At 45.5% G+C, this 57,671-nt stretch carries 53 protein-coding genes, 1 pseudogene and 1 CRISPR repeat array (2 of these 55 cut by a window edge); of the genes and pseudogenes, 20 read left to right on the top strand and 34 right to left on the bottom strand.

All coding sequences use genetic code 11. The features are described 5' to 3' along the window. From OH458_RS15465 to csx16 (OH458_RS15430), 8 genes are all read right to left on the bottom strand, one after another. Window positions 1-1,034: the start of a hypothetical protein gene (locus OH458_RS15465; protein WP_269978991.1), read on the bottom strand. It extends 1,219 nt beyond the left edge of the window; only the first 1,034 of its 2,253 coding nucleotides appear in the window; its start codon is at window positions 1,032-1,034; the stop codon falls past the left edge of the window. Between the two features lie 221 nt (window positions 1,035-1,255). Then, window positions 1,256-1,543, bottom strand: coding sequence for a CRISPR-associated protein Csx16 (gene csx16, locus OH458_RS15460; RefSeq protein ID WP_269978990.1), 288 nt, complete (start codon window positions 1,541-1,543; stop codon window positions 1,256-1,258). 404 nt (window positions 1,544-1,947) lie between these two features. Further along, entirely contained in the window at window positions 1,948-2,226 is a 279-nt protein-coding gene (gene cas2, locus OH458_RS15455) for a CRISPR-associated endonuclease Cas2 (RefSeq protein WP_269978989.1), read from the bottom strand. An 8-nt stretch (window positions 2,227-2,234) separates the two neighbouring features. Beyond that, the gene (gene cas2, locus OH458_RS15450; protein WP_269978988.1) at window positions 2,235-2,519 is read right to left on the bottom strand and encodes a CRISPR-associated endonuclease Cas2; all 285 of its coding nucleotides are present in this window, start codon (window positions 2,517-2,519) and stop codon (window positions 2,235-2,237) included. Continuing rightward, window positions 2,519-4,591, bottom strand: coding sequence for a CRISPR-associated endonuclease Cas1 (gene cas1, locus OH458_RS15445; RefSeq protein WP_269978987.1), 2,073 nt, complete (start codon window positions 4,589-4,591; stop codon window positions 2,519-2,521). Before cas1 ends, cas2 (OH458_RS15450) begins: the two co-directional genes overlap by 1 nt. 31 nt (window positions 4,592-4,622) lie before the next feature. After that, window positions 4,623-5,423 carry a hypothetical protein gene (locus OH458_RS15440; protein ID WP_269978986.1) on the bottom strand — a complete coding sequence of 267 codons (801 nt, stop codon included), beginning with the start codon at window positions 5,421-5,423 and terminating at the stop codon, window positions 4,623-4,625. A 69-nt stretch (window positions 5,424-5,492) separates the two neighbouring features. Beyond that, window positions 5,493-5,777 carry a zinc ribbon domain-containing protein gene (locus OH458_RS15435; protein WP_269978985.1) on the bottom strand — a complete coding sequence of 95 codons (285 nt, stop codon included), beginning with the start codon at window positions 5,775-5,777 and terminating at the stop codon, window positions 5,493-5,495. Between the two features lie 111 nt (window positions 5,778-5,888). Then, complete coding sequence (gene csx16, locus OH458_RS15430) at window positions 5,889-7,136, bottom strand: CRISPR-associated protein Csx16 (protein ID WP_269978984.1); 1,248 nt, start codon at window positions 7,134-7,136, stop codon at window positions 5,889-5,891. Between the two features lie 254 nt (window positions 7,137-7,390). On the opposite strand from csx16 (OH458_RS15430), the gene csm6 reads away from it, so the two are divergent. Next, complete coding sequence (gene csm6, locus OH458_RS15425) at window positions 7,391-8,698, top strand: CRISPR-associated ring nuclease Csm6 (protein ID WP_269978983.1); 1,308 nt, start codon at window positions 7,391-7,393, stop codon at window positions 8,696-8,698. A 4-nt stretch (window positions 8,699-8,702) separates the two neighbouring features. Beyond that, window positions 8,703-9,623 carry a hypothetical protein gene (locus tag OH458_RS15420; protein WP_269978982.1) on the top strand — a complete coding sequence of 307 codons (921 nt, stop codon included), beginning with the start codon at window positions 8,703-8,705 and terminating at the stop codon, window positions 9,621-9,623. A gap of 51 nt (window positions 9,624-9,674) precedes the next feature. Here OH458_RS15420 and OH458_RS15415 read toward each other — a convergent pair whose 3' ends face one another. From OH458_RS15415 to OH458_RS15360, 12 genes are all read right to left on the bottom strand, one after another. Continuing rightward, entirely contained in the window at window positions 9,675-10,814 is a 1,140-nt protein-coding gene (locus OH458_RS15415) for a Card1-like endonuclease domain-containing protein (protein WP_269978981.1), read from the bottom strand. 59 nt (window positions 10,815-10,873) lie between these two features. Continuing rightward, a CRISPR array of direct repeats spans window positions 10,874-11,401; the repeat unit is 35 nt; unit sequence GTCTTAATCCCGTCTAAACCGGGTACGTCTAATAC. Between the two features lie 204 nt (window positions 11,402-11,605). Continuing rightward, the gene (gene cas6, locus OH458_RS15410; RefSeq protein ID WP_269978980.1) at window positions 11,606-12,484 is read right to left on the bottom strand and encodes a CRISPR system precrRNA processing endoribonuclease RAMP protein Cas6; all 879 of its coding nucleotides are present in this window, start codon (window positions 12,482-12,484) and stop codon (window positions 11,606-11,608) included. Continuing rightward, on the bottom strand, window positions 12,481-14,718 hold the full coding sequence (locus tag OH458_RS15405; protein WP_269978979.1) for a TIGR03986 family type III CRISPR-associated RAMP protein: 2,238 nt from the start codon (window positions 14,716-14,718) through the stop codon (window positions 12,481-12,483). Before OH458_RS15405 ends, cas6 begins: the two co-directional genes overlap by 4 nt. Further along, window positions 14,718-15,212: a hypothetical protein gene (locus OH458_RS15400; RefSeq protein WP_269978978.1), complete on the bottom strand. Its 495-nt coding sequence runs from the start codon at window positions 15,210-15,212 to the stop codon at window positions 14,718-14,720. Before OH458_RS15400 ends, OH458_RS15405 begins: the two co-directional genes overlap by 1 nt. A gap of 1 nt (window position 15,213) precedes the next feature. Further along, window positions 15,214-16,602 (bottom strand): RAMP superfamily CRISPR-associated protein, encoded by a 1,389-nt coding sequence (locus OH458_RS15395; protein WP_269978977.1) that lies wholly within the window; start codon window positions 16,600-16,602, stop codon window positions 15,214-15,216. Further along, window positions 16,599-18,164, bottom strand: coding sequence for an RAMP superfamily CRISPR-associated protein (locus tag OH458_RS15390; RefSeq protein ID WP_269978976.1), 1,566 nt, complete (start codon window positions 18,162-18,164; stop codon window positions 16,599-16,601). Before OH458_RS15390 ends, OH458_RS15395 begins: the two co-directional genes overlap by 4 nt. Next, a complete protein-coding gene (locus tag OH458_RS15385; protein ID WP_269978975.1) occupies window positions 18,164-18,778 on the bottom strand; it encodes an RAMP superfamily CRISPR-associated protein in 615 nt (204 codons plus the stop codon). Before OH458_RS15385 ends, OH458_RS15390 begins: the two co-directional genes overlap by 1 nt. Beyond that, a complete protein-coding gene (locus tag OH458_RS15380) occupies window positions 18,771-20,588 on the bottom strand; it encodes a Cas10/Cmr2 second palm domain-containing protein (protein ID WP_269978974.1) in 1,818 nt (605 codons plus the stop codon). The genes OH458_RS15385 and OH458_RS15380 overlap by 8 nt, the downstream gene beginning before the upstream one ends. Window positions 20,589-20,934: 346 nt before the next feature. Then, on the bottom strand, window positions 20,935-21,201 hold the full coding sequence (locus OH458_RS15375) for a hypothetical protein (protein ID WP_269978973.1): 267 nt from the start codon (window positions 21,199-21,201) through the stop codon (window positions 20,935-20,937). 65 nt (window positions 21,202-21,266) lie between these two features. Next, the gene (locus OH458_RS15370; RefSeq protein WP_269978972.1) at window positions 21,267-21,884 is read right to left on the bottom strand and encodes a PGAP1-like alpha/beta domain-containing protein; all 618 of its coding nucleotides are present in this window, start codon (window positions 21,882-21,884) and stop codon (window positions 21,267-21,269) included. Between the two features lie 364 nt (window positions 21,885-22,248). After that, window positions 22,249-22,485, bottom strand: a complete 237-nt coding sequence (locus OH458_RS15365; RefSeq protein ID WP_005472369.1) for a hypothetical protein — start codon at window positions 22,483-22,485, stop codon at window positions 22,249-22,251. 276 nt (window positions 22,486-22,761) lie between these two features. Then, a complete protein-coding gene (locus OH458_RS15360; RefSeq protein ID WP_269978971.1) occupies window positions 22,762-24,675 on the bottom strand; it encodes a pyridoxal-dependent decarboxylase in 1,914 nt (637 codons plus the stop codon). Window positions 24,676-25,082: 407 nt separating this feature from the next. Here OH458_RS15360 and OH458_RS15355 point away from each other — a divergent pair, with 407 nt between their 5' ends. From OH458_RS15355 to nagE, 3 genes are all read left to right on the top strand, one after another. Continuing rightward, the gene (locus tag OH458_RS15355) at window positions 25,083-26,975 is read left to right on the top strand and encodes a methyl-accepting chemotaxis protein (protein ID WP_269978970.1); all 1,893 of its coding nucleotides are present in this window, start codon (window positions 25,083-25,085) and stop codon (window positions 26,973-26,975) included. A gap of 169 nt (window positions 26,976-27,144) precedes the next feature. Beyond that, entirely contained in the window at window positions 27,145-27,579 is a 435-nt protein-coding gene (locus OH458_RS15350; RefSeq protein ID WP_269978969.1) for a GNAT family N-acetyltransferase, read from the top strand. Window positions 27,580-27,671: 92 nt separating this feature from the next. Beyond that, complete coding sequence (gene nagE / locus OH458_RS15345; protein WP_269978968.1) at window positions 27,672-29,147, top strand: N-acetylglucosamine-specific PTS transporter subunit IIBC; 1,476 nt, start codon at window positions 27,672-27,674, stop codon at window positions 29,145-29,147. A gap of 50 nt (window positions 29,148-29,197) precedes the next feature. Here nagE and OH458_RS15340 read toward each other — a convergent pair whose 3' ends face one another. The 3 genes from OH458_RS15340 to OH458_RS15330 form a co-directional block, all read right to left on the bottom strand. Further along, a complete protein-coding gene (locus OH458_RS15340; protein WP_269978967.1) occupies window positions 29,198-30,133 on the bottom strand; it encodes a universal stress protein in 936 nt (311 codons plus the stop codon). Between the two features lie 64 nt (window positions 30,134-30,197). After that, entirely contained in the window at window positions 30,198-31,484 is a 1,287-nt protein-coding gene (locus OH458_RS15335) for a sensor histidine kinase (protein WP_269978966.1), read from the bottom strand. Beyond that, window positions 31,468-32,142 carry a response regulator transcription factor gene (locus tag OH458_RS15330; protein WP_005472294.1) on the bottom strand — a complete coding sequence of 225 codons (675 nt, stop codon included), beginning with the start codon at window positions 32,140-32,142 and terminating at the stop codon, window positions 31,468-31,470. Before OH458_RS15330 ends, OH458_RS15335 begins: the two co-directional genes overlap by 17 nt. A gap of 221 nt (window positions 32,143-32,363) precedes the next feature. On the opposite strand from OH458_RS15330, the gene OH458_RS15325 reads away from it, so the two are divergent. After that, window positions 32,364-32,810, top strand: a complete 447-nt coding sequence (locus OH458_RS15325; RefSeq protein ID WP_269978965.1) for a GNAT family N-acetyltransferase — start codon at window positions 32,364-32,366, stop codon at window positions 32,808-32,810. A gap of 16 nt (window positions 32,811-32,826) precedes the next feature. On the opposite strand, the gene OH458_RS15320 is transcribed toward OH458_RS15325, so the two are convergent. Both OH458_RS15320 and OH458_RS15315 read right to left on the bottom strand, forming a co-directional pair. After that, the gene (locus OH458_RS15320) at window positions 32,827-33,720 is read right to left on the bottom strand and encodes a cation diffusion facilitator family transporter (protein WP_269978964.1); all 894 of its coding nucleotides are present in this window, start codon (window positions 33,718-33,720) and stop codon (window positions 32,827-32,829) included. A gap of 207 nt (window positions 33,721-33,927) precedes the next feature. Then, on the bottom strand, window positions 33,928-34,806 hold the full coding sequence (locus OH458_RS15315; protein WP_005472238.1) for a LysR family transcriptional regulator: 879 nt from the start codon (window positions 34,804-34,806) through the stop codon (window positions 33,928-33,930). 145 nt (window positions 34,807-34,951) lie between these two features. On the opposite strand from OH458_RS15315, the gene OH458_RS15310 reads away from it, so the two are divergent. Continuing rightward, window positions 34,952-35,530 carry a class I SAM-dependent DNA methyltransferase gene (locus OH458_RS15310; RefSeq protein WP_038141138.1) on the top strand — a complete coding sequence of 193 codons (579 nt, stop codon included), beginning with the start codon at window positions 34,952-34,954 and terminating at the stop codon, window positions 35,528-35,530. A 47-nt stretch (window positions 35,531-35,577) separates the two neighbouring features. Here OH458_RS15310 and OH458_RS15305 read toward each other — a convergent pair whose 3' ends face one another. Continuing rightward, window positions 35,578-37,566, bottom strand: coding sequence for an acetoacetate--CoA ligase (locus tag OH458_RS15305; RefSeq protein WP_269978963.1), 1,989 nt, complete (start codon window positions 37,564-37,566; stop codon window positions 35,578-35,580). 222 nt (window positions 37,567-37,788) lie between these two features. On the opposite strand from OH458_RS15305, the gene phhA reads away from it, so the two are divergent. Then, window positions 37,789-38,580, top strand: coding sequence for a phenylalanine 4-monooxygenase (gene phhA / locus OH458_RS15300; RefSeq protein WP_038141142.1), 792 nt, complete (start codon window positions 37,789-37,791; stop codon window positions 38,578-38,580). After that, window positions 38,573-38,902, top strand: coding sequence for a 4a-hydroxytetrahydrobiopterin dehydratase (locus OH458_RS15295; protein WP_005472312.1), 330 nt, complete (start codon window positions 38,573-38,575; stop codon window positions 38,900-38,902). Before phhA ends, OH458_RS15295 begins: the two co-directional genes overlap by 8 nt. Before the next feature lie 43 nt (window positions 38,903-38,945). Here OH458_RS15295 and OH458_RS15290 read toward each other — a convergent pair whose 3' ends face one another. After that, a complete protein-coding gene (locus OH458_RS15290; protein ID WP_269978962.1) occupies window positions 38,946-41,219 on the bottom strand; it encodes a bifunctional diguanylate cyclase/phosphodiesterase in 2,274 nt (757 codons plus the stop codon). A 241-nt stretch (window positions 41,220-41,460) separates the two neighbouring features. Beyond that, entirely contained in the window at window positions 41,461-42,030 is a 570-nt protein-coding gene (locus OH458_RS15285) for a hypothetical protein (RefSeq protein ID WP_269978961.1), read from the bottom strand. 56 nt (window positions 42,031-42,086) lie between these two features. Between OH458_RS15285 and OH458_RS15280 the strand changes: the two genes are divergently transcribed. From OH458_RS15280 to secF, 4 genes are all read left to right on the top strand, one after another. Beyond that, window positions 42,087-42,755, top strand: coding sequence for a hypothetical protein (locus OH458_RS15280; RefSeq protein WP_269978960.1), 669 nt, complete (start codon window positions 42,087-42,089; stop codon window positions 42,753-42,755). A 102-nt stretch (window positions 42,756-42,857) separates the two neighbouring features. Continuing rightward, complete coding sequence (locus tag OH458_RS15275; RefSeq protein ID WP_038214257.1) at window positions 42,858-43,334, top strand: hypothetical protein; 477 nt, start codon at window positions 42,858-42,860, stop codon at window positions 43,332-43,334. A 166-nt stretch (window positions 43,335-43,500) separates the two neighbouring features. Next, entirely contained in the window at window positions 43,501-45,330 is a 1,830-nt protein-coding gene (gene secD / locus OH458_RS15270) for a protein translocase subunit SecD (RefSeq protein ID WP_443088527.1), read from the top strand. 2 nt (window positions 45,331-45,332) lie between these two features. Then, complete coding sequence (gene secF / locus OH458_RS15265) at window positions 45,333-46,235, top strand: protein translocase subunit SecF (RefSeq protein WP_269978958.1); 903 nt, start codon at window positions 45,333-45,335, stop codon at window positions 46,233-46,235. Between the two features lie 64 nt (window positions 46,236-46,299). Here secF and OH458_RS15260 read toward each other — a convergent pair. From OH458_RS15260 to OH458_RS15245, 4 genes and pseudogenes are all read right to left on the bottom strand, one after another. Next, window positions 46,300-47,030: pseudogene (locus OH458_RS15260) on the bottom strand (dienelactone hydrolase family protein). A 110-nt stretch (window positions 47,031-47,140) separates the two neighbouring features. Beyond that, window positions 47,141-48,289, bottom strand: a complete 1,149-nt coding sequence (gene yiaY, locus OH458_RS15255) for an L-threonine dehydrogenase (protein WP_269978957.1) — start codon at window positions 48,287-48,289, stop codon at window positions 47,141-47,143. Between the two features lie 298 nt (window positions 48,290-48,587). Further along, entirely contained in the window at window positions 48,588-49,238 is a 651-nt protein-coding gene (gene elbB / locus OH458_RS15250) for an isoprenoid biosynthesis glyoxalase ElbB (protein ID WP_269978956.1), read from the bottom strand. 178 nt (window positions 49,239-49,416) lie between these two features. Beyond that, window positions 49,417-49,548, bottom strand: coding sequence for a hypothetical protein (locus OH458_RS15245; protein WP_269978955.1), 132 nt, complete (start codon window positions 49,546-49,548; stop codon window positions 49,417-49,419). 244 nt (window positions 49,549-49,792) lie between these two features. Here OH458_RS15245 and yjjG point away from each other — a divergent pair, with 244 nt between their 5' ends. From yjjG to phnR, 5 genes are all read left to right on the top strand, one after another. Next, entirely contained in the window at window positions 49,793-50,467 is a 675-nt protein-coding gene (gene yjjG, locus OH458_RS15240; protein ID WP_269978954.1) for a pyrimidine 5'-nucleotidase, read from the top strand. A gap of 64 nt (window positions 50,468-50,531) precedes the next feature. After that, the gene (locus tag OH458_RS15235; RefSeq protein ID WP_269978953.1) at window positions 50,532-50,741 is read left to right on the top strand and encodes a cold shock domain-containing protein; all 210 of its coding nucleotides are present in this window, start codon (window positions 50,532-50,534) and stop codon (window positions 50,739-50,741) included. A gap of 271 nt (window positions 50,742-51,012) precedes the next feature. Beyond that, entirely contained in the window at window positions 51,013-51,618 is a 606-nt protein-coding gene (locus tag OH458_RS15230) for a DUF1294 domain-containing protein (protein ID WP_038137289.1), read from the top strand. Between the two features lie 144 nt (window positions 51,619-51,762). Then, entirely contained in the window at window positions 51,763-52,197 is a 435-nt protein-coding gene (locus OH458_RS15225; RefSeq protein WP_269978952.1) for a GNAT family N-acetyltransferase, read from the top strand. Window positions 52,198-52,279: 82 nt separating this feature from the next. Continuing rightward, window positions 52,280-52,978 carry a phosphonate utilization transcriptional regulator PhnR gene (phnR, locus tag OH458_RS15220; RefSeq protein WP_269978951.1) on the top strand — a complete coding sequence of 233 codons (699 nt, stop codon included), beginning with the start codon at window positions 52,280-52,282 and terminating at the stop codon, window positions 52,976-52,978. 64 nt (window positions 52,979-53,042) lie between these two features. Here the strand turns inward: phnR and OH458_RS15215 are convergent, their stop codons facing one another. Beyond that, window positions 53,043-54,518: a peptide MFS transporter gene (locus OH458_RS15215; RefSeq protein WP_269978950.1), complete on the bottom strand. Its 1,476-nt coding sequence runs from the start codon at window positions 54,516-54,518 to the stop codon at window positions 53,043-53,045. Between the two features lie 279 nt (window positions 54,519-54,797). Between OH458_RS15215 and OH458_RS15210 the strand changes: the two genes are divergently transcribed. Continuing rightward, the gene (locus OH458_RS15210) at window positions 54,798-55,922 is read left to right on the top strand and encodes a M14 family metallopeptidase (protein WP_269978949.1); all 1,125 of its coding nucleotides are present in this window, start codon (window positions 54,798-54,800) and stop codon (window positions 55,920-55,922) included. Window positions 55,923-55,970: 48 nt separating this feature from the next. Here OH458_RS15210 and OH458_RS15205 read toward each other — a convergent pair whose 3' ends face one another. Continuing rightward, a complete protein-coding gene (locus OH458_RS15205) occupies window positions 55,971-57,341 on the bottom strand; it encodes an L-serine ammonia-lyase (RefSeq protein WP_269978948.1) in 1,371 nt (456 codons plus the stop codon). 138 nt (window positions 57,342-57,479) lie between these two features. Between OH458_RS15205 and OH458_RS15200 the strand changes: the two genes are divergently transcribed. Beyond that, on the top strand, window positions 57,480-57,671 hold the beginning of the coding sequence (locus tag OH458_RS15200) for a YdcF family protein (protein WP_269978947.1). The gene runs 651 nt beyond the window's last position; only the first 192 of its 843 coding nucleotides appear in the window; its start codon is at window positions 57,480-57,482; its stop codon lies off the right edge, out of view.

Raw genomic sequence — 57,671 nt, 5'->3', positions numbered from 1 at the left:
ACAGTTAGCGTGGACCCATCTTCCTCAATACGAACATCGAGTCGATTGACGAAGCGCAGCGACTGCTTAGTGCCATGCGCCCAAAAATCGATCAGCGAATAATCAACAGGCTGTCCTGGTCTGTCTGGATCCGTGTAGAGTGGTAATGCAGCGCCATTGACCGGGATCGCATTTAAATCAATACTGAAAAATAAGCCCGCATCACCTGCTGAAATATCACCGATGTTATGCCATTGATTTTGAAGAGCCCGCCATGCTTCTTCGTTTACCTGAATGGTTGTGTTATTTATTGTTTGGGTCTCGGTATCACCATCAATCATTGGACGAAAACTCGGGTTGTTCAGCTCTTGGTCACTCATCTTTTTGGTGACTTGGGCGGCCTCTTTTACAAAGCCGTGCCAGTTGTCGATAAGATCAGCAGGGTAGCGAGCCATAGCATCGCTGAGCAGTTGTGCGATTTTGTGCTGCTGCGCATCAGACTGTTGAATATAGTTTTCTTTTAGATCAAAGGAGAAATCTTCAGCGCCAAGCACCTCTTCGAGTAACGTTTCAGCAGCTTCAAGCTCGACACCGTTTTGATGCTTGATGACTGAGAGCAAGTGCGTGTACGGTGAAAGCACATTGACTGAGGGCGGGGCAACAAAACTCAACTCCTGCGAAACAGGCGTATTCGGAAAGTCCATGTCGATGGTAGAGATGTTTTTATATTGAGCATTTTGCTGCGCCATAGCTAAGCTAGTGGGTGAGCCAGATACAAGTGTCATTACGCCTATTGAATCTGTGCTTTTAGCCATGACAGTGGCTTGACCCTGCTTATCGGTTAAGCCGAGCAGTGGCTCACCTACATCCCAAATTAAATTGTCATTGCTGTCTTTGAAAACGACTGCGTTATACAAAAGCCCGTCCATCGCGGTAATAAGCCTTGTTGACGCGGTATTTGGAGTGGTTGAGTTACTGCCTCCGGAGCCACCACCACAGGCAACGAGCCCGGCAACGACTGTACTTAGAATTGAAGCTCTGACCAATTTTTCCATAAGAGTACCTTATCCATTACTGATGTTGTTAAACGGGTTAACACAGGCTGAAAGATGGAGTGCTAACCTTGTGGTGATAACAATGTAATAGAAAGCGACGAGCCGAAGATTTAAAACAAATTTGTGTTACTAATGAAAGGGCTAGGCAACATTATAGGCGCTGATATGGCGTTGGAGAGAAAACTGATTGGAGTATTGAAAGCAATTGCCGACAAAACAGTTTAGATGCGTGTAATCATATATTCTCGAACTTCGGCTTTCAGTTCGTTAAGTTGTTCTGCGCTTAATTCTTGCCCGCGAAGTTCTGGTGGAAGGTCTAATGAGAGGTGGAAATAGCGAGCCCCGTATAGGCAGATTTGCTCGGCCAAATGAATTGGTAAATTACCGATAACATGGTCACCTTTTTGGATGCTTTGAATATCAAGGTGAGTGACAAATCGGTCGACTGGAATGGCCTGCGCCTTTGCCCACTGGATAGCGCCGGGGTGGCGACTAACAAACCAACGCATAATGCTCCTTACTAAAGGTTTAATCCCATCTAAACCGGGTACGTCCTAAACTATTCATTTCTAATGATTATGAGCTTACGCAACAAGAATGTCTTAATCCCGTCTAAACCGGGTACGTCCTAAACCTCGTAAACTAAAAGTTTCACGTTCAGCAGTTGAATGTGTCTTAATCCCGTCTAAACCGGGTACGTCCTAAACTGTACCCTTTCTAGCCCCCTGTTTACAAGGGCTGTAGAGGTGCTCTGCTTCAAATTTTGAGTAAAAGTATAAATATTCATTAAAGCTGACTAATATATCAATTTTTGCTTTGTGTGTGTTCATGGTTTTGCTCTGTCTTATTGTTTTAAAAGGCGTGCTTGGTTTTTGGCCGATATTCAATCTATTTTTGTAGTGGTAGAGTGGTTTTAATCATCGATAATATAAAGTGCCTCGGGCCAATATACTTGTCCGGCACCGTCCGCATATCGGCAAAGAGCGTCTTTGCCACACACTGGGTAATAAAGGACTTTGTCGCTAGGCTCAATTAAGCGACTCAGCTTTGTTTGTATCTGGCGCAGTTGATGTCTTTTTAATAAGCATTCAAATACGCTATATTGCGTTCGATGCCCAAACCCTTCCAAAATTTTTACTGCTTTTCTTCGTTTTTTATCGTCCGAGATATCAAAACTAATGATCCACAACATAGAGCCTCCTAATCGATAAGGTCGAAAGCACTAGCCTGCCATGCCACCATAGCGCCTTGAGTTAAACGCCTTCGCAAACAATGCACGCACAGCCTAAAGTAGTTAACTTTGTCACCCTCATCTAGCCATCGATTCACTTCCAGTCTCAGTTTGACCAGCTCTGCATCTGACAGCTTGCATTCAAAGACACTGTATTGGACGCGTTCTCCGTAACCCAATAAAGCTTTTTCAATACGGTAGCGAATTTTACGATCGCTAATGTCATAACAGATAAGGTAGTGACTGTTGGCCATTAGCGGATCCTTTGCTGAGTCAGCGTCCACTGACCAGTCAGAAGCTGCTGGCGCAGTTCAAGAACTTGAAGGTCAATGAGCCTTCTGATGTCTGCTTTGATTTTTAACGTAGGATGCTGATGTTGTTTGAGCAGTCGCTGCTCGAGCAATTGAATAAAGACTCTTCTTCCATCTTTGTTGAGCCACGCACCTTTGCTAGACACCTGAAATTGCTCGGGGGTGATCAGTTGTTTGTTTGCAAGCTGTAAGACCAGTTCGTCGACCACCCACGGGCGATAGCCCTCCATAATGTCGAGCACTAAGGCGGGTTGCCTTGGCTGGCTGCCATGAAGATAGCCTAAGTGGGGCAATAATCCGCGCGCTTCGACCAAAGCACGTACGTTATGAAACAACAGGGTGTAACCATATGAAAGCATCGCGTTAATCGGGTCTTTTGGTGGCTGGCGGTTACGGCTGGTGAATCCCCATACGTCGTCAAATTGCTTGCGATACCATTGGAAAAATTCTCGGGCTGCCGCGCCCTCTGTCCCTCGCATACTCGCAACACTTTTTTGTGATTCGAGTTGGTCGCGCAGTTGTACTATGCGTTTTTCTGCAGGCTTATCTCGCTGTCTTTTGTGTGTGTGGCGTCTCATTACCCCGAGGTTATTGTTGATTTTGCTGCGCAGAAAAAAGCGAACCAACGCTAATCGTGTATCAAGCTGCATTCTGCTTGTGACTTGCGCCTGAGCGAGCATAGGGTCACCTTGAAAAGGCGCCGACAAACAACCTAAATATTGCCCAGATTGAGTCAACCAAACGACACTTATATCGTTTTCCAAGCAGAAGCGCTGTACCGATGTGGTAAGGTGTATAGCTCCAAAACACAAGATCATATCTATACAGTTTGCTGGTATCGATTGGATTGCTTTACCTTGTGAGAAAACATTAAGCCTGTTGCCACGCTTGTGAATCGCCGCGCCTTGTTTATGGATGTACACCAGCTTTAGCCGAGCCACGTGATTCAGTGATAGACGCTCGATTCTAGAGCTGTCGGGCTCGATAGGTAGGGCCGAATCATCGTCAAAAATGGCGGATTGTAAGCTGCGCAATGCGGGAGGAAGGGCAGAGTGCCATAGTGTGTGGTTTAGCGATTGGTCTTCTTCATTATCAAGTGAGTCGATATCGTCTTCATTGAGTTCGAGTTCATACTTTCCGATGTTAACCAGTGCTTTTTCGGTGTGCGCTTTAAGAGGGAGCACCATATTGTCAAGAAACGTCACCCCTAAAAATGTAAAGCCATCTTGAAACGATACAACGCGAGTCTTTTCACAGTTAAGGGTTAATTTTAGCTGGTCAAGAAAGTCAGTAATGAATGCCAAACATGATTGGGCTCGCTCTTCACTTGGCAGCAGCACCACAAAGTCGTCTGCATAACGTATTATTTGTTCGCCCCGATCTAATAGGGCCTCGTCAAAACCATCTAAGTACAGGTTTGCGAGTATAGGAGAGAGTGGGGACCCCTGTGGTATTCCAAAACCGTGATCAACGCCAAAACAAAGTTCACCGTCTACCGCTTGATGGCTGAGTAGCGTGTGAGTAATGGCTTGGACCCAGTCCTCAGGGAGGTAACGCGCCAGCAGTTCGGTTAACGTGTCGTGGCATATGTGGTCAAAGTAACCCTGTATATCGGCGTCGATCACGGTGGAGTAGCCTTGATCGCGTAGTTGTTCGATGTGGCGAATGGCATGGGTGTAGGAACGGTTGGGTCGGTAGCCATAGCTAATATGTTCAAATTCTGGCTCAAAGGTGTTTAGCAGTTTTTGAGTGATGGCAGTATGAATAATTCTGTCTTTCACACTCGGTATTGCCAACTCCCGTTGTTTGTTGTTGGCTTTCTGGATGGTTACTTTTCTATACGGTGAGGGTTGGTAGGTATTGCTGTTCCACTCTTGGGCTAATTCAAGCAGATGACGGTCAAGACTTTCTTGATACCGCTGTATGCTCACGCCATCACTCCCTGGCATGCCTTTGTTACTCGCGACTTTTTTCCAACCCGTTTGCAAATCATCCAGTGACAACTCTAGTGCCATGACCATGTCCCTTCTTGTGGTTTTGAAAACGTTACCAGGCGCTTTGTTTACCGATTAATAGGAGTTGTGCTCGTTCCAATGCAAATTTAGCGGCCATCTGCTGATCGGGTTTTCGGCTTAACTCCTTGGCTGATGGAAGCACGACCCAAAGTGATATGGGCTTGGTGTTGATGCGAGAGCCGCGAAAACCATCACCATCCAACGCGAAGAAATTTAATCTAAGATGAAGCACCAAGCTGTTATTCGGCGCAAAGCGGCCAAAGAAGGTACCTAACTCATGAATGCTACCTTCGAGTGTGCTCAGAGGGCTTTTGGTGCTTGCGGGAAGATAAGCCTTATAACTAATTCGTTGTTTTCGGTCTTCGTAGTCATTGATTGCTGGTGAGTTTGTAAATTGTCCCGAGACGAACGGCATGGCCTCTAACTTACTTTTGTGACTGTTTTGCATTTTTGCACAGTGAGTGGATTGTTCGAGTCTGTGCCTAAACCGATATTCTGCGCAAACGACGTCCTTAATAACCGGAGTTACTACTAGAAGAAGTGAGTTCGAGGTTATGCGCCGATATAGGTAGTCATCAGAAAAATTGGCGCTTGGTACAAGGTACTGCCAATTTGCATTGAGTTCTGACTGGTTTAGCAAAGAGGTTGCCATGCCTTGCTCAATGGCATAGCTGATCGGGTGTTCACCTTGACTGAGAGTGAGCGACTGCGAAGGAATGGGGATTTGAGCAAGGCGAGGATAGTTGCCTGAAGTGTAGGCGAATGCGCAGCGGGAGAAGAATGCCACTGATATGAAGGTCATCACTATTTTCAATGATTGGGTGAATCTCATCACGTATCTCCTATTGGAGTGATTCCTTTTGAGTGACCGGCAGCCGGACCGGTCACCCTAGATTATTGACTAGGCTTGAGTTGGTTGTTCTAGTTCCGTACCACAGTGTTTGCACATTGCGGCTTCCGCTCTAACCAGTTCACTGCATTTAGGGCAGCGCTTTTGTTGCCCAGTTTCGAGAGCCCTTTGCTCGACGGTTTCTTGATTTGGCTGAATAACAAGAACGATGATCAACCCGATCAAAGGAGATAGAATTAGCGATACAAAGAAAAAGCCAATACCACTTCGTCCTTTTCCACTCGCTACACTGCCTACAATGATCGAAAATATAAGCCACAAGATCACAACTAACATAATTTCTCCTTTTACTTTGGTGTCCCTTATGGGGATAACGCGCTTTGCGTATGTCAGTCATGATATGTGCAGATGCGAAAACCGATGATTTACGCAAATTTGTTTTGTGTTTTAGGGCGTTACTTTCGCTGGTGACGTTATGTACATCAGGTCTTGTTGGTACACTTTGCCTTGACCATCTGTCGTGACATATTGAAACTGCGCATTGCTGTGCAAAGTCACCATGGCGCAAGCACAACTGATGGCCGCAGTCGCGCCCGTAATATCGACACACATGTTTTTGTTCGAGTAGTGAGTCTCTGTTGCGATGCGCTCAAGAATGTCATTCAGCGTTGAATAGGCGTCACTGACGTTGATGGCGTCGAGTCTTTCTTGCTCAATTTGGATCGCTGCTGTTTCAGAGTTCAAAAAACTTGCAAGGAAGCTTTTCATTGGCGCAGCATATTGAAACGAGCCACTACTTCGGTTGTCGGGTTTGGTGCCGATTAATACCAATAACTCCAATCTGTCAATATGGGCCGACAACGCTCTTAGCAACTGAGTGCCGTTCCAACTAAAGCCTTGTTTCTCAAGCTTAGTCAGCTCTTTGATATCGTGCTGTAAGTCACCACTCAATATGAGTGAAGCATGTTCAGAACTATTACGGTTGGAAATTGTAATTTGCCATTCGCCTGTGGCGAGTTTCTCGGGCAGGGCGTGATAAACCGATAACGTATGAACAAGCACTTTCTTGGGCTTTTTGGTGTCCGTAACACGGATTTTTCGGATAGGGGGGAGCAGTTTCTTACCTACGCGTATGAGCTGAGCAGAGAAAAACGCGTAACATAGAAAGCTAATTGCTGTGGGGAAAATATCGACCTCTTTAGGGCTTGGATTTTGGTCACCAATATAAGGGACCCACTGGAACAAATGGCTACCAGAAAGCATATCCCCAAACCAAGCAAAACAGAGTAGGGAAGCGGTGGTATAAAACCAGATTGCTATGGGTTTTCGTTCCAGCTCGCTAAACGAACTAATACACTTTAACCACTGCGTCCTTGTCTTTCTTTTAAACACAGCCCATCTCCCTTCTCCTGCAAGCGAAACATACGTTTTACTTATTTTGGCGTTGTATGAGTCAAGCAGTTGTGGAGTCACTTTTTCAGGGGCAATTCCCTTAGGTAAGTCAACCAGCAGGTGTTCATAGTCGGCTCGTTTTCGGTTAAGCATTTTGACCTGCTGAATGTCTAATTGGCCAATAATGCAATCGCCGGGAGCAACATCAATAGCGTCTATTTTTTCTAGCCTTTGATCGAAGGCTATATTGTTGCCTTGAAGCCATTGCTCGACGCCGTCATAGGGTGTGACGAGATAACGCACGGTACTCTCCTATCAACTTGATTATCTGAGTTTTATTCATATAAATTATCGCTTTGCTTAAATGTATTTTGCGAACTTAAGCACAGGGTTTTTAACTCTGTAAGTTTTAGATCAAATAAATGCATATTGATGCTGTATTTGTGGCCGACGGCTGAAGAATATAGCGTTATTGAACAGGGAGTCTTTGCGCAAATTTGTTTTGAACTCTGGTTGTGCCTCTAGCGTTTATCATGGTGGAAAAAGAAGGGCATAGTATGAAAAAGAATGTGTTATTGAGTATTGCTGGGCTTACCCCGCAGGTTATTACCGAAACGCTATATGGTATTCATCAAGAACAACAAAGTGGTGCTGACTGGAGTTGGCCCGATGAAATTCAAGTGATCACTACCAGTCTAGGGAAGGAGCAGATTATTCTGGGGCTGCTGACCAAAGATGACCACCAAATGTCGATGCTGGAAAAACTGTGCCGTGATTACCACCGCCCTGTGCCTCAGCTTCGAGAAGACTTAATTTTCGTCATTCCGGATGAGCATGGGGCGCCTGTCAGTGATGCTCGATCCAAGCAAGACCACGAAGCTCTAGCGACGTTTATTGTGCGTCATGTCGCTCAGATTTGCTCGCAGGACGACCCTCAAGTTCGGTTGCATGCTTCACTTGCTGGTGGACGTAAAACCATGACCTTCTTTTTAGGTTATGCGTTAGCCTTGTTTGCTCGCGAGGGCGATAAACTCTCTCATGTTCTCGTTGACGAGTTGTACGAAGGCAATCGTCATTTCTATTACCCTACACCGACAACCCATGCCATTCCTGCACGCGATGGCAATAGCCACATTGACGCAAGCAAGGCGGCGGTAACACTAGCGGAAATCCCATTTATCAGACATAAAGACATTCACACCAAAGGCAGCCTATCGTGTTTGGAAAAGCAGTCGTATAGAGATCTGACTTACTACCAAAATGCGATGCAAAACCCTGATGAGATTCGTTTAGTATTTCATCTTGTACAAAAGCGGGTGACCATCCTCGATAAAGTGATTGATTTTAGTTCCAAACCGCTTGAGCTGGCCTTTTACGCAATGATTGCTGTAAATCAATGCCGCACCGATTCCCAACCGATCGTGATGTCGAATAATGATCCCGATAATCTCTGGTTAGCCGATCAGCTGCTTCAACAGCTTGAAATCATTGCAGCATTGCGCCCGCAAGATCATTCAGCGGCTTTGCTTGAGGGAGATAAGTTCTCATTTATGCGAGAGTTTCGCGATAGAGCGACGCGTTTAACGGAATCTGATGTATTACTGCGTGGGGCTGGCGAACAAACGATAGCGCGAACTTATCTCGAACTCAATTACGGTATGAGTGCAAAATTTTTAAACGATAAAAAGAACAGCTTGAAGAAATTTTTGCTCGAGCATTTCCCGGCCGATATTGTGGCGTATATTGCGCCTGCTCAAGTGTATGTCAAAGGCGAATGGCCAAAACGACGAGTGTTTGATGGTAGCGGTCAGCAGGGAACGCCTTTGGGGCTATGGATTGAAAATGAACGGATAACAATAAGGTAATGATATGAAGCAGATAAAGCTCTTTTTCCGCACGCACTATCGATTTTATCTTTGGCTGATTTCGGTGATGTCAATTCTTTCTATTAGTTGGCTCGGAGACTTGGTCGCGGGCGGAGATATGTTTGTTTGGTTAACGGACATTGTTTATAACCTATCGCCGAGATTACATACTTATGTTATCGGAACGTCAGGCACAATTATGGCTTTTTTGCTACTGACTGCGATGAGCCTGACTTTTACGCTGTTGCTGTATAAGCAAGGACAAGCCTGGTTTCGCCCCATCACTTCTTTGAAAAAAGCTGGGGAAGAGCCTGCTAAAGCGCTGATTCTAAATGTTTCGATAAATAAATTTGTTGCTTCAGAGCCTTCGAGTATCAGTGAAAAAGGTATCATCTTCCAGGTAAAAGGTGAGCCAGAAACTCAGTTTTGTCTAAAGCAGTGTTCACTCGAGGAAGACATAAATACCATTCAAGCGCTAGGTTTTCTCTGGAATTGGGGAACGATCATAAGAAGTATAAAAGAGAATCTTAACTCAGAGCTCAAAAATATCGTTTTAGTGTATACGGTGTCCGGAGAAAAAGAAGATGGGCAAAAGATAGGCGCTATCGAACATAAAGCTGATATAGAAAAGTGGCTTAAAGGCTACCCTGAGCTAGAAAACGCCACCTTACACACTTGGGAGCTAGACAAAAACAAGGCCGATATTGAGACGATATATACTCAGTATTGCGATTGTATTGAATCGCTAGAGACCGAAGGCATCGATTCCCGAGATATTGTAGTGGGCGTGACTGGCGGGACTGCGGACATGTCAATAGCGGCCTCTATGGCAACCTTACACAAGAAGAGCAAATTTGAGTACATCAACCAAACAGATGGCAAATTGCATAAATATGACTTGGTAATTCAAAGACCTATTCAGTAATCAAACAAAGCATCAATAACAGCGCATGTTGTATTGATGCTTTAAGCCCTTTTAATATTCTAGGCTAGCTTGTTCTGGAGTTGAAAACACCGAAGCTCGTTTATCGATTGCATTTTTTACCTGAACCATATTCTTGCTGTCCAACACGTTGATATTGATTTCATTGGCTCTTCGTTTAATAAGCGGAGAGATGCTATCAAAACTCAGCAATGCGCCTTGTGTTAGTGGTCCGAAAACTTCGGCGAGAGAGTCTAATCGATAGAGCGCGAGTTGGCTTTCTTGTGGTTTCAGCATGCCCGTTTTGCACTCGATTATATATAAGCGGTTATTGATTAGAGCCATGACATCAACCTCATTGCGCAATGGGTTGTTTTTATCCCCTCGCTCTACTTTGACACTCATCGCAATATCTTGAACATCCGATCGTGATTTTTTGAGCTCTTTCAACTGTGCAAACGCGTAATACTCCAGCCAAATACCATTGCAGAATCGTTTTGCATCGGCGTTGGCAAATTGCAGTTTGTCTTCGTGTCTAGCGAGCAAGCCATTTTGCTCTAGGTCATCAACCATTCGTCGTAACGCTAAATTGTTCTGTTGAGCAAGGGTTAACGCCTCGGTTAAGTGATTGTTAGCATTGGCCGTTTTCGCTAAATAGTTGAGGGTGCGAAACCCTTTTGCGTACCTAGAAAGGTTGTTCACCCATTGATTGGCGACTTTGATCCAATCGCTGTAGTTGGGCGGATTTCGCTCTATCTCGGTGACTTGTATTCCCTTTAAGCTCAAGAACTCTTCGATTTTGAGCTTGTCTGCAATGGGGATAGGTTGGTCGCAATGGGGTGAAAGAAACGACATAGTGTCGGTCTGATGATCTAGCCAGTAGCAGGGGATGTCGTTTTCTCTTGCCCAAGTCAGGAGTTTGTCTTTTTCACCCATATTGCCTTGGGAAAGGTTGATCGCCTGTACGCTGTATGGTTTTAATGTTTCTGGAGAAAAGTCCGTTGGATTGTACGGAACGCTTGTGAGCTTAATGCCTCTGTGTGAAAGAAATCGTTGCAATTCATCAGGCTCGCTAGTCGTAGGGTGCAGGAGTACTAACTCTTTACACTGGGTGTTCGGTTGCAAAAGAGGAGTGATAATGGAAATTGGGTTGTCTCTCCAAAGCGCTGCTTGGGTATGTGGCTCGTTTAGCATAAAGGTACCGGTGTAATGATTAGGTAGTGTTCGAGGCTTAAGGCATCTTGTGTGACTGGTACAGAATCCCGTCTAAACCGGGTACGTCTAATACGAGTACCTAAACTCTATTTTGTAGTTTAACTCAATAAGTCTTAATCCCGTCTAAACCGGGTACGTCTAATACCTTGACAAAGGCTGGGAAGCCTACGAACGTTGTGTCTTAATCCCGTCTAAACCGGGTACGTCTAATACTGGTCGCTAAGATTTTTAAATACCTATCAATTGGTCTTAATCCCGTCTAAACCGGGTACGTCTAATACGACTTATGAAAAAACTAATTAATGTTATTGTTCTAGTCTTAATCCCGTCTAAACCGGGTACGTCTAATACGAGCAGGATAAAATCTTGCTCGAAGAGGAAATACAAAAAGGTCTTAATCCCGTCTAAACCGGGTACGTCTAATACAAAGCTGTCTAAAGCAGCTTAATTCTTTTCGACATGTCTTAATCCCGTCTAAACCGGGTACGTCTAATACGATGCCATCCTTTTGCCGGCAGGCACGATTCATTTGTCTTAATCCCGTCTAAACCGGGTACGTCTAATACTCTACCCCTCACAGCCCTTGTGGGGCAAGGGTTAGAAAGGTGCTCTGCTTCAAAATTTTACGCATTAGTTTTTCTAGTTGGATATTGTGCATAACTAGTCATTACTCTACTGCTTTCACTTGTTAGCCAGTTTCTAAACTATTGTTTTTAAAGGCGTGCTTGGAAATCCGCCTTTATTCATATCTATTTTTAATGGTTTGCCGATTAATCTGGCAAGATTAATCGATATTTCCCTAATCCAAATGTACTCTTTCCGCCTATTTGCAGTTGTTCTCCAATCGCAAGCCAAGGGACCAATGGTGCAATATCGCCATTAAATTGCACTTGACCTTGAACACCCCCAAAAGGGATGAGTGATTGTTGTTTGGCAGAATAGCGCTGCCAATCTTCATAATAGCTTGAGCTGGTTACTTGCCAATCTCCACTTACTTGGGCTGCCAAGTAAAGTGTGTTGATTAGCTTTGGATCGTCGGCAACCCAGAATGTGGTCAGTTGCTTTAACCGCCTAAGAATATGATTGAGCCAAAAGGGGGCATCATCGACGAATGTATTGATGAGCCTATCTTGATGTTTCAATCTTACGGGGGTTATAAATTCTATCGCGGTTTCAGCATTAGCTTGGTAGTAGGGAATGGTCAACCAGTCCGCAAGGTTGGTAATATGCATTCCCGCTTTTAGCCCGACGGGTGTCAATGAGCTAATCGACATAATATTAATCGGTGTTTTTTGTTCTCCCCAGCCCAGTTTCGCCCCCTGTGTTAGTGCATTTATGACTTGTCGATCTAATCCGACCGCATCCCCAAACAAAGTCAGCTCAAAACTGTAGAATTCTCCTTTGCGCCATTCGGTTTTGTGGTCACAACTTGGCGTTATGGCATAAGGCTTAGGTTGTTGATTGGCGTGTTCACCAAAAAAAACAAAGTAAGCCTGCGGCTCGGTACGCGCCAAGGATTGCCCAAACCAGCCGTGCAGAAGTGAGCCTTTAAAGGGTGGCAAATGGGTATCTCGCTCAAGCTGCACGGTAATGTGCAGCTTAAGTAGCCTAAAATGCTGACATAACTCAATGAGTGGATGTTGGGTCATACATCAAGCCCGTACAGTTCTTTAAGTTCAGCAAGCCTCGCTTTCTGTTCTTTAGCACGTCTCTTTGGCTTTTGATGAAAGTCATATTTGCGGGCCATTGTGTAGAGTTGTAATGCCATGCCTCTCTCTGAGTTGTCTGCGTTTTCTAAGAAAAACGTGATCGCCTCTCTTAGCAGTGGCGGACGTTCGGTTTGGTCTACACGCTCTAAGTTGATGGTTAGATCGTGAAGTTTGAGTTCATGAGTGCTCATCGCATCACGCTTTTGCTGTTCCAGTTCTTGCTGTTGCTTCTCTTCATGCTCTTTTTTAAGTGCTTCAAGTTTCTGTTGTTGTTGCTCGAGAAGCTTGCTATCGAACTCTGAAGTTTTGTCAAACAGTCGATTTAATCTACCGCGCCCAAATGAAAGACTCACGCTGGTAGCGGCGTTAGTTAACCTCTCTGCTCTTGGTAAAGAGCGAAGAGAGGCAAGAGCTTTGTTATCCTTCTTAGCGTCTTGAAACTCTTTGTCGTCTAAAGACATGTATCGAGTATCAACATCCTGATTTGCTTCAAGGTTCGCCGTTTCTAATAGATAGGTTATTTGCGGGGAGGTCTTCCACCCCTGCTCATCATGGTTGGGGTAATGGCGATTCATACTCGACTCAAATAGGGCGGGATCGATATCATTGTTGGTGATGTCTCTACCGTTATTTGCTTTAACCCGAGTCACTGTTGGAGCAATTTTTATTGCTCCCGCACCAAAAGGTTTTCCGTGGCCGATTTGATGGTAATTGCCTTGCAACTCTAGGCTCCAAAGTAAAGCAGAGAGTTCAACGGGTTTTAAATTGTGGAAAACAATTTGACCTTGGAAGCAAGCGTTTCTAGCACATAGTTCAAAACGATGGCTGACTTTGTCTTGCTTATCTGTGGCTTTAAATTCAGATAGGTTGTCATGTTTTGGAGACTTGCTAACGTAACGTTTTACGCCAGATGGTGTTGCGTCGGGATGATTGTAGTTGCTTAATGCTCCTTTCTTACTCTGCTCGATGTAATTGGGGTAAAAGGTCGCTCGCGGTTCGCTCAGCACTACGTTTGGTGTTTGGAGCATATCCGGTTTAGATAAGCAAGTTGCGTCACTGAAATGAACTCGACTCTTTAAACTCAGCTCTTTGTCTCTTAGTGTTCCAAAGATAAGTTCGGCCATGTCAAAGTAACTGTTTGACAGGTGTGCCTCAGTTGCTGAGTGGATAAGGCCATGAACCGAATTGTTGTATTTGATTTTGGGTAGTTTAGAGAAGCCTAGCGCAGAGACTACTTGTCCATTTGCTTTAGCAAATACGGGGATACCATACTCAGGGTGTGCATGGCGTTTCATCATTTCTACTTGTTTTGGCTCATGGCTTTCAAACAGTTGTGCGACTACATGGTTAAAGTTGTTTGGTGCGAAGGGGCAGTCATCGACGTCATAAAATGCGTAGCTAAACTCTGTCCGTTGGGTGCAGACTTGAAGGTCACTTTTCTCGAGTTGGTATCGTTTCAGTTTTACATTTTTTTTATCGGCACTCATTGGATAGATTGAAGGTCGGAAACTACTAAATATAGCGTGTCCAACACATTGTCCGTTTCTGTCTATTTTTGCTCGTTGAACCGTCTGACTTTGAGCGTTTGACGTTTCATAGACAAACTCTCTTGGTTTTAGATTGAACTGAAAGGTTTTGCTAAGAGGGAACTGTTCATACTTTTCATAGCCATGTGAGCCATGGCGAGAAGTTGATATGCGATTTTTTAGAGCTTGCCTAAATTCATCTAAAAAGAGTACCGTATGCTTGGCTTTTCTGAACGTCCATTGGCGTAACTCAGCATCATACTTGATCCACCCAGCTTGTCGCTCTTGGTTGTTCTCTACCCAACTTTTGTACTTCGTATCTTGAAAATCGCGATACGCAAAGTGTTTGTCATCTACTTGAGAGAGCTTACCAAAACTGGCTATTTCCAATACGCTGCGGATCATTCCTTTTAGGCTACTGCTTGGAATAACAAGTTCGCCTTTGGGATTGCGAGCAAACTTTAAAATGCCGTTTTTATCTTGAGTATCACCGACACATAATGGAGTGTGGTTGGTAAGAGTATATTCGATGACGCCAGAAACCCCATCTTCAAAAGGTACATCGTGGCTAACAAGGTGTGCCCAATCGGGCATGTAAACCCACTTAGACAGTGGAACAAAGTGGTAGGGTGCGTGTACCTCGGCCATCATGCGTCTCCTTGTACGTTAGGTTGTGGAAGATCAAACCCAATAAATTGTTGAACAAGCGGACTCCATTTGTGATCTTGCTCTTGGTACCAAATTCGGTAGGTTGCAGTGGTCGCGCTGGCTTTAAGGTCATTTCTGACATAGATCTGCTGTTGCACATAACCACTTCTTGTAGTGTCGTCAGTGGCAGAGCTGGCTATATGAGTGGCCATATAGGTTGAGTCACCTAAGTGTTTGATGATCAAACTGTCATTGCCATTTGTGTATTCTGCTTCAAGTATGTCTTTACGTGTGGGGAGAGTCGGAGAAATAGAGACGCAATCTCGATACATCACCCAACCTTCTGCTGGCTTAAACTGAGCGATTTGTTCCAGTATTTTATCTATAGAACCTGAGGAAGGGGTGATTGTTATGCTTGCTGGCGTTATCTTCGGTAGGTTAACACCGTTAAATGCTTCGTAATCAGCAAGGCTGTTATATAACTCAATGCTCATCTTATGCTTCTTCCTGTAATGCTTTTGCCATAACTAGGCTAGTGCCTCGGCCACTGCCTGCGCCCATAGGTAGTAAACCTAGCTCTAGGTCCTCGATCGTATTTTCTAATGCAAACTTGAGCGGTTCTTCTAGAGTTTCATAAGGCTCGGTTAAATAGAGGTTTATGGTGAACTCTGGTTGATAAAGCAGTTCTTCACTGTAAAGTGCGCCTTGTCTTACTCCGCCAGTAAATCGGTCAATACTGTTGTGGAAGCGTAGGGTGGTGTGTTCATAGTTGAGTAGGGCATCATCCACATACAAAATTCCAGCCAGGCTGTTTTGATGTTTGTCATCACTGTCACCCAGTAGTTCTTTAAGTTGTTCCGGTTTGCTTTGCCACTGGTCGTGTTTTGCTTCTCCTAGTGTTTCGGCCCAACGGTTTGTATGACGATTGAGGTGAAACGCAAGGCGGTGTGCTAACATGCCTTTAATGCTACTGCCGCATAAAACGGCTTTGGGTTCACTAACCTCCGCCTTGTCGTTTTTCCAGATGATCGACGGCTCACTGTAGGTGAGTATATCTGGTGAGTAATCTTCGTAGTGTTTGGATGTTTGCTCTTTTCTGAGAAGGTTTACACCACTGCCACAGCGCCAGTTATCAAGAGCTTTGAGTGTAATTGAGCGATAAGGTTGAAATGCTGGACGCGTTTGGTCAAGTTGTTGTTTCAGTTGGTGTTCATGCGGGCGTACAGAGCTGCGAAATTGTGCGAATCGCTCTGCTTCGTCTTGATTTCCAAGTAAATCAAATTCTTGCTCTGTACTTTCTATGATAGCAATGTTACCTAGACCGTTGCGCGTACTTGAGCCCAAAGCAAAGGTTCGTAAGTCTATTAGTGAGAGAAGTTGATGCCACTCATCTACGTTTAGTTTGCGGCCATCTTCACGGCTTTGATCTGACCAATGTAGGCTCACTTCAAAGCGAACTCCCGCTGGTAGCAATATTTGGTCAAACTTTCCGGTATCACGAGCGACACCTCTATCATTAATGGCGACACGTTCTCTGTGATGAGGTCTTTCTAGCACACATAGTGAAAGCAAAGGATCTCTGCTTATTTCTTCTTGGGAAATGAAGTTTCTGACAGGGGTGTTACTGCTGTCAAGCAAGGTGCCATTTGAAATAGAAAGGGTTGATGCTTGTACTGTCGTGCCAAACCACTTCTCTTTCATTTCTGTGCCCAAGTGTTTTTCACAGTGGTGTGAAAGTTGGCCAGCAAACGCAGTTGCAGGGAGCATTGGTAAGCCGTTAATGTCTCGTACTAGCTCGCTATCAAAACCAAACTCTCGCAGGCCACTGTTAATAGCCATTGGACTTAGAGTTTCTAGAACTAATTTTGTTGCGACAATTTTCATGCGATGACTCCTTGCTGCGCTTGTGTCTCCTTATTTAGAAAACGCTTCTTGGCTTTCTCAAGGTCTGTTTGAGTTGCAAGATCGTATTGGGAAAGCAGTTCTAACGTCTGAACTAGTGTACTTGGTTGGTGTTGTTGCCACTGTTCTAAGCAGTGATCTGCAAACTGGATCAGGCGAGTCCCGTTGTGCCAGTGAATACCCCAGCCAAGTTCGTCATTTTTGGGTTTACATATCGCGTGCTGGTCCATAAATAGGGTGATTAGCCAGTGCTCGACATCGTGGCGCAGGACGTCTCTCACTCTTCCCCATTGAGTGCGTGTTGGACCCGCAATATGGCTAGCAGCAATATGATTGTAATTCCTAGCGTTGTCATAGGCTGTCACTATGCTAGCAGCAAGCTGTTGTGCTTGTTCTCGTTGGCTTTGTGCTTCTTGCTGGGTATTTAGTTTTGCTGCAACCCATTGAGTTAACGGAGAGCATGGCTTAGTACCCTTTTGTAGTTGGGTGTTTGAGCGAATATCGATGCTTTTCGCTGAGAAAAGCCCTTCAGAGAGCGTGGAAGAATTCGCCCATTCGGGATTGACATAGACCCAACCCAGCCCTTGTTGGCGATTTATGCCAATGCCTTTATTTGCGAGTGTGAGTAGTTGACTCTCAGAGATCGAGACGTTTTTGAAAACCAGAACTGAACCTTTAGCAATGCAGGTTTGTTCACTGTCTAGGCCTCCTCTCGTTTGATTAAATCGGCTGGCACTGTTATGGCGAATAAAGCTGCGACTGTAGTCTAACTCACCATTTGCGCCATCAGTTAGCTCGGCTAAGCTAGGCGTTAGCGTTGGGAGCCCTAGTTTATTGACGCATTGGCTGTCAGAGAGGCACCAAAGAACTAACTCATCATTGGTATTGTTTGGTTGGGGATCAGATAGGGTTGTTTGCTCTGTGATTTTTACTCGGCCAAACTCACTATTCTTCGAACGTCCAATGTGCTTTTCTCCGAATAAATGTGTGGTGATATGCTTTCTCTGTTGCTCAGTTTCACAGTAAACCCAGCCAATAAAGGTTTGTCCTGGCTCGATATAAGAGTATGAAAATAGCTGACTTTCTTTTACCGTGCCTTTCGAGCGATCTATTGCGGTTTTGGTGACGATATTTCGTTGTACATTGGCGACTTTACCATTGGCATTTATATAACCGTCACGACACTGCTTATATTGAGTCTGCTTATCGCGTTCGAAGCTTTTGTTTGCATGATTGCTGATCTCATCAGCTTGGTATTGGCTGTTGATAATGGGTGTTGCCAATTTGTCGAAGTGCCAGCTTGATGGAGTAGGTAAGCATAGCTGCTGGTCGGCAACTGGATAGCATGGCCCGAACTGAACTTGGCCACTGTGGAACATATCCCAAGATTCGCTATCGTCGATCTGGCTGTAGAGTGAAGAAGCAACTACGCCAAGTAGAGTGCTGCCGGGAATATAGTCCAACCCTTTATGATTCATAGTCGTTGCTGTATTTTGGCTGACAATGATTGGGTCGATGGTTTTGAGGCTGAAGTAGAGTCGCATTATTTGCCTCCTTGGCGAATGTCAACGGTGACGAAGGCTTGCCCGTAGCCGCGGTGTTTTTTTGCGCCGACGTTAGTGATAAGGGGAGTAACACTATTGATAAGTTCAACCAGTGTAGAGTTATCAAACTCATTAACATTAGGGTGGTGGTTGTTGAGGCTCACTGTGGAGGTAAGCGTCATTGGTGCTGCGACTTCCATTCCTCGTAGGCTACCTTCTTTGGCAACACCGGTGCGGTTGTCTATGGCGGTGGCGTAGTGAACTCTGTACAACTGTTTATGGGCACCACTCTGTTTATGCTCCTTAAAATAAGCGATCTCTTCTCCACTTAATGTTGCATTGGTAATTCTAAGGAGGCCTTGCGAAGAGGTCTGTTCTCCCTCTTCACCAAATAAGAGATTGACTAGATGGGGTTGATCTACAAGCCATTGGTTGTCTTGCGCTATCTGAAACGCTTCTTTGAGTAGGCCTCTAACTGAGCGACCGGAGATATAGGGCAAATGGTTTTGATCTTTTAGCATCAAAGCGTCGGCGTATGCTCCGCCCTCATCACCTGTACTAATATGCCATTCTGAGCGAATATCAAAACTAAGAGTCAGTTGTTGGTTAGGCATCTGCGGGCTCCTTGTCTTGTACCTTTAAATCTAATGGTTTGTAATGGTCGATGATCAAAAGGTCTGAGATGATAGTTTGGTAGCCGTGCGAACTATCCGTAGGCCAGTAAAAATGTTCGAATCCACTTGTTTGCTTCGCAAGCACTTTTAGCAATTCAACGCTCAGAAGTTGTTTTTCTTTTCCGCTTTCCTCTTTGTTTGCAAGTACTACCGCTCTGTCAAAAATCCGAATTGCCTCTTGAAGGTCTCCCTGAGCGAGAAACGTAGCAATTTTTCTCCACCGTTTAATGGAAATATCACTTTGGTCTCTGAGTTTTTCTAATGTTGGTAGGGATTGATGATGAGTTACTTTACCGTCGATATTTTCGTCGTCTACGAAGTAAGCATTTTGGCCAAGTTGAATTATCTCACCTGAATCCATTGTGTGAATATGCGCATTTTCAATCAAATCTTCCAATGTGGTTTGGGTTGCATTCGATATGCGGTATAAAGCAAGGGCTGCTGGGCCGACCTTGGTTTTGTCGTCGGTGCCGTAGATGCTCTTTGTTAGCTTTTTGGCCTTGAGGGCTAATAGTTCAACAAGATCGTGGGATTGGGTAAACGGGTGGCTGGCTTTTTGGTACAAAATGCCGCCACTTGCTGTAATGTAGGGATGAAGGTGGCTTTCACTTTTTCTGAAGTAGCTCTTAAATACTGGTTCTAGTGCAATTTGTGACTCTTTTTTGAACTCTTTGCAAAATTGTTTTGCGTAGTCTAGTGCAAGATCTGCGCGACAATAGAGTGTCACGTCGTCACCACCTAGTACGATTGGGCGCATCGGTAAGGTAATTCTATTTTGTGGATTTTCGTCAAGCTCTATCCTGACAGTTTCGTAGAGCTTCAACGTTGCCATTCGTGCAGCTCGGACAGTTGCTTTTTCTAAAGCGTCAGAGAAGGTTCTAAATCCCTTTAAATATTCCTCATCACTTAGAACTTTTAGTTTCTCTTTCAACGCCATCAGTAGAAGGCCCATACCGTTACCGTCAATATGAATTAACGCAATGTCCTTGATTGCTTCTCTTTGCTCGGCGCCTAGATCTTTTAGTTTTTGCTCTGATTGAAACGGAAATTGGGTATTAAAGTTTAATGGATAGTCGACGGTGATTTCGGGTGGAGTATATTTCTTTTGCAATGATGAATTATCACGCATTTCTAATGTCTGGTAGGCTTGACGATGTTTTTCTACATCAATATCAAGGGAGCGATCTTTATCTTCTTCTTCATGTTTTGCCTTCATCGCCTGCGCGCTTAATGGAACGGCGCTTTTGCCCGTTCTTTGATAGCGTTCAAAGATCGTCAATGCTAGCGGTAGTTTTACTTGAGGCTTATTTCGGCTGGCTGCAAGTGCTTTGAAGGCTTCATCGATGCCATCTTGTAGTGAGTCAGATTCTGTTAGCGCATCTATGTATTCTAGAGATGGAAATAACTGGTTGAGGGTAAGCGTCCAAAGTGATCTTAAGCGTTGAACCGCCTGTTTCTCGTTGGAGTAGCAGTAGAAAGCGCCCCCTTTACAGCGAAGAAAACGAAGCGAGGTTTTTTCACTAGGTCCGGTTTCGGTTGAATAATCAACATGGATGTCTGATGTTAAGTTAGCAGCAGTTATTACATGACTTAGAACACTTGATACGGTGTTTCCATTGTCATCCAATCCTGAGTCTATCAACTTATCGAGTCGCTCCGATGCTGAAATGACATCTTTGAGTTTTCCAGATTGGAATAAATACCCTTGGATCGATTTTGCTTCAAATAGATAGCAGTGAAACATTCCCATTAACCACCTCGTAATAGTTCGGCCTTGAACAGTTTTACATGCATCTAATGAAGAAGGATGCAAATATTGCTGGACTATGATTCAACACATTTGCATAGGCTATATAAATAGAATTTAAGCTAATATTACCCATATCAAGGTTTTAGGAATGGAGTTGTTCTGGTATGGATTTTGTGAACTGAATTTAACTTTATTCGTTTTCTATCGATATATTAATAAATATAACAGGGCAAAAAAGGAGAGGCTGTGCCAAGAATGGTTGGGATATTCTCGTTTGCCACTCTCTAGATGAGAGATAACTGGTTCAAAGGTAAAGACTTATTATCATTCAATAGGTTTATACATTTTATACTTTTCTTGAAAGCTGACGGCCAACCACAAAGGCGATAAAGGCAAACAGGTTTATGAGCATGAGGCTTAAAACAATAGCATTGAGGTCAGACAGACCTAGCCCCCATGCGAGAGAAAATACCAGCCCTGCAAATGCTTCTAATGGCCAGTGCGAGACAGGCGTTTGCGAATCACCGGCGAGCACGAAAATGACACCAAGCAAACTGAACATAATACAGAACAACCCGATGACAACGTCTTTACGCATAAATAATTTTACCATTTTTAATACTGTTTAACTTCAATCATATCGACAACCGACACCTCATCTGAAGCGATTTCAACGCGTTAGTGCTGAAATTCGTCGTTTTCAATAAAGTGGTGTATTTGGTCGGGTACGAAAGTACTGTAAATCAAGCTAGTGTGGCTTTTTGGCGTCTCTATGTGATCCGTCATTCCGCGGATCTTAGTTTCTTCAACCGTGACCGTACCGTCTGAAGGAAGCCGTCTGTCCATCAACAGTAGGGCTCGAGCACCAATAGGCAACGTACCAGCAATGCTGCCGAGCTTTTGCGGATAAGACCATTCGTCATGATGTTCGCTGAGTCCAAAGTGAGGGGAATTGCCTAGCAATGTGCCCATGCCAAGTTCTTGTAAGCGAGTCACAATCGAGGCGCCTCTAAGCGGCGATCCTATGGTCACTACGTGTGAAATCTTGGTGGTGCTTGGATGGCGAGATTGCAGGTATTGTTTGATCACCAAACCGCCCAGACTGTGTCCGACAAGTATATTTGGCATTGTTGGACTCAGCGCATTGTCGATCATACTAAACAAACGGTGTTGATGGATCGCAACGCTATTGTAGGTCAGGACTTTTGTTCTATAGCCATAACTGCGTAGCTTTCGACTCAGAGGCTGCATGACCATTCCATGCATATAGAGTCCATGCAATATGATGATTTTCATAGGGTGTCCTCGCAAACGTTGCTCTAATAATACAGTGTTTTATTGCAAGGAATCCAGTGAAATTTTAGTGTTTGTATGCCATTCCAAATAACGAAACAGCACTAACGATGCGGTGTTTGCACGTTAAATAGGTTGGGTGTGAAAAATAGATAGGGGAAATAGTAAGAAATGAACCCACTGGTGATTAAGGTGAAGGCCACTACTGAGTGTTAAATGGCTTTCACAAAAATATCGAACTATATTGTATTTGACATAAATGCATTTCTGAATAATCAAGAGCCATCGTCCCCTTACTGGTTTTCGACAGTAGGTTGATACGATGGCTTTTTAGTTTCTACTCAAGTGCGGCGACGAATCTTATCCGTTAGGCTGCGGTGAGATCATCTAGGATACTGTGTGATTCGTGATGAACTTCGTCAGTAATCGAGATGGTCTCTATCGATGCAGAGCGATCAAAGTGGCAATGAACTTGAACGCTGGCTCTTTCGAAAATGACATCATCAAAATCTGTCATAGCAATCTTATAACCTTCACTTGCAAACAAGCTTGTCACTTCCGTGCGACGTTTTGCATGAAATGCAGATGTGAGTAACTTATCCAAAAGGAATCCCTCCAACTTTGGTAAACATTGAGGTAAAGCTTAGACAGTGATAGCCAGTTTATCTATGTGCAAAAAAAACCACCTAAACTTTCGTTTAGTCCATTGGACTGCACACTCAGTTGGATAACTCTCTAATCTTCAAACGATAAACCCAGCTTCTCTCGAAATGACGCATTCTATTGGTGTGATCAATAATTGACTTTCTGTTGATCTAAATCAATTTGAAGATGGGTAAAGACCTCTTGTTGTAGGGCGACAAGAGGTCTGTGTTGTCACTTAGCGGAAAGAACGTCCTTTGAGAGGCAAACGCACCTGACGAAGTGAATTCTTAACACGCGCTTTGTGCAACTTCTGACTGGTTACCTTCGGGAATAGGTCGGGGTTGAACGCATCATCTTGCATCAAATCCTGACAAAGATTATCAATCAGTTGCTCATCAACATCCCACATCGTAAAGAGGTGGACGTAATGACGCACTTCATCTTCGAGCTTGCCATCTCTCTCCACTTTTACTGTGGTGCTTTCTTTCGCCAGCGAGTATCTGAAGATGATCTCTTCGTTGGGTTGACAGAAAATCAGCGACAATGACAGCGGTGTTCTTTGTAACCAAAGTTTCTCAGGAAAAGAGACGCTATTATTGCCCTCAAACTTCGCGTCCCAGTAGTCGGCAACTTCAGTGAGCTTATTATGGGCATAGAGTGCCATCTCTTGGGCTCGCATCGTCATCTTCATTTGATCGGTAAAGCTGTTTCTAGCGAAATATTCCCATAGAACCAGCGGGGAAAGCCCATTTCGTGACCCAGCAAATGTTGTATCTGGAGAGCCGATGTACTCTGGATCATCCGGCGGTGAGACCATGTATTTTTGTTTGGTCATATAGACACCTGTTGGCCAAGGCGCGCCAGGCCATTTGTGCCCGCTGGTAACAATTGAGTGCACCATAGGGTTAGAAAAGTCGAAGTTTGGACCTGTGTAGCCGTTATTTCCACCAAAGAAGGTTCGGTAACGACCGCTCTCTTTTGCCATCTTAATAAAGGGTACGTAGCTTCCGCCTAATGCGCCATCGATGTGCAGCCAGTAACCTGTTCGTTTTTCATATCCGCTGGTTGGATCGTCAGGGTCAACAAGCACCTCGCGCTCCCACAAGTCGTATTCTTTCAAGATGGGCTCTAGCCGTTGGGTAATGGTGTCGACATCATCGTAAGCGCCCTTAAATGTGGTTCCGCAGTTAAGAACAATCAAAATAGGATAGCCTTTGGAAGCGAAAAAGGAGACGTACGCGATGAGTTTATCCACATCGATTGCACCAGAGCCCGCAGGTAGTGTCTCGGTTGGTCCTTCAGATTCCACTTCCATGGGCCAAGGCTGACCAGGGTTAACAGGGTTTTCGTCGGGGTAGAGTCGATTGCCAAGATCGCCAAATGTTTCGATCTTCTCAACCGCCATCGCTTTTACGATTGAGTAGTGGGTATCTTCTGAGAAAAACGCCACGGGTGTATAGGCATTGGGTTTGTGTTGTGGGGTTTTAGGGTAGTGAGCGTAGACCTGATTGTTGCAGATGGTTTCGCCTTTATCTGTCTCTGCGCGGATTTCTTCTTCAAGTAACATTACTCCGCTTAGATAGTCTCGAGCGTTGAGCATTCCATACAGGTTTCCTTCGGTGCTTCCCATTGTGAGCACATAACCCCAATAGCTGTCGCCAACCCCTTTTTGAAAGTCTCCATTTTCGTCGATGTAAGGACCTTGTGAGGGCCAAGTGGCATTCCAAAGTGACGCGTAATAGTCGAGCACTGAGCGTTCGACGCACTTAGAGTTGATGGTGTAGTTACCATTAACAAAGGGGTCGCCAACGTTGTTTAGGCTAACGTTAAGAAAAGGGGCGAGGCGAGTTTTATAGCTGATATTCTCTTCGGTTTGATAGCCTAAAAAGCGTTCTTTTTGTGAGTCGACGTAAGCAAGGATTTGTTCGTAAACACTGTTTTGTTCTTGGCAACTTTGGCCAGAGGGGGGGAGCTCGACATCAAATCCATTGATGGCTTGCTCGGTGTAATGAAAATCGTAATTTCGCTCTGCGTAAACTTGAATGGGATCCGCCGATGGAGGCGAGATCCTTTCTTTGGCGAAGTCAGGAACTTGATGCTCCCAAGGGATTCGCTTAGGTCCGTACTCTATTTCTTTGTTGTCACTCATATTTTTGCTCCAAGATTGATTCTATTTTTGTCTCAGGAACAAGTGGCGAGAGCCATTTTTCGCCACCTAGCCAACACGATCGGTCGTGTATAGGTGACTATAGACAGTGATCTGGATTCCAAATTAGTAAGATGTTAAATCGTGTTGCTGCGCGCAATTATTCGACATTTAAGTGAGTTTAAAGTTAGTAGTGAGAATTATTTCGCCAAATTATCGATTGAATGTTGAATATTTGCCAGATGGGCACTAAACGTAGTTATAGGCACTATGTTGCGTAATTCGTTTAGCGACTCAGTGTTGGCTAGGGAAGGTTGACCGGTAAACACCGTGTACTGCGCGGTACTAATTAAAATGACTGGCAATCGTACCTAACTCTGAAACGGCTCATGAGGTGAGTGGAGTTGGTTATGAATTTAGGCTTTAAATCAAGAATATACCTAGGTGTAGGTAGTTTGCTGGCTGTGTCTTTGATTGTTCTCGGAACGCTCAATATTTTAGCAATGCGCGACAAAATGGTCACAGGCTTGGTAGCTAAAACGTCGGACAAACTGAGTTTTCATGTCGCAGAACTTGAGCAAATGATGAAGCAAAAGATCACGGCGATAGAAAATGGAGCAGACAGTTTTAATTCGCAGTTGAGTGATGAAGCCAATCAAAGGTTGGTGACTATCTTGGCGCAAAGCAGTCAATTGTCGAATGTGATCATGACGTACGAAGATGGCCGAGCTTATATGTCTATCGACGGCACTAAGTACGATTTCAGGACGCGAGATTGGTACAAAGCGGCTCGTGCCAAAGGTGGAGTGACGCTCACTGATATTTATCAAGATCAGGTTACCAATCAGAAAGTGATCAGCGTTACGATGCCAGTCATGAATGGCGGTCAGTTTGTCGGGGTATTGCTTGGCGACATCCAACTGGGAGAGATCATTACCGCCGTGAGCAATCTGCGTTTTGCTGGTGGGGCGGCAACCCTCACGGATAGAAATGCGGTCTTTTTTGCCAGTGACGACCCATCGGATATAGGCAGAACACCGTCGCAAATCAGCCCTAACTTTCAAGAAATGGAACGTATGTTCTTTTCACAAGAATCGGGTCATATGACGTTCCCTTATCTAGGTATTCAATTTGATGGTTACTTCGAACGGGTCAACTTGGCACCGGGCATGTATTGGACGTTGATGGTGTTTGTGGATCAGGCCACAGCACTGACCCCAGTTTACAGCGCGATGTATGAGTCATTGACGACAGGATTTATACTGCTACTCGCGAGCTGCGGCGCTATCTTCTTTATTTTGCGTTACGCTTATCGTCCTTTACTCAAGCTGAAACGCGCTGTATTGGACCTTTCTCAGGGTAATGGCGACTTAACTCAACGACTCGCGGTTGAAGGGGATGATGATTTGGCGCAAATGAGTGCTGGGTTTAACCAGTTTGTTGCCAACCTGCAAGAGATGATGTTGCACATCTCCGATGCCAGCCAAAATATTTCGGTGAGTGTGAGTCAACTTGGTTCAACGGCACGTGACAACGAAGCGAAGCTGCTAACCCATTCTCAGGAAACAGAGCAAGTGGTCACGGCGATTACTGAGATGAGCGAAAGTGCGCGTAACGTTGCTGAGAACGTGACTCAATCGAACCGTATTACCGATGAAGCGAGCAAAGAAGCACAATCATCGCTGGCTATCGTCAACAATGCGGTTGATACGGTGAGTGCGTTGGTGACTGAAGTTGAAGAGATGTCCAACAGCATCATGACCATGAATCAAGATGCGAATAAGATCAGTAACGTTCTTAGTGTAATTGGTGAAATTTCTGAGCAAACAAACTTGCTTGCGCTCAATGCGGCGATTGAAGCAGCGCGAGCGGGAGAGCAGGGACGCGGCTTTGCCGTTGTTGCGGATGAAGTACGAGCGCTGGCGGGAAGAACACAAAACAGCACCATGGAAATCTCAGATATGCTTAGCCAACTATTGAACGGGACAGAAACGGTGGTAACGGCAATGACGGCGACCAAGAATCAATGCCAAGAGACGGCGGATAAAACCTCAGAAGTCTCTCAAAGCTTGAAGGTGATGAGTAACTCGGTCAATGAGATCGATGATGTCAGCACTCAGATAGCGGCGGCAACCGAAGAGCAAAGTACGGTGGCAGAAGAGCTAAGCCGTAATATGCTGTCGATTCGAGATATCGTTGAAGCATTAGTCAGTAGTGGCCAGCAAACGGTTCAAGCGGCTGAGCGGCTCAATGACACCAATGATGATTTGAAGCGTCAAGTTGCCAATTTTAAACTAAGGTAACCTAGAGTCTTAATCTTCTTAAACCAGCCCCTGCTCTAGGGGCTGGCAAAGTATTCCTGATGCCAACATACTGTTCTCTTCTTTTCTCTCGTTGTATTCTTTCAAACACACGTCTAATCGATTAAGAAAACAACACGTTACAGAGAGTCATTAAAAGACAAGGAACACTATGATTACCTACCGAGAAATGGATATTTCCGATTACTCCCAAGTCGCAGTGCTATGGAGTGAAACCGAGCATATGCTACTCCGAGACGCTGACTCCGAGCAGAGTATTTCACACTACTTGATTCGAAATCCAGGGTTAAGTTATGTCGCCCAAAAAGACAAAGTTATCGTTGGCTGCGTGCTTGTGGGTACAGATGGGCGACGAGGTTACTTGCAACACCTCGCGGTGAGCAATGAAGAAAGGGGCAGCGGTATCGGTAAACATCTAGTTTCGTTATCAATCAACGCGCTTGCACAGATAGGGATTGCGAAAACCCACTTATTTGTCGCCAATGACAACCTAAAGGCGCAGGCATTTTATCATTACCAAGGGTGGCATCCCCGTGACGAAGTCAGGATGTTCTCTTTTAATTCATCATCAAATTCAGAGGCTTAAACTACATTAACAAACCTTAATCTTCCCTCAACCGAGGCTTAATCCTCACTTGGTTATTCTAGATTCATAACAATTAACCAAGAGGACAAAAGGTGAATATACTCGGTTACTTACAAAAAATCGGCAAGGCGTTGATGGTGCCAATTGCCGTGCTACCTGCGGGTGGCTTAATGCTGGGTTTGGGCTACGCGATAGATCCAGCGGGCTGGGGGGCGAACAGTGCGCTCGCAACAATACTCGTATACGGCGGCAAGGGTATTATGGACAACCAAGCTTGGTTGTTTGCGGTTGGTGTTGCATACGGGCTTGCCAAGGATAACAATGGTGCGGCTGCTTTGTCGGGATTGCTTGGGTTACTGATTATCGAGATGATTGTAGGCAATGTCGCCGTGATATCGCAGATAACCGGTGTTCCCGTCGATCAGATGTCTTCATCCGAGGTCATCGCATCGAAAGCGGCAGTGAGTGCCTTTACTGGGATCATGATGGGTATCGTAGCTGCGACGCTGTATAACCGTTTTCATACAATCAAGCTTCCAGCTGCACTTGGCTTCTTTGGTGGTCGACGATTCGTCCCTATTGTTACCTCTCTTACTGCGATCACCATAAGTCTTGTCATGGTTTATGTATGGCCTGTTGTCTATGGCGCACTGGTGGACTTTGGTATCGCGATTTCTGAGCTTGGCGCGACAGGTGCTGGCTTGTATGGTTTCTTCAACCGACTCTTGATTCCGATTGGCTTGCATCATGCCCTTAACCAAGTCTTCATTTTTGACTTAGTGGGGATCAATGACATCAGTAAATTCTGGTCGGGTACCGGTGAACTCGGTGTTACGGGCATCTACCAAGGTGGCTTCTTCCCTGTTATGGGTTACGGTCTGCCAGCAGCGTGTTTGGCGATGTATCACTGCGCGAAGCCTGAAAACAAAAAGAAAGTAGGCGGCATTTTGGGCGCATCTGCACTAACTGCGATTCTGACGGGTGTCACAGAGCCGATTGAGTTTGCCTTTATGTTCGTTGCGCCTGTTTTGTACGTCATTCACGCTCTTTTAGCGGCGCTATCACTCTATATTGCTGCAAGTATGCAGTGGATTGCGGGCTTTACCTTCAGCGGCGGCTTAATTGACTTTGTGTTGTCGTTCAATTTGCCGTTGGCCAACAAACCTTACATGCTGATTTTGCAAGGTCTTTGTTTCGGTGCGATGTATTACTTTGTGTTCCGTTTTGCCATCTTAAAATTTGACCTCAAAACACCGGGGCGTGAAGATGTGCTGGTCGAGCAAGGCAATGAAGCAACCAGCAATGAAAAGGCGCTGCAATACGTCAAAGCGCTAGGCGGACGAGCGAATCTGGCAACGATCGATTCTTGTATCACTCGTTTACGATTAACACTCAATGACATCTCAGTCGTGAACGAAGAGACGTTGAAATCGATTGGAGCGCTTGGTGTGGTGAAAATGGGCAACAATAACCTTCAGGTGATTGTAGGCACCGAAGCGGAAGACATCGCCCACGCAATGAGGCAAGTTTCAGAGTCACAATCCCTTACGCCTTCTATGAGCACATAGTAAAGCGGGAGTAAGACGAAAAGACCGAGTCACAGTGACTCGGTTTTTCTCTATTTGATGGGAGAGCGAAACTGCTTGGATTTAAGGGCGACTAAAGAACAGTTGACGCTCTGAACGATGTTCTCAGCAGTGTTGCCGATCACCACGCCAGGGATGCCAGTTCGAGCGAGTGTCCCCATCACCAACACATCAATGTCGGTTTCCTCTACACAGTGAGGGATTTCTGCGTCGGGCGTACCATGTAAGCGATGCATCACTAAATCGCCCCCTATCTCAGAGGCTTCGACCAACGTTTGAAGGGCTTCGTAGTGTTGCTGTTTCGCCAGTTCAATCTGTTGCTGGAGCTCATCTTGCGACACTTTTATCCAAATATGATCGTCTAGATAATGTTCGAGCACGTATTCCCAACAAGAGATGATGTGAAGACGGCTGTCACAGCTATCGGCAATAGAACGACCAAGCTGAAGGAGTTGGATTGAGAGCGTTTTCTCTTCGTCTGTGGTGGCATTTGGATTAACCGCTACCGCGACACGTTGTTTGCTTCGTGGTTTTTCTGACGGACGATTTAGCCAAACAGGGCAGGGGCATTTTCTTAGCAGGCTCATATCTATAGCACGTAGACCGCGGCTGCGAGACTGATTTGGCTCCGCATCTTTAATCACTAAGTCGATCGCGTGTTCTTGAACGTACCGAATGGTTTGGACCGTCGGCTTATCTGCGACAATAAGTTCAACAGGAAACTGCAGGTCTTCGCGTGACATGTCTTGTTCGACGAGGCTTTCTTGTACAAGACTTTGCATTGACTCCATTAGCCAAGTCTCGTACTGATCATCATAGTCATTCATGTCGTTGGGTAGGTGAGGGCAAACAACAAGCCCTTTTAGTTTGGCTTTATTCCGCCATGCTAAACGAATTGATTGTGCAAGGGACTCTCGATTGTCCATCACTCCTTGACTGAGAAAGAGTATGTTGTTGAATTGTTGCATAGTCACCTCCTTTTACTTAAAGTCTTGACGCTAGGAGGTAAAATTGCCACTAATTTAGTAAGGTTTAATTGAATAAAATGCGTGCGCGCAAGCCAGGGTGATTATCTTTGAATATTAGCTCGGCACCGTGCTGATGAACCACCGCATCAACCAATGATAGCCCTAAGCCATTGCCATGCTCACTGCGACTTTTGTCAGCGCGATACATCGGTCGGCACACGTAGGGTTTGTCTTTGTCAGCAATGCCGATTCCACTATCGGCAACCACAACACCTAACCAATCAACAACCACATTGATTTGGCCATTTTCTGGGGTGTACTTAACGGCGTTTTCAACCAGATTAAAAATCGCTCGGAACAGAAGCGACGGATCCCCTTTGACTTGGCAGATTTGGTCTTGCCGAAAGGTGAGCGAAAGCTGTTTTTGTTCGGCAATAGGCGAGATAAACTCAATCGCATCTTGGCTGATTTTAGCTAAATCAACGGGCTCTGCCTGTAAGGTAACTTGACCACTGTTGATTTTCGCAATTTCTAGCATGCTATTGAACAAAGATAAGATCAGCTCCAACTCGTCGTGACACGCAGAAATTTGAGCTTGCTGAGCGGGATTTAACTGCTGATGTGACAGAACATCTTCTAGCCTCAGCTTAAGGCGCGCCATCGGTGTTCGCATATCATGGGCCATGCCGACCGTGAGCGATTTCAATGTTTGCTCTTTTTTCGCCATCTGTTCAATCATGTAATTGAGGTGGATGGCGAGAATGTCAAACTCATCGTCTTGTTGAGATACCTCCAGTTTCACATCGCGCTCGCCGCACAAGACTCGGTTCATCGCTTTGTTGACGTTTTCGAGTCGACGCAAGATCAAAATGGTGAAAAACAGAGCCGCGACCAACATAACTGCAATGGGTAACACAATACTAGAAAGGACGATGGGCACCAGCGCGTTTCGATACGCTTCGACTACTTGGGGATTGACGCCAATTTCGAGTTTAACGTTATCTCCAATTGCAATATTGGTCGTGTCATTGGGCAGTGAGCTAATCGGATAGAACTGAGTGGTGTAAGTCGGCTCAATGTGTTCTATCAAGCGATAATAGAAAGGGGTATTGGACGCTTTTTTCGCTTGGAGTAGCTTTTCAACCTCTTCCCGACTCTGTTCGGCGAGGTAACTGAACTCCATGATTTCGTCATTCAGTTGTTTGGTGAGTTGCTCGCGATGAAAGCTGTCAGAGTCGATGTAGACTTGCCGCACGACCATAATGTTAATGAGAGCGATAACCAAAAAAAGCCCGATTAAGGTTTTAAAAACAGATGATCGCGTGAGGGTATAATCATCGACGAAGGACATAACCCGCTCCCCGAACCGTGTGCAATAGATCGCGACATCCCGCTTCTTCAAGTTTACGGCGCAGGTTGGCTACGTGAACATCAATGACATTGGTTTTTGGATCAAAGTGATAGCTCCAGATACTCTCAAACAAACGCATTCGTGAGACAACCTGTTCACTGTGCTCAATAAAGTGCTGAATCAACTGGAACTCTTTGGGCTGAAGTTGCAACTCGGTATTGTTGCAGGTAACGCGATGCGCACGGAGATCGACCGTTAAGCAGTCATAGCTGAGAGTAGAATGCGGCTTAGTTTGACGTTGGTTACGGTGAATGATGATATCAACACGGGCAATAAGTTCTGCCAACGCGAAGGGTTTGATGAGGTAATCGTCACTGCCTGCTTGAAGCCCATCGACGCGGTCTTCGACGCTGTCCATGGCACTCAGAATAAGGACGGGCAAATGCTCTAAAGTGGCCTTGATTGCAGATAGGACTTTCATGCCGTCCAAATAGGGCAACATTCTATCTAATACCACCAAGTCATACTCGCCACTTAGCGCCATCATCAGACCACTGTTGCCATCTTCTGCTTGATCAACCGTGTAGCCATGCTCTTGCAGTCCCTTAGCAACAAATTCTCGCGTTGTTTGGTCATCTTCTATAATCAGCAGCTTCACATTCACTCCTTGTTTACGCGTGTCATATCATATCCGATTCGCCAGCGATTGGGGGGAATAAAAAGAAGGCTCGCGTGACTAATGCGAGCCATAACGGTCTAGGGGGTAAACCGAAAAACTCTAATAATATTAGAGGCTTTCATTATCTTCTCCTTGCCATTGAGGTAGGATTTATGAAACATTAAGTTTTCTTAATCTTGGGCAGACAAGAAGGAACTTGGATGAAGTTAGAGTTTGTTACGGTCGAAACGAATGAATTTGAGCGACTGTTTGATGCAGTGAAACAAGGGTTGTTTACTTATGTTGATAAGGTCTTCGGCTGGGATGATGATTTTCAGCGCGAACGATTGAAAAACAGCTACCAATCATCTTGGTTTCATTGGGTAGTCAAAGGCAAAGAGCAAGTGGCTCTCGCCTGTTTTAAGCCATACGAAAACGCGCTTCACCTGCACTTTTTGATCGTATTTCCTGATAGGCAACGAAAAGGCATTGGTCAGCAAGTAATGGCACAGATCGGACAAATGGCGAAAGGTGCTGGCTGCGAGAAAGTGACCTTATCGAGCTTTGTTGTTAACAGTGACGCGACGTCACTGTATCAAAAACTGGGTTATCAAGTGGTGGAGCAAGACGAAGCGTTTCTATCGATGGCTCTTAACCTAAAAGAGTAAAGCCGCATAGAGCGGCTTAACTAGCAATGTTCATTGTCAGATTAAGATCCAAAGAGAGCTTAGACAGTTTGTCTTTGAGCACTCGGCGGGTTTTCTCAAGCTCCGCCACGGGTACTTGTGAGCCTTTGGCGTGAACATCAAGATTGACACGAAGCTCTCGTCCTACTTTGGTCACAGCCGCGACTTCCAGATGTTGCTCAACCTGTTGGTCTAATGCTGAGACTTCCGTGTCGACAGTGGTAATGATATCGTCACTGGGTTTCATCATCAGCAGTTCACGCATCGCTTCTCTGAGCATATCAAACGGCACCTTAATGAAGTAGAAAGACATCAAAATCATCATCATTGGGTCTGCGTATACGGCGTATTCTGCGTACGATGACAACGAGACTAGCCATGCTGCGATAAAGCCTAATGTGACCGCAACACTCAAGAGCGTATCCATTTGCCACTGGGTTGCTTCTGCTTCAATCAATCCTGAAGAGAAACGTTTTGACTTGTTAGCAATGTAATACCAACCGTAACCACAGCCGATGACATTGACCAAACCAAAGAGGGTTGCGATTGAGGTATCGACTTCACGGCCGCCTGTAAACATGGACTGAATAGCCGAATAAAGTGAGTAACCCACAACCAACAGTATCACGCTGCCTTTAATGGCGATCACCACTGGTTCAAGAATGGCTTTACCAAACGGAAACTGGCTACGGGACGGACGCTCAATGTAGCGAGAAACAGCGAGTGACAATAAAGTTAACAGTAAACTCACTAAGGAATAGACGCCATCAAAAACAATCACTAGCGAGCCGACAAGCAAACCAAGCACTAAGCCACCACCCGCGAAGCCAGAGGCCAAAAGGGCTGAAAAGGTCAGTATTCGTTTTTCGTTTAAGCTTGTCCTAGCACACATAAAATTATCTCAATGGAAAGTACCTCTATAGTTTTCTGAATTTCTGACCATTTAACAAACTCTATCGGTATGAGTGCTCGTTACTGATAAAGATGGTTTCAACTAAGTGTTTATTTTTCAATGGGTTAAATGTTTTATTTGGTGTCAAATATTTTGGCGGTCAGTGATTTTGACCGTCAAAATATTTTTAAAATAAAGAATAACCGTTTAGAAATCGAACAAGTATTCGTTCAATTTGTCTGCAAGCCAACTCATTCCAGGGTGTTCAGTCATGCCTGCTGCGGTAAACATGCAGTAGTCTTCTTGGGTTAAACCGTAGGTGTGTTTGATCACCGCTAACTTTTGTTTTCTCAACAAATGACGAATCAAAGGCTCAGGTAACACGCCCCATGCTTCTTCTTCCAAGATCGTGTTGAGCATATAATCAAAGCTGGAAAATCCAATGTGTCTGAGAGAAAACGGCTGAAGTTCTGGGTTGTCTTTTTCATTCAGGTAAACCATGACAGCTTGCATGGCGTTACGCAGCTCGTCATCGGACACGCGGCGCATTTTACTTAGGGGATGATCGGCGCGACATACCGACATCATGCGGATTTTCCCTAGTGGCTGATAGGTGATGTGGGGATCATCGATTCGCTCATAATCGACTCCGAATGCAAAGTCGACCTGTTGGGTGGCAACAAGGTTGGCAAGATCGCCACTGGATGCAAGAACAATGTTGAATGCGGTCGCCGGGAAGCGGTTATTAAGTTTATGAGAGAGCTCATGCCACATTTCATCAGGCAGGGAGTCATCACGCGCAATCCATACTTCGGCGTTGAACTCCCCGGACACTTGGGCGCAAGTTTGGCGAATACGTGCCGCGGTAACCAGTAGATTCTGACAGTCTTTGTAGATTGCTTTTCCTGCTTCGGACAGGGCCAAGTGATTACCGCTACGGACGAACAGTTCAATGCTCAAATCTTTCTCTAACGCTTTGATTGCCATACTGAGCTTGGTGCGATTGCACTCAAGTTGACGAGCGGCTTCCGATACGGAACCTGTGTCCGCGACGCTACAAAATGCTTCGATTTGAGATAAGTTCATTGTTTAGTCGATATGAAAGATCTTTTGCCAGATAGTACAACAATAATCGCAGATTGTCCGTTTTGCGGAACGAAACGCTAGGAATTTCATGCAGTTTTGATACTCTTGGGCGATGCCAAATGAATGAAGTTATAGGGAGATCATGATGGCTACTAGTTGGGATGATATCGCGGCAGATTGGGACAAAGAAAAATCGACCGGCGAATACGCAAACAAAGCGTTCGAATCGTTGTCAGATATCATTAATATTCAAGGCGCTCGCGTTCTGGATTTTGGTTGTGGGACGGGATTGCTTTGCCAAAAGTTATCACCATTGGCGAAAGAGATTGTCGCGCTTGATAGCTCAGAAGCGATGATCGAGCAGCTCGATAGGAAAGAGCTAGAAAACGTCGAGCCAGTGGTGGATATTCTTAGCCGTGGACTGGTTGCAATGCACCCTGCGTTTCGTGATCAGTTTGACCTTGTGGTGGCGTCTTCGGTGTGTAGCTTTCTTCCTAACTATGCAGACGTTGCGGATATCATCTATAGCTTGTTGGACCAAGGAAATCACTTTGTGCATTGGGATTGGTTGTCAGAGCAAGATGAAGTGGGCGGCATGACTTACGAACACGTCGAGCAAGTGCTGACCAGTGTCGGCTTCGAAGAAGTCACCGTAACGACTCCATTTGAGATAGAGACTCCGCAAGGTACACTCAAGGTGTTGATGGCTGTTGCCAAAAAATAAACCAGCATTTACTCACAAAGCCCGGCGTTTTCAGCCGGGCTTTTTGATCAATTGGCGTATTGAATGATTTCCTCCAGTACGGCTGGGTTGGCGATCGCGCCTTTGTTCTTAACCTCTTGACCATGCAGTACTTGCTTGACTGCAAGTTCCACCAGCTTCCCAGATTTTGTTTTAGGGATCTCGCTCAGCGGATAAATCTCACTGGGTACATGTCTTGGTGAGCATTTTTGTTTTAGCGTGGTACATATCTGCTCAACCAAACTGTCATTAAAAACGTGTGATGACTCCATTTGGACAAATAACACGATTTTTTCATCGCCATCCACATGTCGCGACACGGCAATTGAATCTTTAATTTCGGTTAGGCCATTCACTTGCTGATAGATTTCCGCCGTCCCGATCCGCACACCGCCGGGGTTTAGGGTGGTATCACTTCGACCGTAGAACACCATGCCACCGCTTTGGGTCAGCGCCACGTCATCCCCGTGATGCCATGTGTTGTCGAACTTGTTCCAGTACGCTTTGTGGTAACGTTCTCCGGTATCACCCCAAAAACCGAGTGGCTGATTTGGGAAGCTGTTTCTACAGACTAACTCTCCTCGCTTACCCGTAATTTCGATACCGTGTTCATCGTAGACCGCGACGTCCATACCTAAGCCCGGACCTTGGCACTCACCACGGTAGACAGCCGAAATTGGGTTACCCAAAACAAAACATCCGCAGATATCGGTACCGCCTGAGATAGACGCCAAATGTACGTCGACTTTGATGTCGGAGTAGACGAAGTCATACTGATTTGGGTAAAGCACCGAGCCGGTGGAGCAGAGGGTTTTAAGGCTCGACAGGTCATAGCTCTCTGCGGGTCTAAATGCTGTTTTTTCAAGTGCTTCTAAGTATTTGGCAGAAGTGCCAAACAAGCTTACTTTGGCTTCATCCGCCAGTTGCCAAAGCACATCTGGGTTGGGGTACATCGGGCTGCCATCAAAGATCACTAGGGTTGCGCCACTCGCCAGCGCAGAGACATGCCAATTCCACATCATCCATCCACAGGTGGTGTAATAGAAGACCCTATCTTTTGGCTGAATATCGCAGTGAAGTTGATGCTCTTTCAAGTGGTTGAGTATGGTGCCGCCTACAGAGTGGACGATGCATTTGGGTTTTCCCGTTGTGCCCGAAGAGTAGAGCACAAACAGAGGATCATTAAACCCGATGCGTTGATAATGGGTACCACGGGGGAGAAAGCTAGCCAATATCGCTTCCCAATCGGAAAACGTCTCGTTACTCATGGAATCGGTGAAGCCTTGGCGAAGGTAATCAATTTGGCAGGTATTGGTGATGCTTGGCAATGAGGCGACAATTTCTCGGTTTTTGTGCTCCATATTGAAGGTTTTACCGTTGAACTGATAGCCGTTGCAGCAAAACAGAACCTTGGGCTGCACTTGACCAAAACGTTCTGTCACACTTTCGACGCCAAAATCGGGTGAGGTAGAGGTCCATATCGCCCCAAGGCTGGTGGTTGCCAACATAGCGATAACCGTTTCCGTCATGTGCGGCAGGTAACCCGCAACCACATCGCCTTGGCCAACACCATTGTGAATGAGCCATTGCTGTAAAATCGACACTTGATCGCACAGTTCTTGCCACGTGGTTTTTTGCGATTCGCCCCGTTCGTTCTTAAACCAGATGGCGATATCGTCAGGCGCTTGGAAGGCTTGAGCAAGTAAATTTTCGGCGTAGTTTAGCTGCGCTTGAGGAAACCAAATGGTATCGCGGCTAGGTTGAAACTCTCCCCAGCGGGCCAATCCTTCGCCATGAATGCAGTCGCCTTTAAAACCAATAACATCGCAAAACTGCCAAATTTCCAACCAAAAATCTTTCTTTTGTTTGACCGACCACTGATGTAAGTCTCTGTAATGATTGATGTTGTGGCCTTGAATCTCAACGTGGTTGATGAATTGTTGAAGATTAGAAGACTCAATTCTTTGTGGGCTTGGAGCCCAGATCGGCTCGTTGTTACTGACTTCACACTGCGACATGACATCCTCGTCGATGATTTCCTTGTTGTTGTTTAAGTCTTGTTGGAAATTTATACAAAGTCAAACAAATGGACCATATTCAGAGTGCTGATAAATAAGAGAAAAAATGTCAAATGTAAAATTATTGTTACACGCGATTTGACCCAGATGTAGTGGGTTAAATTGTCACCAATCACTCATCGCGATAGGCTTTATGTAACGAAATTGTTAGAGGAAATGACAATGACGCAGTACGTATCTAAGCCAGTGAACGAGCAAGGATTTGTTGAATGGACGCAAGAGGAAGACGCCATTTGGCATGACCTCGTTACGCGGCAACTGGCGTTAATAGAGCAGAGTGCGTGTAAAGCGTATTTGGATGGATTGCAAATGCTTGATTTACCGATCGAGCGTGTTCCTCAGCTGCCAGAAATCAACCAAGTGCTTTTGAGGGAGACAGGTTGGCAAGTCGAACCTGTGCCTGCACTGATCAACTTTGACCGCTTTTTTGCGTTACTCGCGGATCGCAAATTTCCTGTTGCGACGTTTTTGCGAAGCCGAGAAGAGTTCGACTACTTACAAGAGCCGGATTTTTTTCATGAAATCTTCGGTCATTGTGCCATGTTAACCAATCCGCAGTTTGCTGAATTTACTCAGACTTACGGCATGTTAGGCAAAGAAGCCAGTGCAAAGGAGAGAGTCTATCTCGCTCGCTTGTACTGGTTTACGGTCGAGTTTGGTTTGGTGCGTGAAAATGGTCAACTTAAGATTTATGGCGGGGGCATCCTTTCTTCTCCGGGAGAAACCAATTACGCCCTAAGAGATTCTAAGCCGCTGCGAGAATCATTTGATATACACACGGTATTAAGAACGCCATATCGAATCGATATTATGCAGCCGGAATACTTTGTACTCGACGATATTGAACAGTTATACAAACTCAGCAAAATGGATTTGATGTTCCATGTTAAACAAGCGATGAAGGCAGGGCTTTTGCCGCCACTATTTGAACCAAAGGAAGTGACACATGCTTAATGAATTACGATGCGAAGCGTGCACAAGCAGTGCAGTAGCATTAGGTGAAGAAGAACGACGACTACTCTTAACGGAACTCGATGGCTGGACGATGCTAGAGCGAGACGGCATTCCACAACTCGAAAAAGTTTATACCTTTAAGAACTACAAGTTGGCGTGGGCATTTGCGAATTTAGTGTCTGAGCTGGCAGAAGAGGAGTTCCATCACCCATCCATTTTGCTTGAATGGGGCAAAGTCACGGTAACTTGGTGGAGTCACTCGATTAAAGGCCTACATCAAAATGATTTTATCTGTGCAGCCAAATGTGACCGCTTAGGTTAAGTTACGGATTACCCTTTCCAAAGCCTGCTTCATGCAGGTTTTTTTATGCACTTTGTCGATTTTGTTGATTTAAGCATTGTTCAAGCTTACAGACGCTCACTGGTTTAGATTTTAGGTAGCCCTGTACATAGTGACACTGATATTGAGTCAAGATAGCCAGTTGTTGCGGCGTCTCGACCCCTTCTGCGACCACTTTTAAATCTATGGTATGGGCGAGGTTGATGATGGCTTGGCAAAGGCTATCTGCGTTGGTTTGGCCAAGTGCGATACGGCTGACAAAGCTGCGGTCAACCTTGATCACGTCTACTGGGTAGTCATTGATGACTGAAAGTGACGAATAACCGGTACCGAAATCATCTAGGTAGAGGGTGATCCCAAGGTCCTTGATTCGCTGCAGTTGCTGCGCACTGCAGTCGTCACTCAAAAGCATGGATTCTGTGATCTCAACGCCAATGAAGTGAGCAGGAAAGTCACAATGGCTTAATAGGCGCGATAGCGTTTTATAGATGTGTTCTGACTCAAACTGCTTGGCGGAGACATTGATGTTAATCCGTGGTATCACTTTAATCGCTGGGTCGTGCCATAAGCGTTGCAGAGTTTTACAGCATTCTTTTGCTACCCAGTCCCCAATCGAGATGATGAGCCCAGTCTCTTCGGCGATCGGGATAAACTCATCAGGTGAGACGTGGCCAAACTTAGGGTGGTTCCAACGAAGCAGTGATTCAAAACCAACAATGTCATCCGATTGTGTTTCATAGATAGGCTGGTAAACCAGCGAGAGCTGCTTCAAAGCCAGTGCGTTGGTGAGCTCTTGCTCGAGCGTGAATCTCTGCTTGGCTTTTTGAAACATGGTTTCGTGAAAGAAAACCACTTTGTCATGAGTGGAGCTCTTGGCTTGATACATTGCGGTATCGGCTTCGCGCAGAATCTCCGTTAGGCTTCGATTGTAATCAGTGACGATCGAAATACCGATACTGGCACCTATGTAACAGCGTTGACCGTCCAATATGTATGGTTGGCTGAGCAGCTGGGCGTAGCGTTTGCAAATCTGACTCACTCTCTGCTTATCGGTCAGCTCAGGTAAACAGATCACAAATTCATCCCCACCAAATCGAAAACTTACATCGTGGTTACGACAATTTGCGGTTAAGCGTTGGGCGACAAGTTGAAGCAACCTATCACCATGCAGGTGGCCCATCGAGTCGTTGATGACTTTAAAACGATCTAGGTCGATAAAAAGGATAGAAAATCCTTTGGTTTGTCCTAATTTGAGTTGAGCTAGCCGCAGTTCCACCTCTTGAGCGAGAGCACTTCGGTTGGATAAACCAGTTAAGCTATCCTTAACCGCTTGAATGGCGAGTGACTGGGTTTTTTCTGCGATGACTCGGTCGGAAACTTTCAGGCGCGTCGCATAAAAGTTGGCGGACAGTGTTGCGCTTACTGTTAGGGCAAGAATCAGTGCAACCAGCGTGGCACCATACATGGCGGTACTTCCCGTCCTATCGACCATTGACACCGACACTATCCAGTGTTGGTCAAAAAGCGCATTGTAGTAAGGTTTTTCAAGTGTGACGGTACGCTCGGACAGCTTCTGATCACTCAGTGACGTATTGATATGTGATTGGAAAATGACTTTATCTGCGGCTTCTGAATAGACAGAAATGTGGCTGTCGGCTGAATTAATGTCCTCTTTCCAGGTTAGACCTAAGAGTTCGTGTAGGACGATATTGGCAACCAAACATCCTTTGAGTTGTTGGTTGTCCGTATACAGCGGTAGAAACAGTCGAATGCCCGTCTGGTTGTCGTGCTCATAGTGAGCAACGCCAATTCTGTTGTGGTTAAAAGATTGTGTGATTGCATAGAGGTTTTCTGTTCGACTTTCGAGCCGAAGTCCCCAGTCATCGCTGGCTTCGAATATCGACGAGACGTAGTAGATAGGGAGGGTGGAACCTTGTAGAAACGTCGGCAAGTGGATTTGCGGATCAATAGGTGGCTCGATTCGATAGCCAAGAAATCCATGCGTTGCGGCGGCTTTTTCTAACTGAGGAATCTCTTCGATGGCCGTTTTAGGCGCCCACACAATAGAATGTACACCGCGATCTGTTCCTGTTTGACCACTGAGAAATTGTTCAAACTGCCGTTGCGATGCCTGATTACTGTTTTCTAGAAAAGCACGAGTCAGAAACATCAAATGTCGCGTCGAATCGAGTGTTTGGCCAAGAGCATGAATCTTCGTCTCTAAGCGTCGTTCGAGTTGTGCTTCCATCTGTTTGGATTCGTAATAGTAAACGGTCGCGACACTTGTAATGGCAAGCAAGATGCCAGCTAGCCAAATGAAGGCAACGTGTTTAATAGACAGTGATAATTTCAAAGCGATAAATATGGATGGTTGGCGTGCTATAAATGGTAATGAAAAATGACATTTATGCAAATGATAATTAATATCATGTAAAGTTTTTATAAACTATTGATGAAAATGACAATAAATGAAAAGTGTTTGTGGGAAGCGCGGCTTTTTATCAAAAGAGACACAGAAAGTTACAAACTTTTCTGCGTATCTAACGGTTAGGTGGTGGATTAGAAACCGCCATCAACGTAGAGAGTTCTAGGCGGTATCGATGTTGGATTGTGGCTAATTTGGACAGTAATTCGCTTAAACTCGCGAGTAGGGCGTCATTGCTTCTAACGTAGTTATCACTAATAACGCTGTTTGTGGCGTAACGTGCATCATGGCAGTGGGCACCAAGTTCGCGCCATTGAGTACGCGTCTCTTTCACGTTTTGCTCCAGTCGAGATATGAGTTGGCTCTCTTCGTTGATCGCCTGAATTAGATGTCGAGAAGACTCCATTTGCAGCTCAAATTTCTGTTTTGCGCTTGGTGTTCCTGTGACCCAAAGTGTATTGAGCTCTTGTGAAGAGAATGCTTGGTGCAAAAAGGGCTGCTGTCGATGGTATTGGAGAAGGCGGTTAAATCTCTCGGCATGTTGGTTGTAACTGGCGTCAATTTTCTGCTGTGTTTTGACAAGTTGATCCCACGCCTTTGCATCGCAGTGTGCCGCAGTGCCATGAAAGGGTAAAGTGCAGAGCCAAGCTGCCGTTATAGTAGAAGTAAACGAGAGCCATTTCATCTGAATGTGAGCGTGAGTTAGGATGTAATAAGTATAGGAAAAGAATCGGCATCACTATGAAAAAGATAATTATGATTGTTTTGCTGCTGGTCGGTATTGCTTGTGCGGGAGGGGGATATTGCATTTTCTATCTTAAACCCAAACAAGATGCGGAACTGGCAAGTCAGATGGAAAATGCCGAGGAGCCAATAAAGCCGCTCAACATCGTCAAAGAAAAACCTCAACCGCCAAAGCCGCCTGTTACCGATTACTACGTCAGTCCCGAAAGGTTGGGTGTGCGCGAGTCGCCAGACCATAGTGCGTTTGTTGAGAGTGTCGTTTACCGTGGTGATAAATTGCATGTGCTCGAAAAGAAAGATGGGTGGGGAAGAATCTCAGCGTACTATGTGTATGAAGAGGGCGGTCCGGAAGTGGCTGAGTGGGTTCCAATGGACGCACTACTAGAGGTAGCACCTACCATCACCAAAGATGAGCGCAGAGAAACAGTTAGCAGTTACATTGAAGACTCCGATGATTTCAAAGCGCATTTTGAAATGTTTGTGAAGAAAACCGATCAGCTACTCAAAGAGAAAACGTGCACACCGGAAGACTTTGAGGAAACTAAAGGCTGGATGCGTTCACTCACCTTTAACGAGCGTGATGTTTACTTCGTTTATTGCGGAGGTCTAAAACAAGCAAATAAGATTTACTTGGACATACGCAGTGGCGAAATTTTCTACCGCTAACGGGGTCTACCAAAACTGAAAGCTTAAGTTTTAGATAATTTTAGTTGTCGCGGCGCTTTCGAGGGCCTACTATCCACGTAATTGATTTGATAGGTTACGTGAATGTACCAACGGGTGATAACACTTCTTTGGCTTGCTTTGTTTGCGATGGTTTTACCAGCGCATGCAGTGGCATATTTAAGCCAAACTGAAAGTGATATTGGCGCCCGACTTGACCCGTCTTCAAGCCAATTTGCACCGCTATCAAAAAATGATGCTCAGGCTCTGTTTGATGCATCTCGAAAAGCACAAGACTCCAGTTCTAGTCCTGTTTCTCAGTCGGAAGGTACGATTGATGTTGTTGCCATCATCAACCTCAACCGATGGGGGATGTCTGGCCGCATTGCTGACGAATCGGACTCAAATCAAGCAGAATCTAATCTCGCTGACCTCAATCCATCTTCACCTTATAAACCCTATTGTCACCCGTTACCAGCCAATGAGTACTGGGTCGATGATGCCTTGACATCCAGCCATCGCATTTCTGGTTGGAAAGAGTCTAACGCCCTCTACGTCGCGCTAAACAGCCAATTCGCTTAATCCATTCTAGCCGGTCGTTAATGCTATTAGCGACATTCCAAGTTTGTCGTTTTTGATGCTTCCGTGACGTTCTCACGCAGAAGTCAATGGCGACCTATTGCCGATTTTCGCCCTTTACGCAAGTTGAAGGGGCGAGCACATACTAAGAAAAATTATGAAGCGAAATATGGCCAATAAGGCGAAAAGTGCGCGAGTGATGAATCGTTACTCTGCGTGGAAATATGTGGTGCTTGTCGTCACGATTGTACTGTTAGCACTGAGTGCTATACCTACGTGGTATGGCGAACAGCCCTCAATTCAGGTGACAACGTCACAAGATGGTGGCGTGCTCAACAACCCTGCGGAGCTAAACCGCTATTTAGATCAGCACAATATCAAAGCCGATCGCATTGTGCAGCAGGGCAACAGCACGACCTTGGTGTTTGAAGATGAAACTCAGCAAACTCATGCACGTGAAGTGTTAAATACCTTGATTGGAAAAGAAGACTCGATCTCTTTCTCCTACGTTTCGGTGGCACCAGAGTGGTTGGGAGAGCTTGGCTTTAGTCCGATCAAACTGGGTTTGGATTTGCGCGGTGGTGTGCAATTTCTGCTGAATGTTGATATCGACAAAGCGTTTGAAGAACAACGCAACGTTTTGGTGGATGAAATGCGCGACATGCTTCGTCAAGAGCGTATTCGCGGGGTGAAATTTGCTCAGGTTGGCGTCGACGGTTTTGATGTCAAGAGCGAAGCTGGAGAGTCACTCTCTCGCGTGGCGACTTATCTGAAGCAGAATTATCCAGGCTGGGATGTTAAACGCCATTCAGACTATCTGGCGGTAAAACCAACTCAACAAAACAAGACAGAATTCCAAACCATTACTATTACGCAAAACCTAAAAATCATGCGTGATCGTATTGAAGAGTTGGGTATCACAGAAGCTGCGGTGCAGCGTCAAGGTGAACACAGTATCCGAATTGAGCTACCCGGTGTTCAAGACCCGTCTCAAGCGAAGAACGTCATCGGTGCCACCGCGACCTTGGCGTTTCACGAAGCAAAATCGCCATCGGAAGGGGTAAGCTACGGAGACATTGTGCTGAAAGACAATGATGGCCGAGATGTGGTGCTTGCCAAGCGTGCCGTCTTAACCGGTGAACACATTGTGAACGCGCGTGCTGGTATCGATAAGATGGGCTTCTCAGAAGTTAACATCTCATTGGATCATGCTGGTGGCAAGATCATGAGTGATTTCTCTGGTAGCAATATTGGTAAACCGATGGCGACCGTCTACAGCGAGTACACGACCAATGCGAAAGGCGAGACTGAGCGTAGTGAACGTGTTATCAGTGTTGCGACGATTCAATCGCAGCTTGGCAGCCAATTTCGAATTACCGGCGCCGGCTCGATGGAAGACGCACAAAATCTTGCTCTGCTACTTCGTGCGGGTTCATTGACTGCGCCAGTCACGATTGTTGAGGAAAGAACCATCGGCGCTTCATTGGGGGCAGAAAACATTCAAAATGGTTTTGCCGCTCTAGGGCTTGGCCTTGCGATGACTTTAACCTTTATGGCGCTTTGGTATCGCCGTCTAGGCTGGGTGGCAAACGTCGCGCTGTTGATCAATATGGTGAGTTTACTTGGCCTTATCGCTCTGCTACCTGGCGCAGTATTGACCTTGCCTGGTATCGCTGGCCTGGTGTTGACAGTGGGTATGGCGGTGGACACCAACGTTTTGATCTTTGAGCGAATCAAAGACAAGCTCGCAGAAGGGCGCACATTTGCCCAATCCATAGATTTGGGATTTGGTAGTGCGTTAAGCACCATCTTAGATGCCAATATCACCACCATGATTACCGCAGTCGTGCTTTATTCAATTGGTAATGGTCCAATTCAAGGCTTTGCGCTGACATTGGGGCTAGGTCTGTTGACCAGTATGTTTAGCGGTGTGTTCGCATCTCGCGCAATTATCAACTTAGTTTGGGGACGTGACAGTCGTCGCGATGTGAGGGTTTAATCATGGTCGAATTTCTAAAACAAAACATCCGTAAAATTCGTTACGTTACCAGTATTGTGTCTGTTGCCTTGATGGTGGTATCGCTTGTCGCATTGGGCGCGCGCGGTCTCAATATGGGGTTGGATTTCACAGGCGGCATGGTGACAGAAGTCCAAGTAGACAAGAGCTTAACAAGCCATGATTTGTTGAACACGCTCAAACCAGAACTTGGGGAATTCACGTCAGTTACTCACTCTGATGACGCAGGGCGCTGGGTTATCCGCTATCCAATCCCAGAAGCGGGGCAAACTATCCCTGATATCAATCAGGTGCTGAGTAAAGTATCTCATCACGTGTCGGTGGTCAGCAGCAGTATGGTTGGCTCTCAAGTTGGCGATGATCTTGTTGATCAAGGTGGACTTGCGCTGCTTATCTCGATGATGTGTATTTTGGGCTATCTCTGCTTCCGCTTTGAGTGGCGATTAGCGAGTGGTTCACTGTTGGCGTTGATTCATGATGTGGTTCTGGTGTTAGGCTTCTTCGCTGCGACTCAAATGGAGTTCAACTTGACGGTGTTCGCCGCCATACTCGCGATTTTAGGCTACTCGCTGAATGACTCGATCATCATCGCTGACCGAATTCGCGAGCTGTTGGTAGCGAAACAGTCAACGCCAACCGAGACCATCAATGATCAAGCGGTCATTGCCACCTTTTCCCGAACTATGGTGACGTCAGGCACGACCTTGATGACGGTCTCTGCATTGTGGTTAATGGGTGGCAATGCGTTGGAAGGATTCGCTGTGGCGATGTTTATCGGTATTCTTTCGGGCACGTGGTCTTCCATTTCAATTGGCACTGTGCTGCCAGAATGGCTAAAACTGGAGCCAAAACACTACCTTCCGGTTGAAGTAGACTCTGCGCCTTAAGCAGGCGTTAAATAGGGTAAATTGCACTAAGCAAAGGCTAGAGAGCGATCTCTAGCCTTCTTTTTTATTGGGTGTTTTGCTGCAAAAACTCACCAAATCGCTGCCAAGATTTCTTATCGGCGTCGGCACGGTAACGATCACTACCAAACACGGTGAAGGCATGAGGAGCGCCACTGTAGGTGATCATTTCATGGGCGATTTTTTGTGTTTCCAACTCGGTCGCAAGCTGTGCAAATTGCGACATTGGAATCGCTGAGTCCGCAGTACCGTGTAGAACTAAGATGGGGGCGGTGGTGGATTGGTAATTTTGTCCTTCCGGCGTGCTTAAACCGCCATGAAAGGTGACAAAACCTTTGGACTTCATCCCTGCGCGAGCAGACTCTAAAACAGCGGCTCCGCCGAAGCAATACCCCATGACAACCACATTATCAGCATTCCCACTTAAAGACGCCGCGTAATCCAAACTGCCTTGCATGAGAGCTCTGAGCTTCTCTCTATCTTTATAGAGTTCGCCAGTATGTTGTCTTTTGTCTTTTACTTCGGTGGGTCTGACACCTTTGCCAAAAAGATCAGCAGCAAATACGTTGTAGCCCATATCGGAAAGCATTTTCGCCCGTTTCATCTCGTAGTCAGTGAGTCCGTCCCAGTCGTGAACTAGTAAAACCAACGGGGCGTCATCTCCAGCTTTCATCCAGTAGCCCTCGTACTCGTTGCCATTTACATTGTAAATTTTTTTTCGCCAGCAATGCTTGCGGCGCTGATAAGCGTAAAGAAAAGGAAAATCAGTTGTTTCATCGATCACCTCCTGTGGTTTCAGAAAGTGTAGTACGGTTTAAAGGAGACGATAGTACAAAAAAACCTCCCCGAAGGGAGGTTGAACTGGAGTAAAGGAAAGAAAGTGTACGTTACATCGCTGCGGTAAAGATGGCAGAGATTTCTTCGTGAGTTGCTTGTTTAGGGTTAGTAAAACCACATGCGTCTTTTAGCGCGTTATCAGCAAGTGTTGGAATGTCTTCCGCTTTTGCACCTAGCTCTTGGATACCAGCAGGAATACCCACGTCTTTCGCAAGTGCTACAATCGCATCAATCGCGGCTTCTGCACCTTGCTCAGCGGTCATGCCTTCAACTTCAATACCCATCGCTTTTGCAACATCGCGTAGACGTTCTGGGCAAATTTGCGCATTGTAGCGCTGTACGTGAGGCAGAAGAATCGCGTTACAAACGCCGTGTGGAAGGTCGTAGAAGCCACCTAATTGGTGCGCCATTGCGTGAACATAACCCAGTGACGCATTGTTGAATGCCATACCTGCCATGAACTGAGCGTAAGCCATTTGCTCGCGAGCTTCGATGTCATCGCCGTTTTCAACCGCTGTACGTAGGTGGGCTTGAATCAGCTCAATCGCTTTAATCGCAACCGCATCAGTGATTGGTGTCGCAGCAATAGAAACGTACGCTTCCACAGCATGAGTTAGAGCGTCCATACCTGTTGCAGCGGTTAATGACGCTGGTTTTGCAAGCATTAATTCAGGATCGTTTACCGAAATCAATGGTGTTGTGTGTTTGTCTACGATCGCCATCTTAATGTGACGCTCTTCATCTGTGATGATGCAGAAACGCGTCATTTCAGAAGCGGTACCCGCTGTCGTATTGATAGCGATAAGTGGCAGCATTGGTTTTGCTGATTGGTCAACGCCTTCGTAATCTGCGATTTGTCCGCCGTTAGAGGCAACAAGCGCAATGCCTTTAGCACAATCGTGTGGAGAACCACCGCCAAGAGAAATAACAAAATCACATTGATGTTCTTTTAGAAGTGCCAAACCAGCATTAACGTTGCCGATAGTAGGGTTTGGTTGTGTGCCATCAAATACTACAGTCTCAACTGCTCGCTCAGTTAGTAGATCTTGCACCTGTTTTACCACACCGATTTGGTTCAAGATTTTGTCTGTAACGATAAGACCTTTTTTGAAGCCTTGAGATTGAATGCTGTCAGTTGCGTCTTTTAGGCAACCTGCACCCATTAGGTTTACTGTAGGGATGAAAAATGCACTTGTCATTGGATGACTCCATTATTATAGGATTTAAGAGTTGCAGTTAGATTCGCATAAAATTTCACGATGCAGAATTGATCTTGAGCAATTCTCTCACCCAAAAGTGGTAGCTTGAGACTAAAACTGTGATGTAACTCTTGTTGCATATTTATCGGTGATAGTATTGTTAAATTTTCGTGCGTTGACGCAATCGTTTTACCAACAGATTTATTATTTTTATCAATAATTACAATTGGTTGTGAATTGAGCAAAAAATGCCCATCAAGATTTTGACCTTAATGGGCGTTTATAATTTGAAGTGATTTTATGCGATTTCTATTAGCTTTCTGACCAGCTTTTCAATCCCAGAAGCGGCTTGAGAAATGTTTTCTGCTAACATGTAGGCGGGGGTAGAAAGTACCTTGCGCTCTTGGTCATAGACATAGTCATTCACCGCACATTCAATGTGTTCACCACCTAATGCGTTGAACGCGACACCCGTTGCTTCATCTGCTCCAATGGTGCCTTTTACTTGGTCTTTATAAATCATCGGTATGATAACGGGAGCAATACATAAATATCCGGCAGGTTTACCTGCGTTGGCAAAGGCGCGACATGCTGAGGCGACATGGGTATTGATGCTGCATTCTGCACCTTTAACGGCAAAATCGGTCAGGTTTTTCGCGGCACCAAACCCGCCCGGCAACAAAAGCGCATCAAAGTCGTCGACGTTGAGTTTTGCGACATCTTCGATTTTACCTCGTGCGATACGCGCAGATTCAACCAGTACGTTTCGGCTTTCGCTCATTTCTTCGCCTGTTTTGTGGTTGATGACATGAAGCTGTTCGATATTTGGAGCAAAGCAATGCCAGCTTGCTCCTTCTTTTTCAATCGCATAAAGCGCCAACACCGCTTCGTGGATTTCCGCTCCGTCAAAGACACCTGAGCCACTGAGTATGACCGCAACTTTTTTCATGGGATTTTCCTTATCTATTTGTCGTCATTAGGCTAGTTGAATTTAGGCGAGTGCGCTAATAACGAGCTCGCAGTTTCATAGATAAGTCGTAAGCAGGGCTTGCTCAGGTTTCATAAATAGCAAGCCCGATGAAATGAAGAGTTTAGATTGGGACGATTGTTTACTCGATAAAAGTGGGCTATTCATCGTTTGTGGGCGGTTGCTCGACGTCTTCTACGGGATCAAGTTCATCGTCGTCTCGTTCGTCGTCTGAATAGTATTTAACGACAAAGGGAGTAAGCATTACACTGGATGGGAAAAAACGTTTCATATCAGACTCCAATGGTTTTCTTTCTTAAGCCAATAGTGCATTTTCTTATTGTGGATGAATTTGCTTTGCGTCACTTGTTGGCTGACTAATCACGTCAATCTTATGTTCTGGGCTTTGCATCACATCGTCATGCTGGCATATGTGAGTGAAGGTGACAGGATCAACAGACCCTAATCACTGCATCCCTTCGTTTCCAATTGGATTGAAAAGGATTAAACTGGTTGCTTAACGTTAGGAGAGACAAATGAAGTACGATTGGATTCTGTTCGATGCCGATGAAACCTTATTCCACTTTGATGCGTTTAAGGGAATGCAATTGATGTTTTCTCGCAAAGGGGTTGATTTTACTGAGCAAGACTTTGCGCACTATCAAACGGTTAACAAGCCTCTATGGGTTGACTACCAAGATGGAAAGATTACCGCGGACGAGCTAAAACATACCCGCTTTACCGAGTGGGCAAACAAACTGGGTACGACGACCAGTGAGCTAAATAGCGCATTTCTTGATGCAATGGCCGATATTTGTACCATGCTACCGGGCGCGCAAGAATTGATTGAATCTCTGCACGGTAAAGCAAGGCTTGGCATCATCACAAACGGATTTACCGAACTCCAGGCTATTCGTCTTGAGCGTACGGGGATGACGCACTATTTCGATCACGTGATCATCTCTGAAGAGGTTGGAGTCGCTAAACCTGATGTTGGTATCTTCCAGTATGCGCATGAGAAAATAGGCTCCCCATGCAAATCCAAAATACTTATGGTGGGTGACAACCCTCACTCAGACATTCTTGGCGGGATCAATTTTGGCATTGAGACGTGCTGGTTAAACCATTCTGGAGAAGCCAATATTCCGGGGATTGGACCAAATTATCAGGTTGAGTCGCTGCATGAGTTAAAAAGTATTCTACTCGCGTGATGCCAAGTGATCGTTCTTTTCTTTTGCTCAGTACAAGGGTTAAGAACGCAAAGGAGATTCAACAATGGCGATGGTAGGTAGAGTTGTAAACTGGGACTCAAAACATGGGATTGGCCTCATTAGAGCAGATATTTCAGACGAGACGCTGTTCTTTCATGTTCGTGACATGGATTTAGGGGCTCAACCGCCTTACATTTCTGAACGCGTGGCTTTCGATGCTGAGCGCGATATGAGCGGGTGCGCTATGGCTTTGCACATCATGCCTGTTCGATAATCTCCCTACTATTAATGGGCCTTCAAGGCGCTATCTACGGCGCCTTTGTTCATTAACGGAGATAATAGTTTGTCCTCTTCAACCGTCTTTTACACGGCTCTACCTGTCTATTGATTGTTATATAACTATTTCGTTATGAAATTGTGATGGCTACTATGCCTATTGTTTCTTACTTGTCTATATTTAACGCGCATACATATAAAACAATTAAACGTTACGTTAGGCAACAGTGCTGCATGGTGATGCGTGTGGCGCGATAGGGTAAATGACAATGGCTATTCAAGGAACGATCAGTGAGTGGAATCATCACAAGGGATACGGCTATATTTCAGTTGATGATCAAGAGGCACAAGTAAGGTTTGACTTATTTGATTTTGAAGCATTCGGGCACCCGCCTCGGCTAAGAGACAGAGTACAGTTTCGTCTTGCCGAAGATGAGCAAGGAGCCTTAAAAGCGGTTCATGTTGAGCGGCAATTTGTCTTCAGTTTTCCGTTGGCTGTCGCGATTTGGTTTGTTTCGACCATGGTTGCGAGCGTGTTTTTACTTAACTTCCCACCTGTTGTTCTTGTTGGTGCGATTGCCCTCTCAACGGTCACCTACCTCATCTATTCCGTCGATAAACAAGCGCAGCACACTGGTGGCAGCCAAGTACCGGATATGGTCTTCTATTTACTTAATCTGTTTGGAGGCTGGCCTGGTGCTCTGCTCGCTCAGTCGATCTTGCACCACAAATACACCAATGTGGAGTTTCGTTTTCTATTTTGGGCATCGATAACGCTCAACATCGGTTTTTATTGTTGGACGCTGACCTATGAAGGGAGCATGGCTCTGGCAAGCATAATTAGCCAACTCCAAGTCTTTATTGCGTCTTTCTGATCTGAAAGCGGCCTTATGTTAGGGCCGCTTTTTCCCTCGCCTCAATACTTTTCCCTCGCTTCAATAATAGATGCGTTGCTCTTTCCCTTTACATCTTCCCTAACCTGTAGCAAAACTAGGGACGAATTAAGGAAGGAGGATGCGTTGGATATACGTCTTATTTCTGCTGAAGAGACCTTGCCAATTCGGCATGCTGTACTTTGGCCGACCAAAAGTATCAATTTTTGCCGCGTGAGCAATGACGATAAAGGTCTTCACTATGGTGCTTATCGACACGGCGAGTTGGTGTCAGTGGCTTCAATTTTTACGTCGGGTAAGGTGAGTCGGTTACGAAAGTTTGCAACTCGCTCCGAGTTTCAAGGGCAAGGTATCGGTAAAGCCATGTTGACTCGCATAATGTCCGATCTCAAAGCGAGTGGTGTTGAGCACTTTTGGTGCGACGCGCGCATCAGTGCTACTGGCATCTACACGAAGTTTGGCTTACAACCTGAAGGGGAGTGCTTTTACAAAGGCGATGTCGCCTACACAAAGATGGCTGTCTCTTGGATAGGTAAGCCACATAAATCCACTTGCTCGTGAAGCAACTTCTTGCCACTCATTGATCTAGTTTGCGTGTATAATCGCTTGTCAAACAAAGTAATGGTTAACCAAAGGGAAGACTGTGCAATACGTAAAAATTAAAGACGCGATTGTTGAGCAAATCGAAACCGGAATGCTCGCAGCAGGCGAGAAGCTACCGTCTGAGAGAAAACTCGCAGAAGCGTTTGATACGACGCGCGTTACTTTGCGTGAAGCCTTGTCATTACTAGAATCAGAAGGGCGCATTTTTCGTGAGGATCGTAGAGGTTGGTTTATCTCTCGGCCGACGTTAAAGCTCGATCCTTCAGTATCGATTAGTTTTCGAGAACTTTCGAACCAGCAAAGCCGTCAAGGTAAAACTCAAGTTCTTGTGTCCAAATCGACGTTAGCGAACAAGTACGCGTCGGCACTGATGGCACTAGCACCGTTTTCTGATATCTATCAGATTGAACGGGTACGCTACCTTGAAGGGCGCCCTGTTTGCTATGTCGTCCATTACGTTCAGCCTGCAATGGTCCCAAACCTGCTTGAAGTGGATTTTTCAATGTCGTTGACTCAGGTTTATCGCGAAAACTACGGTCTCTCTTATGGAAAGACGCAACAACGCATTACGACCACAGGCCTGCAAGGTGATATTGCCTATGCTCTAAACGCGACGGTAGGGACACCAGCACTGATGATTGAGTGTACTAACTACGATGAGCAGGGAAGGATAGTGGATGCGTCAATTGAATATTGGCGTCATGATGCGGTCAGTATAGAGAGTACGATTACCCGCTGAGTGGTCGTCGATGAAGGTTGATAAGCCCCTGATTGATTCAGGGGCTTATTGGTTTTAGCGCAGATTACTGCTCTGCTTCAACGAGTTCTGGTTGTTGCTCTGCACGTGCGACGATAAGCATCTTACGAATCACGAATGAACAGATCAGAGCGATCGCGACCATCACAACAGCTAAAACAGTAAGTAGTTGGAAGTAATCGCCATAGACGTTTTGAACGATTTCTTGGGTGATTTCTTGTCCCTTCTCTAACGCAATAGACGTAGAGAAAACCGCACCGACAATACCACTCAACGCCATTGCTACCGAGAACAGCGACACTGAGAAGCCTTCGATGTGTTTTGGCGCAACAGACAGAATAAACGCAACAACTAAGCTACCTACAATCACTTCTGCAAACGCTTGGAAGAAGTGAATGGCTAGGAACACTTCAGGGCGAATGATCACATCTTCGCCAATGTTCATGACGGCCATCGTTAAAATACCAAACGCGATAGCTGTGAAGATGAATGCAAAACCGATCTTAGTCGCGGTAGAAAAAGTGATGCCTTTTTTCTCAAGACTTGAGAAGGTCATTGAGATAACCGGACCCGCAACAATACACCACAATGGGTTCATTGCCATCGAGGCTTCAGGAGCAATCGGAATAATATTGAACAGATCACCGCGCATTGTGTTTATCGTCACCATGGTCATTGAGGTCATCATTTGGCCATAGTAAACAAAGAAACAGGTCGTCAGCACCGTCATGATTAGGATTGTGCCCATTTTCAACGCGTCAGATTTGCCAGACTTAAACATCAGCGAGATGAAATACAAAATCGCGGCTGCGCCGATAGCGTAGACAATGTTTTGGCCGATATCCATGTTCGAGAACATGAAGAATACTAAGCCAACCATTGCTGCTGAAAGGCCAAGAAAGGCAATCCAGTTTTTGGTGCTCACCGGTTTTTGGTCGATGTCGGCGGCAACGTTCACTAGCTGCTTATTGAAGATGATGAGTACCGCAAACGCAAATGCAGCCATTACAGCAGATAGAGTGAAACTGCCGTGGAAGCCGATCACCAAGACAAACATTGGGAATAGGTATTGGCCCAGCAGCGCACCAACGTTGTTTACGGAATAGTTGACTGGGTAGCCGTTTTCAAAGTCTTCTTCTGAAGCAAAGGTACGTTTGTAAAGACTTGGGTAAGAAGGAGACATCAAACCTCGAGCGTAGCTTGCCAATGCAATGCCCACCAAGGCCAGCGGAACATTAGTTGCTGACGCACCAAGGACAAGCAAGGTGTATCCGGTCGCAAATGCGCCATAAGCAATCGTCAACGAACGGTATGCGCCAAGGAATTTATCTGCTATAAAACCGCCCGCGATGGCGAACAGTGGACCTATCGACGAAAACGCACCAACTACCATCATTGTATCTGCCTCGCTGTATCCTAAATCCTCTAGGAAAAAGCGAGTTAGAATCACCATGACACCGTAGAATGATAAGCCAAACATAGCTTGGCAGAACATCATTGATTTGTTCAATTTATTCCACATAATATTCTCTTTTAATTGGTATAACACAGAGTTAACAACTGTAATGCTATAATTCCGTGGTATGTTATAAATTGAAACAATTATCGCAGAAAACCCTATTGATGCACGATTTTTTGTCTATTTCGCATAAATTTTTATAATGAAATTGATCCAAATCGTTTGCGTTGGATATTTGTTATTCAGTTGGGCTGGTTAACTGCATGGGAATTCGATGTTTTGTTGATGAGCTTTGTGATAGCCTGCCCGTGTTGACCTCAAATGTAAAAGGAACGTAACTTTATGAAGATCTTCAGCAACTTCGATAGTGGTAGCATCGAAATCGTTAGCATAGAGAGTAAGGAAGACATTCAACTTAAAATTCCTAATGACAACCAGTCTGAGTTTTATCAGTGGTTCCATTTTCGTTTAGAAACGGAAGCTGAGCAAAAACACACCATCAAACTGCTTGACTTAAAAGGCTCGGCTTACCCTGAAGGATGGCAAGGTTACGATGTTGTCGCATCTTATGATCGAGAAGAGTGGTTTAGAGTTCCTGCTGAGTTTGATGGTGATACCCTCACGTTCTCAATCTACCCAGAGCGCGGCTCACTTTATTTTGCTTACTTTGCCCCATACAGCTATGACCGTCATTTAGATTTACTGCATATGGCGCAAAGTGCGCACCATTGCCAGTTGGAAACGCTGGGTCAAACCCTTGATGGCAATGACATGAGCTTGCTTACCTTTGGTGAACCAGAAGAAGGTAAGAAAAAGATTTGGTTGATTGCTCGTCAACATCCAGGCGAGACGATGGCTGAATGGTTTATGGAAGGGCTAGTACAGCGTTTACTGGATGAAGATGACACGACAGCACGCGCATTGCTTGAAAAAGCCGTTCTTTACGTGGTTCCAAACATGAACCCAGATGGCGGGATTCGAGGCCATCTTCGTTGCAATGCGATTGGCGTGAACTTGAATCGTGAATGGCAAACGCCGTCAATGGAGCGTAGCCCTGAGGTATTCTTAGTACGCGAGAAGATGCTCGAAACAGGCGTTGATATGTTCCTAGATATTCATGGTGATGAGGCGATCCCTTATAACTTTGTTGCGGGATCTGAAGGCATTCCATCTTACGATGAGCGTCTAGCGGGCTTAGAATCGGCATTTAAACACGCATTGCACGCAGTGACACCTGAGTTTCAAGATGAGCACGGTTACGACAAAGATGAGCCGGGCAAAGCAAACTTGACGGTTGGCTCAAACTGGGTGGGGGAGCAGTTTAAGTGTCTCTCTTACACGGTAGAGATGCCATTTAAAGATAACAACGATTATCCGGACCCACTGTATGGCTGGTCACCAGAGCGAAGCATTAAGTTTGGTCATGATACTTTAGCTGCAGTATGGGCGGTATCGGATAAAATCTAACCTTGAAATGATAAGAAAACCCAGCGATGTCGCTGGGTTTTCCAATCATTATTCGCAAGGCGGAGCCATATGGATTACGGCCAGTCCTCCTAATGACGTTTCCCTGTATTTTCGGTTCATGTCTTTGCCGGTTTGATACATGGTAGCGATGACTTTGTCGAGCGAGATAAGACACTTACTGGTGCGCTTGAGCGCCATACGAGAGGCATTGATCGCTTTCATTGCGCCCATGGCGTTACGTTCAATACATGGCACTTGGACTAACCCGCCGATAGGATCGCAGGTCATGCCTAATGAATGCTCCATTGCGATCTCAGCCGCTATACAAATCTGCTCGTTACTTCCTCCGCGCAGTGCGGTAAGCCCTGCTGCTGCCATCGAAGAAGAGACGCCAACTTCACCCTGACAGCCTACCTCTGCGCCTGAAATAGACGCATTGGTTTTATACAAGATACCTATAGCGCCTGCGACGGCGATAAAGTCCTTAATCTGCTTTAAATCGAGCTCTTTGATAAAGCGATGGTAATACATAAGCACAGCCGGAATTACCCCAGCCGCACCATTGGTCGGTGAGGTGACAACTTGACCGCCCGCGGCATTTTCCTCACTGACGGCAAACGCGAACAGATTGATCCAATCCATGATTTCCATCGGATCGTTTTCAATTGCCGCATTAGCTTCGAGTTTTTTAAGTAGGTTAGGCGCGCGTCGGGTCACATTCAGTCCACCTTCTAGAATCCCTTCGGTTTCGAATCCGCGCTGCATACACAAGGACATCACTTTCCAGATCTGCTCTGCTTTACGGTCAATCTCTTCCTCTGACCAAAAACTTTGCTCATTGCGCAAAATCATCCCTCCTAAGCTGAGACCGTTTTGCTCTGCCTGATTGAGCATTTCATCGGCGCTCGAGAAGGGGTAGCGAACCTCTACATCGTCTTGCTGCTTTCCATTTTGCATCTCATCGGCGGTGGCGATAAACCCTCCACCGATGGAATAGTAGGTTTCGGTGAACAATTGCGTGCCAAGCGCATCATAGGCAGTGATCGACATACCATTTTCGTGGAGTGGTAAGTTGTCACTATGAAACAAAATATCATTCTCATAGCTGAAACTGATGGTATGGGCTGACGCGAGTGACAGCTTACCGCCCTCAATGGCTTGCGCAAGTGCCGTTTTTGCGCTGGTCATTTTGATGGTGTCGGGTTTATTGCCAAGCAATCCGAGAATGACCGCACGGTCGGTGTGGTGCCCTTTGCCTGTGAGAGACAATGAGCCAAATAAGTCGACCTGAACACGGTGAGTTTTCGTGATCGAGTGAGCGAGTTGTCTGGTAAAGTGGTAACCTGCGAGCATTGGCCCATTTGTATGTGAGCTTGAAGGGCCCACACCCACTTTAAAGATATCGAAAATCGACAGCATAAACTTGATTCCTGTATAGAGAATTGCTGACTGAGCCTGTTAATCAGGCCTTTTAATAATAGTTAACATAATTTTAACTTGGTAAGTTACCGACAAAATTTAGTTTTGTACAGACACAGTTTAAATAGAGGTTAATAAGTGATAACTCGGCAAAGTAAGAGCATTCATAGTGTGATCATTGTCCTTGGTAAAAGATTGGTATGTAATCAGTTGACTTTAGAAGGACTAAGCCGAGTCGATTATCTCGCCGATTACTTACAGCGCTTCGATTTGGCGCAAACGGCATTGATTTTTTGTGGTGGAGTAACGAGCGGGCAAACGGATGCTGAG

It is taken from the genome of Vibrio sp. MarTm2, from assembly GCF_027587055.1.
GTDB lineage: Bacteria > Pseudomonadota > Gammaproteobacteria > Enterobacterales > Vibrionaceae > Vibrio > Vibrio sinaloensis_D.
The sequence above is the reverse complement of the archived record's forward strand: the minus strand, read 5'-3'. Positions and strand labels throughout refer to the sequence as shown.

Bases quoted from the DNA above. Each gene is read 5' to 3' on its own strand.
- csx16 (WP_269978990.1), bottom strand. From the start codon at position 1,543: ATGCGTTGGTTTGTTAGTCGCCACCCCGGCGCTATCCAGTGGGCAAAG.
- cas2 (WP_269978989.1), bottom strand. From the start codon at position 2,226: ATGTTGTGGATCATTAGTTTTGATATCTCGGACGATAAAAAACGAAGA.
- cas2 (WP_269978988.1), bottom strand. From the start codon at position 2,519: ATGGCCAACAGTCACTACCTTATCTGTTATGACATTAGCGATCGTAAA.
- cas1 (WP_269978987.1), bottom strand. From the start codon at position 4,591: ATGGCACTAGAGTTGTCACTGGATGATTTGCAAACGGGTTGGAAAAAA.
- OH458_RS15440 (WP_269978986.1), bottom strand. From the start codon at position 5,423: ATGAGATTCACCCAATCATTGAAAATAGTGATGACCTTCATATCAGTG.
- OH458_RS15435 (WP_269978985.1), bottom strand. From the start codon at position 5,777: ATGTTAGTTGTGATCTTGTGGCTTATATTTTCGATCATTGTAGGCAGT.
- csm6 (WP_269978983.1), top strand. From the start codon at position 7,391: ATGAAAAAGAATGTGTTATTGAGTATTGCTGGGCTTACCCCGCAGGTT.
- OH458_RS15420 (WP_269978982.1), top strand. From the start codon at position 8,703: ATGAAGCAGATAAAGCTCTTTTTCCGCACGCACTATCGATTTTATCTT.
- OH458_RS15415 (WP_269978981.1), bottom strand. From the start codon at position 10,814: ATGCTAAACGAGCCACATACCCAAGCAGCGCTTTGGAGAGACAACCCA.
- cas6 (WP_269978980.1), bottom strand. From the start codon at position 12,484: ATGACCCAACATCCACTCATTGAGTTATGTCAGCATTTTAGGCTACTT.
- OH458_RS15405 (WP_269978979.1), bottom strand. From the start codon at position 14,718: ATGGCCGAGGTACACGCACCCTACCACTTTGTTCCACTGTCTAAGTGG.
- OH458_RS15400 (WP_269978978.1), bottom strand. From the start codon at position 15,212: ATGAGCATTGAGTTATATAACAGCCTTGCTGATTACGAAGCATTTAAC.
- OH458_RS15395 (WP_269978977.1), bottom strand. From the start codon at position 16,602: ATGAAAATTGTCGCAACAAAATTAGTTCTAGAAACTCTAAGTCCAATG.
- OH458_RS15390 (WP_269978976.1), bottom strand. From the start codon at position 18,164: ATGCGACTCTACTTCAGCCTCAAAACCATCGACCCAATCATTGTCAGC.
- OH458_RS15385 (WP_269978975.1), bottom strand. From the start codon at position 18,778: ATGCCTAACCAACAACTGACTCTTAGTTTTGATATTCGCTCAGAATGG.
- OH458_RS15380 (WP_269978974.1), bottom strand. From the start codon at position 20,588: ATGGGAATGTTTCACTGCTATCTATTTGAAGCAAAATCGATCCAAGGG.
- OH458_RS15375 (WP_269978973.1), bottom strand. From the start codon at position 21,201: ATGGTAAAATTATTTATGCGTAAAGACGTTGTCATCGGGTTGTTCTGT.
- OH458_RS15370 (WP_269978972.1), bottom strand. From the start codon at position 21,884: ATGAAAATCATCATATTGCATGGACTCTATATGCATGGAATGGTCATG.
- OH458_RS15360 (WP_269978971.1), bottom strand. From the start codon at position 24,675: ATGAGTGACAACAAAGAAATAGAGTACGGACCTAAGCGAATCCCTTGG.
- OH458_RS15355 (WP_269978970.1), top strand. From the start codon at position 25,083: ATGAATTTAGGCTTTAAATCAAGAATATACCTAGGTGTAGGTAGTTTG.
- OH458_RS15350 (WP_269978969.1), top strand. From the start codon at position 27,145: ATGATTACCTACCGAGAAATGGATATTTCCGATTACTCCCAAGTCGCA.
- OH458_RS15340 (WP_269978967.1), bottom strand. From the start codon at position 30,133: ATGCAACAATTCAACAACATACTCTTTCTCAGTCAAGGAGTGATGGAC.
- OH458_RS15335 (WP_269978966.1), bottom strand. From the start codon at position 31,484: ATGTCCTTCGTCGATGATTATACCCTCACGCGATCATCTGTTTTTAAA.
- OH458_RS15325 (WP_269978965.1), top strand. From the start codon at position 32,364: ATGAAGTTAGAGTTTGTTACGGTCGAAACGAATGAATTTGAGCGACTG.
- OH458_RS15320 (WP_269978964.1), bottom strand. From the start codon at position 33,720: ATGTGTGCTAGGACAAGCTTAAACGAAAAACGAATACTGACCTTTTCA.
- OH458_RS15315 (WP_005472238.1), bottom strand. From the start codon at position 34,806: ATGAACTTATCTCAAATCGAAGCATTTTGTAGCGTCGCGGACACAGGT.
- OH458_RS15310 (WP_038141138.1), top strand. From the start codon at position 34,952: ATGGCTACTAGTTGGGATGATATCGCGGCAGATTGGGACAAAGAAAAA.
- OH458_RS15305 (WP_269978963.1), bottom strand. From the start codon at position 37,566: ATGTCGCAGTGTGAAGTCAGTAACAACGAGCCGATCTGGGCTCCAAGC.
- phhA (WP_038141142.1), top strand. From the start codon at position 37,789: ATGACGCAGTACGTATCTAAGCCAGTGAACGAGCAAGGATTTGTTGAA.
- OH458_RS15295 (WP_005472312.1), top strand. From the start codon at position 38,573: ATGCTTAATGAATTACGATGCGAAGCGTGCACAAGCAGTGCAGTAGCA.
- OH458_RS15285 (WP_269978961.1), bottom strand. From the start codon at position 42,030: ATGAAATGGCTCTCGTTTACTTCTACTATAACGGCAGCTTGGCTCTGC.
- OH458_RS15280 (WP_269978960.1), top strand. From the start codon at position 42,087: ATGAAAAAGATAATTATGATTGTTTTGCTGCTGGTCGGTATTGCTTGT.
- OH458_RS15275 (WP_038214257.1), top strand. From the start codon at position 42,858: ATGTACCAACGGGTGATAACACTTCTTTGGCTTGCTTTGTTTGCGATG.
- secD (WP_443088527.1), top strand. From the start codon at position 43,501: ATGGCCAATAAGGCGAAAAGTGCGCGAGTGATGAATCGTTACTCTGCG.
- secF (WP_269978958.1), top strand. From the start codon at position 45,333: ATGGTCGAATTTCTAAAACAAAACATCCGTAAAATTCGTTACGTTACC.
- yiaY (WP_269978957.1), bottom strand. From the start codon at position 48,289: ATGACAAGTGCATTTTTCATCCCTACAGTAAACCTAATGGGTGCAGGT.
- elbB (WP_269978956.1), bottom strand. From the start codon at position 49,238: ATGAAAAAAGTTGCGGTCATACTCAGTGGCTCAGGTGTCTTTGACGGA.
- OH458_RS15245 (WP_269978955.1), bottom strand. From the start codon at position 49,548: ATGAAACGTTTTTTCCCATCCAGTGTAATGCTTACTCCCTTTGTCGTT.
- yjjG (WP_269978954.1), top strand. From the start codon at position 49,793: ATGAAGTACGATTGGATTCTGTTCGATGCCGATGAAACCTTATTCCAC.
- OH458_RS15235 (WP_269978953.1), top strand. From the start codon at position 50,532: ATGGCGATGGTAGGTAGAGTTGTAAACTGGGACTCAAAACATGGGATT.
- OH458_RS15230 (WP_038137289.1), top strand. From the start codon at position 51,013: ATGGCTATTCAAGGAACGATCAGTGAGTGGAATCATCACAAGGGATAC.
- OH458_RS15215 (WP_269978950.1), bottom strand. From the start codon at position 54,518: ATGTGGAATAAATTGAACAAATCAATGATGTTCTGCCAAGCTATGTTT.
- OH458_RS15210 (WP_269978949.1), top strand. From the start codon at position 54,798: ATGAAGATCTTCAGCAACTTCGATAGTGGTAGCATCGAAATCGTTAGC.
- OH458_RS15205 (WP_269978948.1), bottom strand. From the start codon at position 57,341: ATGCTGTCGATTTTCGATATCTTTAAAGTGGGTGTGGGCCCTTCAAGC.